Below are 57,671 nucleotides of genomic sequence, written 5' to 3' on the forward strand. Positions count from 1 at the left end.
CGTCCTTGGCTATCTCTACAATTTGAATTAATTGGATAGAAACCCTTACGTTTATAATGGATTTATAAAATGTATACTTTATATAGAAACTCTAGCTTAATTGCAACCAAAAATATTGATGCTAGTTTAGTTTCACGGATATATCTGGAAATAAGTTATTTTATCCGATATTTATGTTTTTTTCATAATTTAAGAAGACTCCCCTATCTTAAGAGGAAGTCTTCGGTCTAAATTGATTTTCTTTTTCGCATCCTATCTAATGGCTTTACTGAAATTCGTTTTTCATTTTCACCGAAATTATCTCTTAACCAAGAAACAGCCATTGTTCCATATCCTGTGTGGACTCCGGCAACAGGAACTAATGTCTCAATTGTTACTTTTAGTTGCTGATGAATTTTCTCTAATTCTTCTTTCCAATCTTGAGCCCGTTCTTTTACACCCGCATGCATCACACATATTTCTTTTAAATTATGATTTTTGATCGCCTCTGACATTGTTTGAAAAAGTCGTCGTTGAGCTCTTTTTTTCGTCCGAATTTTTTCATCCACAATTACTTTTCCGTTTTGAAAACGCAATACAAGATTTATATTTAGTAAACTAGCAAATACGGCTTGTGTCGTGCTTACCCTGCCACTTCGTTTTAATTGATTTAAACTTGCTGGGAGTAAATACATTTCGGTTTGCTCTGGATATTCTTGTAATCTCGTAATAATTTCTTCATACGTTCGCCCTTGTTTTTCAAGTTCAATCCCTTTTTTGATTATTTTACCTAAAGCATATGCTCCTATTTTCGAGTCAATCACTTCTACCGGAAAACCTGTTTGTATAGATGCATTTATTGAACTTTCATATGTTCCAGTTAGTGCACTTGATGCATGGATAGCTATCCCGTAATCATACTCCTCATTTAATCTCTCATATAGATCAAGGAACTCACCGTACGCAGGCTGACTCGTTGTTGCACCTTCCCCATGTTTTTTTAACAGTTCATAAAATTTATTTTCAGTAAATTCAATATCCTCTTTATATGAAACACCATTTACAATAACATTTAGTGGTAGTACAAATATATTATTACTCTTAATAAATTTTTCTGAAAGCCCACATGTACTATCAGTAATCCAGGCAAGTTTTTTCATCATTATCCCCTTAGTGGTTCACATTTGTTATTCTAATAATATATTTAATTATCAAAATAAGCAATTACTTATCGGTCTTTACTTAGTCAAGTGTCCAATACACTTGGCTTGTTAGGGATGAAGCGAGCCTCTCTATTCCTTCCACGGCGCATCCCTCCTACAGATGGATCTTTGAGAAATAGTATAAGAGCATCCATGGCACCCTCCATCGGACAAAGACTTTGTTCATAAACGGTGGAAGTTGACCGCAACAACCTCCACCGGACAAAGATTTGTTCAAAAGCGGTGAGATTTGTCCGAGACACCGTTTATTAAAAAAAGAAGCTGCCGGGAGTTTTCTCGACAGCCTATGCCCTCATGCTAGAAGTATTCTACTTTGTTCATTCATTTCCTTTTTCGCATCATATCATGTGGTTTAACAGGACACTCGACTTTCATTTTCACTGTCATCAGTGGATGGCGTGCACGCTCGATTTCTTCTCCCTTTTCATCCCACAATACATCAATCATTTGTGTATGATGACGAAAGCCAGGTCCATAAAACTCCACTTCATCTCCAATGCCAAAACTGTTTCGTTGTTCAATCGTAGCGATGCCTGATTTTTCATCATAATCCAACACTTGTCCGATAAATGTATAACCTGGAATTTTTCTTCTTTTCCCAAACAATTGTTGATCCTCTGTTGGTACTCCATAGTAAAAACCAGTAGCTAGTTCTCGCTGGGCTACTTTCCAAAGCTCATCTTCCCACTCTTGATTAAACGTATAGTTGTCCGGATCTTCGCAAAATGCATTTACCGCACGACTGTAGACATTCGAAACAGTTGACACATAATGGATTGACTTCATCCGTCCTTCAATTTTTAAACTGTCAACCCCATTTCGAACAAGGTCTGGAATATGGTGTATCATCGACATATCCACGGCACTCATGGAAAAGGCTTCTTCTGGGTCTCCGGCTAATAATGATTTTCGTTCTCCCACTTCTGGTATCTCGAACAATTCATATTTCCAACGACATGATTGTGAACATCCCCCGCGGTTTGCATCCCGTGCTGACATATGATTGGATAACGTGCAACGACCGGAATATGAAATACACATCGCACCGTGAATAAATGTTTCAATCTCAACATCCGTATTTTGCCGGATTTGCTTAATTTCTTCCATACTTACTTCACGAGCTAAAACGACTCTCTCTAATCCCTCAGAATGCCAAAAGTTCAACGTCTCATAATTCGTTGCCGAGGCCTGTGTTGATAAGTGAACCGGTAGTCCTGGAGCATCCATCATACAAATTTCCATTAGAGCCGGATCTGATACAATCACCGCATCAATTCCAATGTCTCGAATCTTACGAAAAAATTCACCCGCCCCTTCAGCATCTTCTTCATGTGTCACCATATTTGCTGCCACATAAACTTTTGCTTGATGCTTTTTGGCGAAATTCACTCCATCTGTCATTTCCTCATATGAGAAATTTCCTGCCCGGCTCCGTAGCCCGTACGCATTCCCGCCAATGTAAACAGCATCAGCTCCGTAATGAATTGCTGTTTTAAGTTTCTCTAACGTCCCAGCTGGAGCTAGAACTTCTGGTTTTTTTAGTTTTATTTTTGTTGTCATGACTTCTCTCTCCTACTGCACTTCACTTGGATGTTTCAAGAAAAACCCTTCATTTAAAGTTCGTTTTTGTGGATGTAATTTGCATACTTTTTTATTGAAATCCTCTGCAAATTGTTCTGACCAATTCCTTGAATTAATTATGTTTTTTGCTTCGACAAATAGTTTAACGATCTCAACGAAATCTTTCCCTCGCGTATAAATTCCGTCTAACTTCCAGCTCGTAAGTTCTGCTTCTGCTAAATCGTTCAGGTATAATCCAAGATTAATATCATCAGTTGCAAAAATATGCGTACCTTGTGCATCTTCATAAACAGAATAATGTGTGCCTAGTTTTTTTGATTCTGCTAGAAAAAGTCCTCTCTCTCTAGACACCGATTCCGCTTGATTTGTAAAATTAAAATAATTTTCTGCTAGAGGACGTTTTGAATGATGGATACAAGTCGCACCATAAACGAGTACCTCAATTGGAATCTTCACTTGTTCACGCATTTGTTTTAATTCGATAAATGTAAGTTCTCTTGAAAGTACTGCACCAACTGCTCCACGCTTAGCCCAAAAATTCACTTGCCTCGCACTTGTTACGATTGTCTGAGCATCATAAATAAATGGAAGATCAAGTTCTTCCTTTTTTAGCAAGTGGATGACACCCGGATCCCCTACAGTGATCTTATCAACTTTAAATTCATGCAGCTTTTTCAAATAAGGTATAATTATTTCAATATGTTCATTATGCATTAGCGCATTTACCGCAACACAAACCTTTTTTCCATCCTTATGGGCGATTTCTGCTATTTCCTTCAACTCTTTCAGTGAAAAAGATGTAGGCAAACGCAGACCAAATGCTTCATTTCCGACATACAGCGTGTCAACTCCAACATCAAGCAAATCTTTTGCCTGTTCAACTGATTCTGCAGTTGCTTTGATTTCTATCATCTTATTCCATCTCCTTCTATTTTAGCGTATCATAGAAATTAAATTTACAACTTCCAAATTTTTGACAAAATAGCGAGTTTTTAACCTCGCTCTCCTTGCTTAAATTTCTATCTGTACAATGATAGGAAATAGAAGATGTATTTGGAAAAGAGATAAGGATCGAGCTAGTTATTCGAAAGGCAAAACTTAAAAATAAAGAGAAAGTAGTAGATATCAGAATTACAGATGGAAAATTTCCACAAATTGCTCCAACTATTAATGAGGAAGGAAACGATTTTAAATGATGATTCTCTTATCATAGGAATATCGTGACCAATTCCATCTTCCCACAAGAAGAACGGTCACGATTAAACTCTAATCGTGACCGCTTTTAATCTACAATTGGAAAAATAGACATGATTTACTCTTAATTGTGACTGATTATGCTATTATCTGACGAAAACAGGCATGTTTAACTCTAATCGTGACCGTATTCGCTTCCCCGGACGCCTTAGGTGAACAATTAATAAAAATTTTTCCATGATTAAGGATCGTTAACCCTGTGACAGTGATTTCCCGTTTAAGGATAGCGAAGTTGTCTAGAAATATTTAAAATTACCAACTCCTAAACGGCAGCGCTCCCGGATCATTATTGACCACAATCTGATATATCGGTACAGCATAAGCGATGACGGAAAGAGCAATTGATACTCCGATCCAGACCGACCATCTTTCGAGGATTGGTGGTGGATCTTCTGCTTTTTCACGAATTACTCCAATTGGATATTCGATCGTTTTTTCTGACTTTGGAGCAAAAAACAACAGTTTAATCCAAATGTAAAGCAATAACACGATTGCAATAAACAGAATCACTCCACCTACTCCAATAACTTGCCCATATGACAGCCATGACAATGCAAGCTCATGATCTCCATATGTGGAATGGGCGGTTCTTCTTGGAGCACCTTTTAGTCCAGCAAAATGCATAATGATAGCCATTAATATCATTCCAATGCTCCAAAGGATAGTTTGAATAATCGCTAATCGATTCAACTGCTTGGTAAAAACACGTTTTGTTAACACCGGAATAAGCCAGTATGAGACAGCGAAAAATGTCAATATGACTGCAGATCCAACTGTTATATGGAAGTGACCTGTAATAAACCACGTATTATGCACCATCTGGTTTAATTGGTAACTTGAATTAATAATACCACCTGCACCACCTGGTATAAAAAAGATCATTCCTACAAATGCAGTTATAAAACGAGCATCTTTCCAAGGAAGTTTTGTTAACCAGCCAAATAAACCTTTTCCTCCTCGTGATCTGCCTGCGAGTTCAAATGTAGCAATGATAGAAAAAGCTGTAATTAAGGATGGTACAACAACCATCATCGTTAAAACAACTTGGAGGAATTTCCAAAATGATTCTACTCCCGGTTCTGTTAACTGATGATGCAAGCCAACTGGAACAGAAAATAAGATCAACAATATAAAAGTAAGCCGTGGCAGTGAATTACTGAAAATTTTCCCACCAACAATTTGCGGGATATTTACATACCAATAAATATATGCTGGTAAAAGCCAGAAGTAGACTAGTGCATGACCAAAATACCAAAATAAAGTCCTCGTTAATGTAACATCCACTCGTGGTACCCAGCCAAACGCCCAAGGTATAATTAAAAATACAACAGAAACAGCTACAGCAAGACTTGCATGAATCCACAAAATTAATGTAGCAACCGTCATATATGCAAATAGTGGTGAAGGCTGTCCTTTATTATTTTTCCTCCAACGTATGTAAGCTATAAACATACCTGCTGATGAGATCCAACTTCCCACTATTAACATAGCCAGTCCAACATAAAACCATGGAGATGCTTGCATTGGTGTATAAAATGTATAAAGCACTGTACCTTCATTCGCTAATATAAGAATCGTCGCAATAATCGTTCCAATTGCCATTAAATAAAAACCGATCCATCCTAAGGTTCTAACACTAGGAGTAAGCCTTCCATCTAGGGTTCGTGTAATCCCAGAAAAAAGATACCCCATGATAAAAAATGTAGTAAAAACAAGGACAAGTAGAACCCCATGTGCGGTTAACAATTGATAGTAAGTCAACCAATTGGGGAGGGTAATCCAACCGCTTCGCTGCATTATTTGTAATAATCCAGCAAGACCCCCAAGAAAAATTGCAATGATCCCAAACCAAATATAAGCCATCATCATATTGGCATCTTTTTTCTCAAAGTCAAAGTCAGTCAATACATTGCCATGTTCATCTTTTTCTACTGCTATATCACTCATAGTTGATACTCCTCTCTAAACATCTTCCACAACAATTTTTCCATACATCACTTCATGACCTATTCCACAATATTCATGACATAAAAATAAATACTCCCCAGGTTCATGAAAGGTTTGTGAATATTCCGCGACATGTCCTGGAACAAGCATCAAATTTGTTGGAGTTCCAGGTATATGGAAACCGTGAACAACGTCTTTTGTTGTAACCTCAAAATGAACTGTCGATCCGACTGGTACAGTAATTGTATTTGGATCATAACCAAACACAAAAGAAAGAATCGTAGCTTTATATTCATTTGGACCAATTTGTTCAAGACCAGGATTATCAAACGGCGCTTGTGCCTCGACTTTGTCTGGCTCAATCGTCGTCTGCATCCCATCAGGTGGATTCAATCCCATCCCAACCGCCATCACACCTGTAATTATTAAAAATAAAACGAGCGATCCAGAACCAATCGCTAGCCATATTTTCTCAAGTTTAGGCATATTAAATATAACTCCTTCATTAAAATGTTGTAATATAGTAATAAAAAATTCCAAACCATGACAACATGATAAAAACCCCGATAAAAATAACAGTAACAAACGTACCTTTTAATCTCTCGTCGTATTGTTCTGCAGATGATTTTTCATCAGTTTGTTTACCCAATTTATCTCCCTCTCTCATACGTAAATACTATTGGTAGTATGTGTAAAAAACTTCCTAATATTCACATTTTATTAAAAAACGTCCTTCATAAATCGATTTAACTTACTCGCGCCTACACTCCACTGAATAACTTCGCAATAAAAAAACGACCCTTTAGGATCGCTTCATGAACATCTCATATTTTTACTCGCTTTAGCCGCAATGAATTTAGCACTACCGAGATAGAGCTAAACGCCATTGCAGCTCCTGCCAGCCAAGGAACTAAAATACCAAACATTGCAAATGGAATCATCGTTACATTATATAAAAAAGCCCATACAAAATTTTGTTTTATGTTGATCATCGTTTTTTTACTTATCTGAATCGCATCAACTAATCGATGCAAATCTCCCTGTATAATCGTTACATCACCTGATTCAATTGCAACATCTGAACCTGTCCCTAAAGCAACACCGACATGACTTACTGCAAGTGCTGGCGCATCATTTATCCCATCACCAACCATGACAACATGATGACCGTTTTCCTTTAACTTCTCGACAATTTTCGCTTTATCATTCGGCGTACATCCTGTATATACTTTTTTAATTCCTACTTTTCGAGCAACTGCTAACCCTGCTCTTTTATGATCACCCGTTAACAAAATAATCGGATATCCCAGCTGTTTTAACCGTTTCACCGCTTGAATTGAACTTGACTTTATTTCGTCAAATACACCGATCATCCCAGCGAAACTCCCATCCACATACACTACCATTACTGTTTTTCCAGCATTTTTCAGTAACTCCTCCTGTTTCAAAGCTCTTTTAGGCAGAGAAAAACCATTCTGTTCAAAGTAAGCAGAGCTTGCAATGACTACCTCGTGCCCATGAACAACTGCTTTTATTCCATATCCCGGTATATTTTTGACGTGCTCGGCCTCTTGAAAAATATCCACGTGCGAGCTTGCCTTATTAACAATTGCTCTTGCTACTGGATGATCTAACGTATGTTCTACCGCTCCAATATATTGCATAAATTTCCTTGATTCCATTTTTTCAATAAATATATCTGTAACTTGTGGAACACCCTTTGTAATCGTACCCGTCTTATCAAGAACGATATAATCATTTTTTCCAAGCAATTCTAGAAATCTACCTTCCTTAAATAAAATTCCATATTGTGCTGCCCGTCCACTACCAACCATGATTGAAGTCGGTGTCGCCAAACCTAAAGCACATGGGCATGCGATAATGAGTACCGCAATAACTTTTCCTAAAGCACCATTAAAATGCCCTGGCTGGAATATAAAATACCAAGCAACAAAAGTAACTGCGGCGATCATAATAACGATCGGGACAAATACTTCCGTAATTTTATCTGCAATATGTTGAATCGGGGCTTTTGAATTTTGCGCTTCTTCTACGATGGAAATAATAGTTGATAAAACTGTTTCTGACTCTTTTTTCGTTACCTTTACTTTCAAAAGTCCATTTTGATTAATCGTCCCTGCATAAACTGCTGCACCAGTATTTTTTTCAATCGGAATACTCTCCCCTGTTAGCAATGATTCATCAATCATGGAATGCCCTTCCGTGACTTGTCCATCAATTGGAACTTTTTCTCCCGGTTTAATAATCACCATATCATCTGGAACAAGCTCCTTAATATTGACTAGTTTCTCTTTACCTTCTATATATAAATTTGCCTGTTTCGTTTGCACTTCGTATAATTTTTTTAGTGCTTCTGCAGTTCTGACTTTGGTTTTTGCTTCCAAGAACCTTCCTAACAAAATAAATGTAATAATAAAAGCACTTGTTTCATAAAACAACATTGCTGATTCCGTTGCATATAAGAAGTTAGGGGTAGTAAATGTCACATAATGACTATAAAAAAATGCAGCACTTGTACTTAACACAACAAGAACATCCATATTTGTACTGCCATTTTTAATTGCTTTCCATGCCCGGTCATAAAATTGATATCCAATTATAAATTGAATAGGAATAGTAATGGTAAATTGAAAAAAAGGGTTTGTCAGGATAGGAGGAATATACATAAACTTTGTCCACTTAAAATGTGCGAGCATTGCCCAAGCTAAAGGAAAAGTTAACATAGCTGAAAAGATAAAATTCCATTTTAATTTTTTTATTTCTTGATTTTTATCACCTTCAATACGTGCTGATTTCCTTGCTTCAAATCCTAAATTATTAATTTTAGAGATTATGTCACGTAAGCTTGTCTTATTTTTATCAAAAGTAATGCTCCCTGTCTCTGTTGCGAGATTTACCGTTATTTCCTCTACTCCCTCTATTCTAGAAACTACCTTCTCAATTCTTGCCACACAAGCTGCACAATACATCCCCTTTACTTCAAGTTTTGTTTTTTCTATGTTCATTTCGCTCACCACTTTTTACGTATTAGTAAATTCTATTACGAGTAAGATAGCGTTAGAACAATAGTGGTCACTAAAGGAAACATCTAAACGAAAAATTTTTATAACAAATTTTATCCATATAGATCTAAATAGAATATAATAAAGATAGTGCATTATTGAAAGGAAGCCTGAGCACATGAGGATTGAGGTAGAACTTGAAGAATTAAAAAGCATGGAGAAATATAGTCCCGAAAAGCTTTTAGAAATATTAGCAGAGAATCAACAAAAAATTGAACAAAATCAATACTATGATGAACAGCAAGATAATGTCCGGAAAGAATATTATTATCATGAAATTTCCAAAAATAAATCAGTCGGTGTAACATTATTTCACGCGTACCATCAACTCGTTACAGAAACACATCTACATAAATATCCTTATTCGATTAGCAAAAATCAATATTTATACACTTGGGTTGATCTCCAGTCTAATGGTCAACTTAAAACTATTTATTCTGGTAAAGAAAGAACACCCGAGCGATTAATCAAGGAAGACTTTGCAACGATCGACCGTCGTTTTAAGAGATATCTAGAACTAGTTGAAATGCATGATATTATGAAGGATAGATTACTAGAACATCTTCGCCAAATTTCTAGACAACATAAATTCAATACAGAACATGTTGTCCCTCAGTCTTGGTTTCGAGCTAAAGAACCGATGAAAGGTGATTTGCATCATCTTTTCGTTTGTGAGCCAAGGTGTAATAGTCTCAGATCCAATTATCCATATTATGAACATCGGGATGAGGACCCATCAAATTTCTGCGGTTTTTATCAATTGAACCGATTTGAACCAATGTACGGAAAAGGAGTTGTTGCTAGAGCAACCCTTTATTTCTTATTACGTTATCCAACAAAAATAACGAGGAGATTCAAAAAAACGATTGATCTTCCATTACTTTTACGTTGGCATGAACAATATAACGTGACGACATATGAAAAGCATCGAAATATGGCAATCTTTGAAATTCAAGGGAATCGGAATCCATTTATTGATTTTCCTGAATTGGTAACGAAAATTTCTTTTCCTCGGAATTAGTTCCTGTTTCGAACGATATTACGAAAAGAGCCAAATCCATACTTTGTGATAAGGCTCTTTTTTCATTACTTCCCTACTTTGAACCTTTTTCCTCTAGCTTACAAATTACTATCAAATTTACTATCATGCAATCCTATCATAAAAACACTGGCAAGCATTTGATCATATTGATGATCGATCTCATGCAACTCTTCTATTACTTTTGTAGAAAAATGTTCTCTGCCTTTACTTGCATAATGGCTAAACTCATTCATATTTAATTGGGAAAGATAAACGAAACTTTGTTTTGTTTTTAAAATTTAAAATTCATTCTTCCATTTTGCTTTTCAGTAACAAGATAAAACTATCTTCTCAAATGAAAAAAATTGTTCAATGCATTACCTTCATGGAGTCTCTATTTTCAAACGTATCATTGTTCTTTTTGTCCAACTCAAATATTTTAATTGTCTGTTTTGCAATCGTGCCATTTCGCCTTAAATATAGTAAGTAATAAACAACCTCTAACATAATTTTAGGATCAATTATAAGAATATGATGTGCTCTCTTGGATTATACCGGTAAATTTCTATTCTACTCTTACAATACGCTTACGTTATACTAACTGCTGTAGTTCGAGGACGAGTAGACGTATACCACTGATAAAACAAAATAATGATAATAATAAGATCTATTGCATCTCCTCCATAGTACATGAGCATTCCACCTATCTTTGCTTGTAAAGGATCTACTCCGTTTGGTGGGGTTGCATAAATATACTTTGAAAGAATTCCATGTCCTGCTAAAGCAATAACAAAAACAATCGTGCGATTTAAAAAACTAACTTGATGAGGCACTGGATCAATATAAATTAAAGAAATTGTAAATAGATACCCTACAAAAAACACATGCAAATGAATGAGTACATGGATAATTGTACTATGTAACATCATTTCATATATAGGACTCGTGTACAGAATCCATAATCCCCCAATATTTATTATCGTAGCAACAAGAGGATTCGTATAAAAACGAAGAATCCGACTTCTTAACACACGCGTAACTCTACGTGCGGCTTGTACTGGAAGGATGCGTAGTAATAATGTCATTGGTGCAGCGACTGCTAAAAAAATAGGTCCTAACATGCCAAGCAGTAAGTGTCCGGCCATATGCCAAATGAAATTTTCGTGAGACGCTTGAGCAATCGGACCAATTACCGAAATTGCAATACAAATAACACCTAATATCCAGCAAACTACTCGATATAGTGGCCATTTTCTATATGTTTGATTTGATCTTTTAACTGCATAACCATACCCAATTATTAAACTTATAAATATACAAAGCAAAAATTCTTCCAAAATCCATCCACCTATGTAGCTACTCATGAGTTTTCTCCCTTGTTTGATAAAGCAGTACGACTCCAATCAAAATAATCACAATAGCAACGGCAATCCAAATAAAATCATATGGCAAAACATTCACATCATATCGGATTTGATGTATTCGCATAATCTTATGTTGTATCGTTCCGTCGTATAACTGGAAAGCACCTGCACCAAGGAACACGCCACCCCACCATCTTTTAATACGTAAGGCGTTGCGTCTTCTCAAATCGGCAAACAAAAACAACCCACCAATTGTAGCAAACCAGCTGAATGCATGAAAAAGCCCATCTGAAATTAAACCAATATCAGTTGTAGACTTATCATAAAAATGATGCCAGCGAAGCAATTGATGGAAAACGGATTCATCAATAAAAGCAATCAATCCAACTCCGAATAAGAAACCGGAGCCCAAGTTTCGTGATGCGTAGGTTACACGATTTTCAGCTTCTTTTGCTCTTTCCATTTTAATTCTCTCCTTTAATGCCTTAGACTACAATTATGATTTACAAATAGTAAAAAACATATACTTTCATCTGAAACACTAAAAAACGCCTCAAGAATTTTCTTGAATGCGTTTTTCATTTTTACGGAGATAATAAACTTGGAATTCCAGTTGATAATGGTAGGAAATAAATAACAATTAATAATGCGATAAGCATCGACACTAAAATTGGCACCACCGCCCTCACAATCGTTTCAAATGAAACTTTTCCGACGGTTGAGGCTACAAATAAGTTAACTCCGAGTGGTGGAGTAACAAATCCAATTGCTAAGTTCATTACAAGAATAACTCCAAAATGAATCGGATCAATTCCGATGTTGGTAACAACCGGAAGTAAAATCGGCGTTAAAAGGCTTATCTCTGCTCTGATGATAATAAGTGGTTCATTTGGCATTAGGTAGTCTCCCAAAAAAGAAACCTTGAAAGGCATTTAGTCAATCAAGGTTTTTAAATATAATACTTAAGCCACTTATCATCATTTCATTTTTTTTGATGCATTATTTAGAAATGTATTTAACTTATCACTTATATTTAAATTAACATTTTCTAAACTATTTTTTTCGACATCTAATCTTTTAAAGTTCATTATAAAATTTTCGAAAGAGTCAGATACTAAATATATATTTTCTCCATCCATTTCGTGAAACCAAAAATAAATTTTATTTTGCTTGTCATCTTTTGTTCCAATGCAAACTAAATCTCCTCCTGGTAAATCTGCAATAGGAATTAAATCATCTGGTAATAAATCTTTATAAAAGTTTATCTTGTCCTCAATATTATTTTCATCATTATATAATCCATAAATTGAATCTATTTCAAATTGTACTTGCTTAATATTGTTTGATAAGTCTTTTGAAGGAATAAAGCAATAATCTTCTCTGATATAATCATTACCATAATGTTGCAGATAAAAGGAATAATCTCGAGGTAACTTTATCTCATATTTTATTTCTAGATTATTTATATGGTCTTCATCCCAACTTTTAATAATTTCTTTCACATCAAAATCAATTATTGTTTCTAACTTCTTTTTAAATTGTTCCATTTTTTAATACCCTCTCGTAAATCTGATGCTGAACCAATATGCAGAATATTTCCATGCAAATCAGTTGGTATTAATTCTATTACTGTGCTTGACTTATGGTGTGGTGTAACACCCGCTTGTTTTAATAATTTCTTTGCAGCATTTTTTGATGGCAAATTATATTGTTGCTGTATTTGTTCGTACACTAATGAAAAGTCATTTGGTTTACCTGTTAATTTTCCTTTCTCAAATACTATATCACCCTCTGACCAAGGTGAAAAGTTAGGTCTTCCATTAATAAATTCTACACCTTCACCATTCAGGTTTATCAGAATACCATTTTCCATTACCAGGTTCCCCTTCCCATTTACCATTTGTTCTTGGTAATCTTGTTGTGGAATTATCTATACCCTTACCATCGACCTTAAAGTTCATATTCGTGAAACCTTTTGTCAGTTGTTCTTGAATATAATTTGGATTTTACGCGTTATAAGACTTTGGGTCATAGGCGCCTGCGAATGCTAATTCGTTTTTAGGAGTGCTGGAAAATATATTTGCTCCGGTAACAGGGCTGCTATTCTTTATACTGTTCAGCCGTGAACTGTTTTTGGAGGTTCGAATTGCTGTGCCTGTGCCTTTTCCAGGGCCGATAAATTCAACTGCGAGCGTTCCGAATACATATGTAAACCATCGTGCCTTACTCTCGTTGTCGCCTTTGACGACATTTTTAATATATGAATCTGTTAAAGCTTTGCTGATATATAAAGATGTATCTACTGGACGAAATCGTACATTTCCTGCAAAAAGAAGCAGGTGATAAAGAACATCTAACGGATTATTGTGAAGTTCATAGATCCCTTCCCCTAAATCCTTCACAACATCGTAAATACCAAGCCCAATTCCTTTATACGTATTTGTTCAACATAACTTAACCTCACTCAAAATAAACCTTGAATGGCTGATAGCCGATCAAGGTATAAGTTTAGGATAACGTTTTTATCTCTGACAATCCCTTTTCCAAACACGTTGTCCGTCAGTTAAAAAAATTGCACAAGGAGGATCATCATAAAGTGAAACTTCAATTAATGAACCTTTTTCTTGTGTTAACCAATTATATAAACTACCTTTATTATTGCTAGGATGAGATAAAATTTTATTTACCTTGAATACGGCTGCATCATATTCTGTATAATTCATATCATCCTCTTCTAATCCATTGTCTGTTTCGAAAACTGTATCTAGTTCACCAATAATCCTCAATCCATTTTCCCATACTAGTATCATGTCACTATCTTTATAATTTATTAATGTTCCCATTAAAGAATCATACCCCATATGCATCCTCATTTCTTTTGTTTTTATGGTCTTGATGGCACTATATGAGCACCGTCTTTTCCATAATGTATCAATCCTTTAGTAGTCTCAAGGTATTCACCGGTATCGCGATCATAGTATTTCCCAATTGGTTGACCAAAGTCTACTCTTTCTTTATTACCGTTTGGTAGTAATTGACCTTTTCCTGCAAACTTATCTAGCAATTCTTGTGCTGTTTTATTATCGCCATAAAAAATACTCTTGTTTTTTCCGTTTGCTTATTCTTGTTTGTAGTTTGGAGTATTAGGAATATGTTTCTCTTGAGCACCTGGCTTTACTTTAACTGGGAATCCATGTATTTCTCGGTATGGCCCTTTAGGTACTGAATTCTTTCCATAATTAGGTGCACCATAAACTATACCCTTACCATCCACTTTAACTTCGAACATTGTTATCCTCATGTGTAAATTTTCATTGAATAGTAATAAGTGTTGACGCTTTATTTAAATATCGCTACAACCAATCTCGTATGTCCACTTACCATCATGAGTATTTGATTTAAATTTGAGAATTTTTTACCCGTAAATCCTTTTTACATTACTAAAAACCTTGAAAGGCATAAAGCCAATCAAGGTTCAGATATTTAATTCTGTTTTGACTACATTTAATTCTCGCTTATTAATTTATGAGAATTAAATAATTTACCTCCTTATCCATTTTCTTCAAAGATTACCCCTTTAGAAAGAATCCATCCATTCAATCCGTATGAAGCATATATTTTATAGTAATGATAACTATTTTCCTTGATATAATTAATCAAATCCTCTACATATTCATAATCCATGGGCCAAAGATAATCCTTTTCCTTATCTAACAATTCTTTGTTTTCTAAAGCAAACGAATCGACATCTCCTTCAACTATATCAAAAAGTATGCTGCCAGATAGCTGGTTTTCAAAATGAAAAGCAAAAAAATCTTTAAATAAAATTTTCACTTGTTTTTCTTGTTCGTTTTCCACTTTCATGTCAATTTTTGAATACTCAAAATCTATTTGATAATTTAAAATTTTACAATCATGAATTTTACTCATAAGTAATCCCCCTTATTCTGATTTTTGTCTAGGAGGTTTTTTAGACCAATCCCATTTGTGTCTATGAGGAAATGTATGGGTTCCATCATCAGAATGATTGAAATCTATATCTTCCTTTGCTCTTCCATTTTCATCGTAATATCTTCTTTGTTTAACAGTTCCATCATGATTTAACAGATCAGCTGAAGAATTAGGTTCTCCTTTTACAGACAAGTTAGTCTTATTCTTCACTTCAATATGCTTTGGCATTTTTTGACCGTGTTTTACAATTTCACTAAGTTCATCCGTACCCTTACCATCCACTTTAAAGTTCATATTCATGGAATCTTTGGTCAGTTGTTCTTTAATATAATTCAGATTATACACATTATAGGCACTGTGTCATAGACCCCTGCGAATGCTAAATCGTTTTTGGGATAATAGAAAATGTTTGATTGACCAGTGTTATTTACGTCTTTTGATTTAATATTACTTATTTTGGATCCTGTTCGCGAAATCCGTAATCCAGCAAGAACACCTTTTGTGCCTAATACAGTTTCTGCCACTGTTCCAACGGCATATGTGGTCCATCAGGCACGGCTTTCATTGTCTCCATTAATAACATCCCGTTCAAATGAACTTATGATAGCTTCTATCATGTATTTTCCAGTTTCAACAGGATGTAAAATCATATAACCGAGTTCATTTACCACACTTTCGGGATCGGTTATTAATTGGTAAGTACCTTGAGTTATAGCGAATGCACTAGTTGCTCTTATGCAGGATAATAAAGTTTTACGCTTTCTTATCCGCTAAAAATCCAAACTCACTCTTGACAAATTTGCTCATTTTTCATTATTTCCTTATAAACATTTTTCTCTAGCCTGCAAGTTACCACTAAACCAATTTTATGCAATCCTATCATAAAAAAACCTGCTAGCATTTGATCATATTTAGTATTAAAAGGAGCTGGTAAAACTTGAATCGTACGATCAGCGGGAAGACATAAATGAGCAGCAACCTCACCTAGAAACGGGTTGTTCATGCTACCAAATAGTGCACTGATTATAAATACCATACATGCCGGCATAATGTACACACTACTTTGCCAAAGATATTTTTTTCGCTTTTCTGTTAAAAATCGGTCTCTAGGATTTGGTGATGCAATTGGCCAAACCATTCGAAATGATAGTAAAAATAATAAGATTACATACGTTTTCTGCAATATTGGATAATCAGTAAGAATGGATAAAATATTCGGTAAATGATATAGCAGGAAGAGTATTGCAAAGGAAATAAGGGCTATTTTCGGTTCTATAATCGCAGGCATTTTCCATTTAAGGTAAAATGCTTCCATTTTTTTGTAAAGTCTTTCTGGAATTCCGAGTAGGATAAGTGGTGGGATAATAAAGAAGAGAAAACTCATTTGAATCATATGAAAACTAAAGGATAAATAACTAAATGCAAGCAATGGACTGCCGATCATTACATAAAGTAACCAAATACCAACTAAAAATAAAATCGGTTGTAAAGGTTTTATAGATGGTGGCGGATTATGTTTGACATAAAGTATATAACTACATGTAATCATCATAGTAAAGACAAGGTGAGGAATATCCCATATTAACTGTTCAGCTAAAAGCGCAGTAATCATGCACCTCATTCCTCCGATAAATTTTGACGTTCACTTATTATGATATGAGGCAATTACTCAGTTTATGAAAATAAAGCCAGATTAAGATGTTCAAGTAATGTGTAATTGACATATTAAAGAAATCCCTCTAGAGTTGAAGTGATCGATAAACCTATCTGAATATGTTAAACGTTTGAAGAAATGATTTAGCTGAAAGAATTAATGACTCTTTTCAAATGCAATATTGAATTATAGGAGGAATTTATGAAAAAGTTAAAAATCGCACTCATACCTGGTGATGGAATAGGACCTGAAGTCGTTGCAGAAGGGGTAAAAGTTTTAAAGGCAGTTGAAGAACTCGATCATAATCTGTCTTTTTCATTTGATGAGTTTCCATGGGGATGTGAGTATTATCTTGAGCATGGGAAAATGATGGATGAGGATGGCATTGACAGATTAAAAAAATTCGATGCAATTTATCTTGGGGCAGTTGGCTATCCTGGTGTACCAGATCATATATCCTTATGGGATCTTTTACTAAGAATCCGAAAAGAGTTTGATCTTTATGTCAATATCCGACCAATCACTTTATTGAATGAAAACCTTACTCCTCTCAAAGGTAAAACAAAAGAAGACATTGATTTCTTAGTTATAAGAGAGAATAGTGAAGGTGAATATGCCGGGGCTGGCGATTGGTTATTTAAAGGAAAACCGGAAGAGGTTGTTCTTCAAACAGGAGTTTTCTCTCGTAAAGGAACAGAACGAATTATCCGATTTGCATATGAAGAAGCACAGAAGCAAAAGAAATCACTTACAAGTATTAGTAAAGGAAATGCTTTAAATTATTCGATGGTCTTCTGGGATGAAGTTTTTGAAGAAGTCGGGAAAGAGTATCCTGATGTAGAAACTTACTCCTATCTCGTTGATGCAGCTAGTTTATATTTTGTTTCTAATCCAGAACGATTTGAAATCGTCGTAACTTCAAATTTGTTTGGAGATATTTTAACAGACATAGGTGCAGCTATTACAGGTGGAATGGGACTAGCAACCGGGGCAAATGTCAATCCTGAAAGAAAGTATCCATCTATGTTCGAGCCAGTTCATGGATCAGCACCAGATATTTCAGGGAAAGGAATCGCGAACCCTTTAGCGGCTCTTTGGTCTGTTAGCCAAATGATGGATTACTTTCAAGAAGAAAATTGGGGAATAATTATCCTCGATACGATTAAAGATATATTAAATGAAACAGAAAACCTAACCCCAGATTTGGGCGGAAAAGCATCAACCTCCGAGGTTGGAGATCGTTTTGTTGAGTTGCTAAAAAGGAATGCACAAAATAGCTAGATAACAGGTTGGCTAACGTCCAACCTGTTGTTATTATTAAACTTGAAGAACTACAAGTTTTAGATTTTCCGTAACTGAGGAAAAAGGAGGTTTTGTCCACCCAATTCGTGACTTAACTACGAAGTTCACAATGTATCCATACAGTCTACAAAATAAAACAACCACGGAGATTACAATTTGTCCGTGCAATTCACGATAACCACGAGGCAGCTCCTTATCCGTGTAGTAACTCCTCTTCATCCGGCTCCCACAAATATGTATCCAAGTTCACTTTTCCCAGATTACTAAAGTGAACTCCTTCCATTTCAAGTAACTCCTTCTGCTCACTGCCTTTTAAAGATATTTCACCTTTAGAATTAATTACCCTATGCCAAGGGAGTTTATATTTCTGACTCATGGAATGAAGAATCCAGGAGACTTGTCGTGCTGCACGTGGCTTCCCGGCAACTTTTGCAATTTGCCCATATGTCATCACACGACCATCTGGAATAGCTTTAATAATTGTAATTACATACTCAGTGAAATCTTTCACGTCACTCCTCCAAAAATTATATTGCTAACTTCTCTTTCACTTCTTTAATTTGCAAAAAATGTGGCAAACGTTTCACTCGGCTTTACATTGCTAGGTGCTTCAACTTTAATATCACGGTTTACCGCCAAATGAATCGGTCTTTCTTTTACTACTCCTTTATCTAATTCTTCCTGAACGGATTTTATTACTTCCAATTCGAATACATATAAATGCTCTAAAACTTGCCTGATAGACCACTCATCACCGGATGGGTTTCTATTAATCTCTTCATCTGATAACCCTGTTACTTCATTTAATAGTTCCTCTCTTGCCTCTTCATTAATTTTCACCCAATCACTCCCCGTTAAAAAAGTAAATATTTCATTAGTGCAATGAAACCAATTAAAAATAAAAACATTCCCATTCCCTGAAATGTAAAACCTGTTACAGCATTTTTTTCGGGTACCCATGAATCTAGGAACTCTTTGTCCCTATCTCTTTCCTTTTTCAATGGAGCCACCCCCTACGTTAAAAGCTTATAATTATTCTATCAATTTATTCAGAATTTTTAAATGTTATTTTTTAAAAAAATCCACTTCTTTGAACTTGCCTTCAATTTATGGCTATAATTGTATTAGTCTATAAAATTTACGTTTGGAGGATTTGGAGTGAAAACGATCCTTTCCTTTTTAAAACCTTATAAACTTCCAATCATCATTGCATACAGTTTGACATTCATTGAGCTTATAGCCGATCTCCTCTTTCCTATCTTTTTAGGTATCATGATTAATGAAGGAGTTTTAAAAAACAATCTAGAAAATTTGATCATGTGGGGCAGCATGATGCTCGGCATTACAATTTTTACTTTTGCCTGTGGAATCATTAATTCCTATTTTTCATCCCATGTCAGTATCTCATTTGCTTACGACATCCGTGAAAAGCTTTTCGCTAAAATTCAAGACTTTACATTTGAAAAATTAAACCTATACCCGACATCGACACTTGTCACCCGATTTACAAACGATGTACGGCAAATCCAAAATACAATTTTTATGGCACTGCGCATTATGGTAAGAGCCCCGTTACTCGTTATCGGTAGTGTTATTATGGCTTTAATTGTAAACGTTAAAATTTCACTTATCTTTTTAATTATCGTGCCACTGCTGATTGCTTTTCTATATTGGGTGCTTATTAAAGGGAGTAATATGTTTAATAAGGTTCAGGAAAGCGTTGATTATGTAAACCGTGTCATTCAAGAAAACATCGCCGGCATGAGAATTATTAAAGCATTTTTCCGTCGTGATTTTGAAAATGTACGTTTCAAAGAATCAAACGAACAATTAGCAAAAGAAACTAAAAACACCTTTCGTTTTGTTGAGGCATCCATGCCAATTTTATTATTTGTAATGAATATTAGTTTAATTTTTATTCTTTGGTTTGGGAATAAGCAAACAATTGCTGGAACAACGAATGTAGGAGACGTTGTCGCGATCGTCAACTATGCGCTCCGTACAGTAATGGCTATTTCCATGTTTACATTTATTGCACTCGCTTTTTCAAGAGCAAAAGCTTCCGCTGAACGTTTGGAAAAGATTTTAACGGAAGAAACTACAGCGAATACATCAAATCATAATAATCAAAAAGTAATACAAGGAAAAATACAATTTCAAGAAGTCTCCTTTAATTATCCGACCGAAAGTGTTTCTGTTTTAGAAAATATCTCTTTTTCCCTACGACCTGGTGAGCGTCTGGCTGTCATCGGTGCAACTGGTTCAGGGAAAACAACATTGTTTCAATTAATTCCAAAGCTTTACGAAGCGCAAAAGGGGACAATTTTTATCGACGACTACCCACTTTCTGCTTATCATGTAGATGAACTTAGAAAAAGTATTGGATATGTCTCGCAAATCCCACTCCTATTTACAGGAACCATTGCAGACAATATTAAATTTGGTAAAGAAAATGCCTCGCAAGAAGAAGTGATTAAAGCGGCAAAAGATGCACAAATTCATGAAACGATTGAGAACTTCCCTAAAAAATATGCAACGATTGTCGGGCAGCGTGGAGTCAATTTATCTGGTGGACAAAAGCAACGAATTTCAATTGCACGAGCACTGATCCGTAAACCAAAAATTTTAATGCTCGATGACAGTACGAGTGCTCTCGATTCAACGACAGAAGCTTATTTACTAGAATCTCTTCGTAAATATGATTGTTCGATACTTATGATTACACAAAAGATATCTACAGCCAAAAAAGCAGATCGAATTTTACTAATGGATGAAGGTAAAATTTTGGCAATCGGAACTCACAATGAACTGCTTAATATATCTGATTTGTACCAAAAAATTGTGGATTCACAATTTGAAAAGGAGTTTCCATATGTCCAGTAATCAATTAAAACAACCATTCCAATATAAAAAAATTCCGCTTGATTTTAAAAGATCACAAAAAGAAAAGCGGGCTAAAAACACAGCTGGTACCATTAGGCGGTTAAGCACCTATTTAGCAACTGAGAAATGGAAGTTGTTACTCGTTATCCTAATGGTAATCGTTAGTTCTTCCCTCGGGCTGTTAGGACCATATCTTGTCGGAATGGCGATTGATGATTTTATTGTAGCAAAACAAGCAGCTGGTCTTGGACTCTTAATTATCTGGCTTGTTATCATTTATGCACTACACTCTTTATCTATTTTCCTACAAAATTTTTGGATGATTGGCATTGCCCAAAATACAGTTTATACTTTACGAAAGCAGTTATTTGAACAATTTCACCAACTTCCTATTGCCTTTTTTGATAAAAGACAGCAAGGTGAATTAATGAGTCGTGTCACAAACGATATTGATAATATTAATAACACGTTAAACCAGTCTGTCATTCAAATTTTTGCAAGTATTATCACATTAATTGGAACTATCAGTGTCATGCTTTGGTTAAGCCCGCTTCTTACCTTAATTACGATAACAATTATCCCATTGTTATTTTTAGCAATGCGCTGGATTACGAAACGGACGGGCCCCTTATATAAAATACAGCAAAATGATCTCGGGGAATTAAATGGATATGTAGAAGAAATTGTATCAGGTCAACATATCGTAAAAACTTTTTCACAGGAAGAAAGAGTCATTCGTGAATTTGAAAAACGAAACAGGCAGCTGAAACTCTCGGGTTTCTGGGCGCAAACGATTGCCGGGTATATTCCGAAAGTAATGAACTCACTTAATTTCTTAAGTTTTGCTCTCATTGCTTTTTTCGGAGGGATACTAGCTATTAAAGGGTATATTACGGTTGGCGTTATTGTCATTTTCACCGAATATGCCAGACAATTTACAAGACCATTAAATGAGTTGTCAAACCAATTTAATATTTTACTTTCTGCCGTTGCCGGTGCGGAGCGGGTCTTTTCCGTATTAGATGAAAAGCGTGAAGAAAGTGATGAAGAAAACGCTAGTAAATTAGACCAAGTAAAAGGTTATTTTCAGTTTAAAGATGTTTCTTTTTCCTACGAAGACACCCCGGTGTTAAAAAATATTCAATTAGAAGTTCAACCTGGTGATACAGTAGCATTTGTTGGTCATACAGGGGCTGGAAAAACGACGCTCATCAATCTGATTTCACGTTTTTATAATTATGAGGAAGGAAAAATTTTGCTAGATAATCAAGAACTGAGGAATATCAAACGATCAAGTCTCCGATCCCATATGGCATTTGTGTTGCAAGATACGTTTTTATTTTCTACAACTGTACGGGAAAACATTCGTTACGGAAAACTCGATGCTACGGATGAAGATGTTGAACTTGCCGCAAAACGAGCCAATGCCCATCATTTTATTGAAAGACTACCTAATGGATATGATACGAGATTAGATCAAGAAGGCGGCAGTCTCAGCCAAGGCGAAAAACAACTGCTTGCCATTGCAAGAGCAATGATTAGAGAACCGTCCATATTGATTTTAGATGAAGCAACGAGTAATATTGACACAATTACAGAATTAAAAATTCAAGAAGGATTAAAAAGATTGATGAAAAATCGTACCAGTTTTATCATTGCCCATAGACTTAACACGATTCAGCAAGCAGACCGAATCGTACTGTTAGAAAATGGACGCATCATTGAAATAGGAAATCATGAAAAACTGATGAATTTACGTGGCAACTATTATAGATTATATAGTGACATAAATAATAAAGAGGTGTAAAGGATGGCTAGAAAGGGAAATATGTATGATAAAACGATCCATAGTGAATTTTTAAAAGAAGAGATGGTAATTAAAATCTACGAACCTGCAGAGACAGACCCACTTCACGAAAATTATGTATGTATTATGCAAGATGGAGACGATTATTTTCAATTAGGTAGAGTTGCTACAGTTAGTGATCAATTACATGATACAGACGATATCGTCAACACTACCTTTGTCGGCATTCATTATATCGATCGTTTGGATCGTTTGAAAAAATATCATCCAGATGGGGAACAATTTGAAGCATATATACGTTTTTTAATAAAAGAGGTAATCCCGCTTCTAGATGACGTTTTACCGCTTAATCCACTTGGCACTGTCCGAACATTGATAGGTGATTCACTTGCTGGCACGATCGCACTTTTGACTGCACTCCGTCATCCAAATATGTTTAAAAAGGTAATTATTCAGTCACCGCTAGTAGATGAAGCCGTACTTAAAGCTACAGAGCAATGTGAAGAGATTCGTGGTATAGAAGTTTACCATTCCATCGGGTTAAAGGAAACTGCTGTTGCAACAACGATAGATGATAAATTTGACTTTTTAAAACCAAATAAACAATTATCGAACATCTTAACAGAAAAACTGACAACATATCATTATCAGGAAATTGAAGAAGGGAACCATACATGGAAGTTTTGGCAGAAGGAATTACCAAATGTCCTTAAACTAATGCTTACTTAACAAATTTTAGGATAAATTACCCTTTTTCAAAGGTCTTTTCTTTGTTATACTGGTAGTTAAACTTATAATTAGAAAAGAATAAATGTTCTTTACATCGAAATAATGTAAGTAGATATACCTTTTTATCCGGAAATAAATTTTAATCATGGAGGTTTTATCATGAAATATGGAATAGTAATTTTTCCTTCTAAGGAAATTCAGGATGAAGCGAATGCATTCAGAAAGCGATATGATCCAAAATATACAAATATTCCACCTCACATCACTTTAAAACCTACTTTTGAAATGGACATTCCTAAACGAGATGAAATCGTTCGTGAACTTAAAAAAATCGCAAACGAAACGGAGCCGTTTAAAATTAATGTTACAAAAGTAAAATCATTTGCTCCAGTAACCTATACTATTTACTTTAAAGTCGAACCAACTCCTGAATTAAACGCTTTATATGATAAAATGCACACAGGAAAATTCCCAACAACTAAAGATCAGCACCCTTTTGTTCCACATATAACAATCGCTCAAGACCTAGTTGAAGACGAGTATTCCGATATTTATGCTAGTTTGCAAATGAAAGAAATTGAGTATGAAGATACAATAGACAGGTTTCAGCTCTGCTATCAAATTGAAAATGGATTTTGGACGGTGTATGACACATTTGTATTCGGACAGGAGTAATAAGGCTATGGAAATTAAAGTAGTAACAACAGACCCAGAACAAAAAGAAGCTTATCGTATAAGAAAAATAGTATTTGTAGATGAACAAAACGTTCCAATGGATTTAGAAATTGATGAACATGAAGAAGCGTCCATACATTTTATCGCTTATGCTTATAATGGAAAAGACATTGTCGGTGCCAGCCGGTTACGTTTTGTTGGTGAATACGGTAAATTAGAACGTATTTGTGTTTTAAAATCTTATCGTGGAAAATCTTACGGAAAAAAACTGATTGACAAAATGGAAGAAGAAATTGTCAATAAAGGGTATAAAAAAGCAAAACTACACGCACAAACCCATGCAAAAGAATTTTATGAGCGATTGGGTTATGAAGTTATCTCAGATGAGTTTATGGATGCAGGTATTCCTCATGTTGCTATGACAAAAGAGTTGACAAAGTAGTAATTCATCAAAATGAATTTACTACTTTTTTATTTTCACGTATATTTTTTATCTTACACGCCAATCTAACCATATGACTTTCATTAAAGGAAGGAATGGTTGGCAGATGAACAATATGTTACCAATGCTATACGAGTCAGTATTTGGTATTATAGCATTATTTATTCTAACAAAGGTCCTTGGTAAAACACAAATTTCCCAGCTTACTCCTTTCGATTTTATTGCAGCAGTCGTTATAGGGGAGCTTGTTGGTAACGCATTATTCGATAAAAAGGCTGGCATTATAGACATTGGATATGTCATATTAATTTGGGGAGTTCTTTTGTTTATTATTGAAAAGGTTGCACAGAAATTTAAAGGATCTCGCTTTATATTGGAGGGAAAACCTTCACTAGTAATTCATAAAGGTGAGCTAATATATGAAGAGTTGAGAAAAAATAAAATCGATATCAACGAACTACAACAATTACTGCGAATGAAAGATGTTTTTGCAGTGCAGGAGGTAGAGTATGCAGTTTTAGAAACGAACGGAGAATTATCCGTTCTAAAAAAAACTGAATATCAAACTCCTACGAAAAAAGATTTGAATGTCGCACCAACAGAACCACAAATCGCAATGACAGTTATAACAGATGGTGAAATGATTAAAGACAATTTGGCTGAAGCAAATATTACTGAAGATTGGTTGCTAGATGAATTAAAGCGGCAAAATTTTGATAGTATTAAAGATGTATTCTATGCAGAATATTTAAAAAACAAAAAATTATTTGTGCTTCCATATACAAAAATTAAAAAGAAACATTTAGAAAATAAAACAAGCTGAAAAAGGTGATCATGCGTTACCTTATACAGCGCTAGACGCTTTTTAGGGCACGTGAGATTGCCTTGCGTTACCTTAATCGAGATTGAGATGACTTTTCGGAAACGTACTATTTTCTTCTTTAGGTTTCTCCTTCGTAAGTTACTTCCTGTTTATATTTTTTATTGATCATTTTTCTTTTCCTTGCCAATGCTGCCTTTTCTCCTAAACTAATATATAATAATTCTCTTTCTTTTTCTTTCAATATATCATCAAATGTCTTTTCATCATCATATTCACAATTCATTTTATAAATAGTTACTCTATGAGGTGCATCAATATAATAAGGACTTCTATTTTCCTTGATTATACGAAGCTGATAATCGTTATACAAATAAATCTGTAATTGGTAAGATGTATCCCATTTTTATCCCCTCCTACCTATTCTATACCTTTTTTCTCACTTTCTTATGCCTGTTTCTTAAAAATTATTTTTTTGTTTTAGATCGGGCTTTTACCTTGTTAAAATAAAGAATGCTTGATAAATGCCTACACACCCCATCTATTTACACATATTCTATTAATGACTTTAATAAGTCAGTATGTATATAGAAAGGAGACATTTTCATGGGTTGTGGAGAAGACCATAAAACGGGAAGTTGTGTATGTGATGTCCTAAGGGATATTGCACGCGCTCAAAGAGATATTACTGAATTTGAGTGTGACACGAGTTGTGAAAAGTCAATTAGTGATTTATTAGGTGAAACAGAAGTTCGCAACGGCTTGGACACTGTTCCTGTGTTGTTATATTGTAAAGATGGATGTAAACCATTTAAAGGATTTGGGGCTCATCCAAGAAATATCGGAAAAATCAAGTCTAGTTTCTTCTTCAGAGTAAAGAGTGTTACTAAAGATTGCTGTGCAGTACTTGAATTATTAAGAGATCCAAACGACTCAGATCCAAACCCACACAATCCTGTTGAACAACACACCAAACATTTAAGAACGACTGGAATTTGCATTACTGTAGACGTAAAGTGCTTCTGTCACGTTACTTGCTTGCCAGCAATTTCAGCATTTTAATGGAAAGAAAAAAGACACCATCGAGCCAAAAGTTCGATGGTGTCTTTTTAAAATCCGATTAAATGAATATCTTTTATGACACTCTTGTTGATTTCCGTCATACCACGACCAATAACACGCAATGTTACTGAATCCCCTGCATCACCAATCATAACTCCTCGATATTCTTTTTCTTCCGTAATCACTTCACATCGAATTCGTGGTACTTCACTCGGCAGATTAACTAAATAATCAATTTTCCCATCAATATTTAGCCCTTTAAAAGAACTGTCATTACTGTATTCCTTTGTATTTTCTTCCGTTAGTTGTTCTTCCTTTTCTTTAGTTTGAACAGAAAGATTCCGACCAAAATAGCTTTCTTGCATATAGGCTTTAGGCTTTTGAAAATTTGGCTGGTCAATATACATTAATGGTTCAATGAAACGTTCACCTTTCATGAACACCGTGCCCCTTTCAAGTTCAGTCTCTAACCCATTATATGAGCCTATTTATTGAAATGTGATAAATACATTTTTATTTAGAAAATTGACTTATAGAGGATGTTCAAAACTCCTATGTCTTTACAGACACCGTAATGTATGGAAATGGGGGCATGCGGTTTAATTTTGAGCTACTTTGTTAATCATGATAATACAAAGACTGTGATCATACAGGTTTTTAAAGATCACCTCTATGGAGAAGTACGGTTACATACAACCTTTCACATTTTAGGAGGATGCATGACGAGCACCTGAGTGGAAACAGGTATGATATGTTAACTTTACTTACGATAGACACAAGTATTTTTCTAGGATGGAAAGAAGTCCTAACAAATACGAAAGGGACAGTAAAAAAACATTTGTTTTAATAAAATTAATTCCCCCAAAAAGTAAAATTACGTTTTTAGGAGGGGTGCTTTTTTGCGCCAAAATTAGAGCAGATGTTCATTTTCGTATAAAAGTCCGGTTAAAATAACAAGTCGCATTTCTTCGTTGGCTTGTTTTTCGCTACTCACGTATTTAACTGCATACGTTCCGTTGCCGGGAGCTATGCTGTCTTGAACTGCTCGGTTCTTTTCATCCTCCTTTTTGAGTACAAACTTATAGCCAAACCTTTATTGCGGAGAGTATGAGTTACACTAACGAGTGATTGACGTGCTAGTACTGGCACCTGAGACAAAGCTTTGCGGTGGGGCGAACGATAATTGCAAAAGCTCTTTCGATAGGACGAGTAAGCGCAGTCACAATTCCAGGACGTTGCGTTCTTAGCCAGTAAGTGAGTCAAGAGTGTTTATATTTTTTTAACTCAAAAAAAGAACTAGAGTTTATAACCCTAGTCCTTTTTTTACAATTATTCCATTACTTTTCTTTTTCTAAGAACCATTAATGAAGCACCTGCAATCAATGTAAGAGCTCCGATTAAAAGAATTGTGTACATGGTTGTCGCTGTGTTCGGTAATGATAAGCCAGTTCCGTCTTGTTTGTCCGTTGTCTTACCTGCGCCATCACCATTTGAACTGTCATCGCCATCTTCTACCGTAACTTTCACACCGCCAGAGCCGTTATCGTTATTGTTATTGTTTCCACCTGTTCCCGGATCTGTAGTATCATCTTCCTCTCCTGGAGTCTTAGGTGTTTTAGGATCTTTTGGATCTTTTGGATCTTTTGGATCTTGATCTGGATCTGGATCTGGATCTGGATCTGGATTTGGATTTGGATCTGGATTTGGATCTGGATTTGGATCTTTAGGTAAACCGATATCTGCATATTTTCCAACTTCAAATGGTACGTTTATTGTTTCAACGATTTCCTCTCCATCGCGATATAGAGTTACTTTTACTTCCATTGCTTTTAGTTGTTCAATCGATTTACTCGTTTCTCCAACAGCTGTAAAGTAACCTTGGTAACCTGAAGCTCCATTTAAGTCACCAAACGTTAATGTCGCAACGTTACCTTTCCAGTCTACTTCTACACGGCTACCACCGTTATAATCAGGTTTTAAAATTTTAATGCCATTTGGAACAATAAATTCCATTTTAACTTGTTCAACGTCAGCAACATCAAGATTTTTCACTTCATAATTAAAGTTAAAGCCCATTTGGTTCCCTGTAATTCCTGGGTAATCAGGAATTATTTGCGCATTTGCGTCAAAGTGCCATGCAATGTCCATGTCTGAAAAGTCGACTTTAATATGACCATCAAATTGACCAACTTCATTATAGCCTGCATCTAGAATTTTGAAGACAGAAATTGTTTCTGATGTAACAATCGCATCTGAAACACCAACTACTGGGATGCGGTACGTTAACTCGCCTTCTTTTCCTTGCTCTAAATTAGGAAGTTTTAAAGCAACTGATCTCGCACCATCACCCGTATTCAAAATTTCTACATTAGCTGGCATATTTTCATCATTTACAACTTCCACATCTTCAGGTAATTCGAAAGCAACGTAAAGATCGTTTACACTATCATTTGTTTGGTTTTCTGCTTGTACTTTCACATCAAGGAAATGATATTTTTTACCCTCATCATACGTTGTGCTTCCTGTGATAGAACCATGTAAATCAATTTTCGGATTTTCTTCCATTACTGAAAAATCAATTTCTCTTTGACCTCTTAGTTGGCCAATTTCTTCATAATTACCTGCATTAACATCAACATTCAATAAATACATATTTAGATGCGGATCATTGTCGTTCTCTACACCAGTTAAGGCAATCTGCTTATCTACATGTTCTGAACCAGATGATTTTACATCTGGAACCTTAACAGCTAGACCAGTTTTTCCAGCAATACCGATTCGGACAACACCGCTAGGAAGTTCTTCTGCTACATCAACCCCGTTTGGTAAAGTAAATGCTACCCACTTATTCTTAATTTCTTGAGTTGTATGGAAATTCGTGATTCCAGCTCGTAAATCAAGTACATAATGTCCTTTATTGAAATCGTAGGAAATATCACCACTTGCTGTACCGAATACGTCAGTTAAGTTTAAATCTTCTTCTTCTTCTTCTTCGTCCTCGGTAGCTTCTTCAGCTTCTTCTTCGTCTTCCTCTTCGTCTACTGCTTCTTCTTTTTCATTTTCTGCTGGATCCTTTTCTTCACTCGGATCTGCTTTTGCTTTCTTGCCATCCTCTGCAGGCTCGTCTGCATTAGGGGTATTTAAATCCGACTCTGCAGCATCGGATTCATCTGTTTCATTTGCATCTGCTTCTTCGCCCTCTTTTGTTTCAGAGGAAGCTTCTTCGTCCTCTTCTGTTTTAGAGGAAGCTTCTTCGTCATTCGCTTGCTCTTTTGTTTCATTCACTTGGTCTTCGGCAGCATCCGTATTATCCGCTTCTTGTGCATTTGCAGTTAGTGGTGCTACTGGAGAAAAAGTCAACATTAAAATGAGCATGAATGTCGAAAATTTCTTAAACATGTAATCCCTCCAATATTTTTATTTTTGAGCTAGCACACTTTGGTCATCAACTATGACTTGCTCGCACCCATTTAAATAGGATTACTTTATTCTGCTAACTCTTTGTCTTCAACCATGTGTAAGTTTAAACAATTTAATAAATTGCCACAAGAGATAATTTTCTCATGTTTTTCTACTTAGTTATATACCATTTACTTCCATTTATAGTTCTTTTGACTTAATTTTTATACGATCAATTTCAATAATAATGCTTACATATTTTACTTGAAAATCAAAAACATCATACAATAGTTTTGTTTTTGCGATAATATTCAAACAAATTAATCTAGCTATGTAAATTCTCACTACTTATCAGCAGTTTAAAAAATGAGAAAAAGTAATCATTTCTGTATAAACGATTGAACAAACATAGAAAGGATTTGAGGATAAATACATAGGGATAAAATAACGTTTTCGTCATTTTCAAAAAATAAATCTAATCTTTTACGTAAATTATTATGATTTCATACAATATTTGACAATAAAAAATCCTCATCATTGATTAATATTCGACCAATAATGAGGATTTAATGACAATTTTTAAAGCAACAATCCCATAAATGCGGTTGCCATTCCAAAATAAATTAATATAGATGTTAAGTCATTCAATGTTGTAATAAACGGTCCAGATGCAACAGCGGGATCAATATTTATTTTTTGCATGATTAACGGAATGATAGCACCGGAAAGAGTCGCCACAGTTAATGTCACTAAAATAGCAATCCCAACTAAAACACCTAAGAAAATGTTCCCTTTCCAAAAATAAATTAAAAAGGTAACAAGAATCCCACAAGATCCACCTACAAAAAGGCCTGTTGCAATTTCTTTCATAATCATTTTGATTTTTTTCTCTGAGCCGTAATCACCAACTGCAATACCACGAACGGCGACAGCGAGCGATTGTGTACCTGCGTTTCCTGCCATTCCTGCAATTAACGGTATAAAAATTGCAACGATTGGAACTTGTTCTAATGTTTCTTCAAAGCCATTTATCAAACTCGCAGTAATCATGCCCAAAAATAATAAAATGATTAACCATGGTAACCTTTTTTTCGCTGCTTGAATTGGGTTTGAATCTCGATCCTTTGTCCCTGTTCCTGATAATGCGGCAAATTTGGAATAGTCATCAGTTGCTTCCTCATCCATAACGTCTAAAATATCATCTACCGTAATGATCCCAAGTAAATGATTTTGAAAATCAACAACTGGAAGTGCTAAAAAATCATAATCCCGCATCATTTGAGCAACTTCTTCCTGATCACGACCAACCGAGACAGAAACAACATTTTCAGACATTAAATCTTCAACAATTTCGTCATCATTTGCAATAATTAAGTCACGTAACGATAATACACCAACTAAACGTTTCTGCTCATCTAATACATACGTATAATAAATGGTTTCCGCATCTGGAGCTTTTTCTTTCATTTCCTGTAATGTTTCCTTTGCTGTTTGCGATTTTAAGATAGACACAAACTCTGTTGTCATTATACTACCGGCAGTCTTTTCTTCATAATGGAGAAGTGCCTTAATTTCTTCGGCTGACGACCTATCCATTATCGTTAAGAAACTTGCTACTTCATCTTTTGTAAGCTCCTTTAAAATATCAACCGCATCGTCAACAGCCATTTCAGCAAATACCATTGTGGCAAATCGAGGATCCATTTCTGTTATAAATTTTTCTGCTTCATCTAAATCAATGTACTCCATAATATCTGACATTTCTAACGGAGATAAATACGTATAAATTCTCACACGATCCTCATATCCTTGCTCTCTGAAAAACATAGCTTGGTCATACGGATGAATTTCAAGAAACTTTTCTCTAAACTTTTCTGTATCTTCTTCCATTAATAAATCTTTCAATTCATCTGCTAATAATTCTACTTCCTGTACATTTTCAACCATCATTTTCACCCACTTTTTATTTTTAATTAAAGTGTTAGGTGGCTTGGCACTAACTTTATAATGTAGAGGTAGTATTTTACCCTAAAAAGTAAAAAAGACACCTCTACGAAGAAGGTGTCATCATAAATAACCTATGATTAAAAGCCTCCATCGTGGAGTTTTAGCACTATATGGCCTGGATGTTCATCCCACTGCGTTAAAAACTACCTTAAGTCGATAGTTTCTGTTGACCCATTGGAGTCTCTCGACATTTCTGGGTAGCAGCTTACTTCCATATAGGAGCCTCACCTAACGAGGAAAAACATATTGAAATTCTATTCTTTATCATAACAAATCTGAATAAAATGTCAAATATTTTACTTGCCTAATATGATGTTCTGTATATCAGCTGAAAGTTTTGATACAGTTTTGAATTTTTTCTTTTGCCAAAAAATGTAAAATGTTATTTCTTCACAATTTGATACTTCCAGGACTAAAGTCGTGAGCCTTAAACCTTATGATTTAATGGATGGGATTCTAGTAGTTCTTGTTGTTTTTTTCGAAATAAAATATTCTTTATGTACAATAACTTTATCGTATGCCCCATCACACCTAAGATATAAACTGCAACATCATTTCGTTACGGGTAGATAGTTGAACGTTTACTTTGTTGGCGAATACTAGCCGATATAGGGAATAGAGAAATTTCTAAGGAGTCTTTTTTCATAATGCAGAGCGGCTGCCGATGGACACGGAGTCGTTATTCATAATTCGGAGTAGCTGCCAATCAAGTGTTTCCGTAGCGATAAAACATTCACTATTCGAAGTCACTGCGCAGTATTCATCAAATATGACAGTGAAAAGTCTTAGAATTTAGTTGTATACAAATTTTTCAGCAAACTGTTATTCGAAATTAACTAAGGAAGTGGATCTCCATACTCCTTACTATTACCAAAGTTTATTTATTACTTCTAGTTACCGCAATTAACCAACTTTAGATAATTGGGCAAAAATATGTCCAATAGAAGAACCCAAAGCGATAAGTCTCCTAGATATTACTTCACTCAGAAATTTTTTTAAAAAAGTGGTAACTGCTTACGGTGAAGTGTAAATTGGGGCAAAAAACTATAAGGAAGCTACTAACCCTTAGTACAAAAAGTTTACAAATTCTGTCGACTTACTACCAATTTAAGCCGACAGTTTCTGCTAACCCTTGGAGTCTCTTGACATTTCTCAGTGGCCAGCTTACTTCTATATAGGAGCTCTAACCCTATCGAGGCGAAATCTATTTACAGTCCATCCTTTTTCATTACATACATGAATTACTCACCTGGAATGATGATTTGCATATCTGCTGGTAAGTTTGAAACGATTTGAATCTTTTCTTTTGATAAAGGATGAATAAATGTTATTTCTGCGCAATGCAATGCTTGTCTATTTATTTTTTCTGTTTTTCCACCATATAAATCATCGCCAACAAGAGGATGACTTAAGTAGGAAAAATGTATGCGAATTTGATGAGTCCGACCAGTTTCCAGATCAATCTTTACTTCTGAATAAGCACCCGTTTGCTGGATAACTTCAAAATGTGTAACCGCCCTTTTTCCATCATCTCGCACCATTCGTTCAATGATTGAATCTGGATTTCTACCAATTGGTGCATCGATAGTACCTTTCTTTTTATCAAGAGATCCGTGAATAATTGCCCGATACATACGTTTAATTTTATTTTCACGTTGTAAGTCAGAAAGTAATGAATGACTGTATTGATGTTTCGCAACCAACACTAAACCTGACGTATCTTTATCTAGCCGAGTTACGATATGAATTGTATAAGGAATGTTTTTTTCTTTATAATAATAGGCTATTCCATTAGCAAGTGTTCCTGTCGGATGAAGTTTTGAAGGAATAGTCGGTATACCAGCTTCCTTATTAATAACTAGCAAATCTTCGTCTTCATATACAATTTCCAGACCCATTTTCTCAGGGAAGACTGAACTTTTTTCTTCAGGTGGAAATACTATTTTGAGAACATCATCTGTTTTAAGTACATAACGTACGGTTTGTTTATCCCCATTAATTAATAATTTCCCACCGATTTTCAATCTTTTTAAAAGTCGATTTGAAACGTTTAATTCATTTAATACATATTCGCGTAAAAGAATTCCTTCATACTTTTCCGTGATTTTCCGTTTCAAAACAAACCGATCATTATTCATCTCGTTTAACTTCGGTAACAAAGGAATCACGCACCCGATTCCAAAATGGGAAAGGTCTGTACCTAACAAATCGAACTCGTTCTTTTGCTACGCGGCATTGAATAGATTTCACATTTGTAAAAGATCTTGTAATATGATCAAAAGCAATAATAAAACTATCCTTCCTCAACGGTCGCAGTAAACATGTATGATGCTTCGGTAAAATTAATGGAGAGCCGATTGTACGAAATACTCGGTTATTAATCGATGCAATTTCCGTAATTTGTATCGATTCCAGCGAAGGATGAATGATTCCTCCACCAAGCGCCTTATTATAGGCTGTACTACCAGATGGTGTTGAAATACATAATCCATCTCCACGAAACGTTTCAAAATGTTCTCCACGAATTTGAACATCAAACACGACTGAACCTTCTACAGTCTTAATTGTCGTTTCATTTAATGCTAATGAACGTAATGATTTTTTCTCGTCATTACTAAAACGGATGATGACCTCTAGGAGTGGATATTCAACTACATGAAAAGGTGTTTTTGCAATTTCGATAACTAGTTTCTCAATTTCATCCGATGTCCAATCCGTATAAAAACCTAAATGTCCAGTATGTACGCCGAGAAATGCTGTTGTATCTAATTTATCCACATAACGTCTGAAAGCTTCTAAAAATGTCCCATCTCCTCCAACTGAAATAACTAATTCTGGAGTTTCTGTATCATATAATAAATCAAAATCAATTAAATATTGTTTCATTTTTGCTTTTATTTTATCGGAACGCTCGTCCCCTCTTGACACAATTGCAAATTTCATCTGAAGTTACCCCCTATATGTTTAACATTACAAGATACGAATCAAAAATTGCCTATACTTCTATTTTATCATATAACGTGCGGGCAACATATCAACACACATGAGAGAACCTTTGCATCTTCTTGAAAATTCCGAGATAATAAATATAAATTATCGAAAACAATACACATTTACTTGGAGGAATTATGGCTCAAGAAATTGAAATAGAATATAAAGTGTTACTTACGAAAAAAGAATATGAAAACATTGCTTCATCTCTTCCTTTTCCCACAAACTCTGTCAACCAAGTCAATTATTATTTTGAAACAAAACAATTCGATTTTAAAAAGCAACATAGTGCGCTGAGAATTCGTGAAAAAAACAATAAATACACGCTTACTCTAAAACAGCCACATGTTGAAGGAATATTAGAAACTCATGATAACATAACGGAAGAAGAATATAAAAATTGGTTGAAAGGAAATCCAACTCCAACTGTTCATGTAGGGAAACAGTTAGAGTATATGGGGATTCCAATAAAGGAAATAAAATATTTTGGCTCTTTATCAACGGAGCGGAAATCGTATAAAGCAGAAGATATTTTATATGTGTTGGATAAAAGCACTTACAACGGAAAAATTGATTATGAATTAGAAATAGAAGCCCCGTCACAAGAAAAAGGACGTGAAGTATTTAATCAATTAATACAAAACTACCGAATTACACGAAAAGAACCGATTACAAAAATTGAACGCTTTTTCTACAGTTTATAAGTATACACCATGCAAAACTTTTGCCTTTCTAGTAACTGATTGTTACAATATGTAAAAAAGTGGGACAGTATAAACCTACCATGAACAACTATGAGGAGTCTTAACATGTCAAAACCAGGAACGATTTATGAAGCTATTGGTGGACAGGAAGCAGTCGATAAAATAATCGATTCATTATATAAACATATAGGAGCTCATGAAAAATTAATACCTATTTTTCCTGATGATTTACAAGAGTCAGCGCGAAAGCAGCGGCTTTTTTTAACACAATTTTTCGGAGGACCACGTCTTTATCTAGAAGAAAGAGGTCATCCGATGTTGAAACGGAGACATATGGAATTTGAAATAACGCCTGAAAGAAAAGATGCATGGTTAGAGTGTATGAATAAAGCACTACATGAAGCCAATATTAAAGAGCCTTATCTTTCGGCAATTTTTGAAAGACTTACAATGACAGCACAACATATGATTAACACTGAAGAATGAATTTCTCTTCCCAAATACAGAATGACAATTGAGACCACAAAACTATCTTAAACTATCAGATTATAACATACTTTATGGTGGTAAACGTATACATGGTAATATATAAGACTGTTGTATAATATATTATCTTAGAAAACTTGGCTTATCGCCAAGCCCCGGCGAAAGCCTTAGTTGCACTTATGCAGTAGGAAAGTTTTATACTTTCTTATCTGCCAATGAAAGAGGGATTCATATGGATGCGTTTGATGTTCAAAGCAATACTCCCCATCTAAGTACAAACTATCCGTTTATAAAATTTATAAATAAACCAGTAATGATTTATTATTTTATTGATCCAATTTGTAAAGAATGTTGGACCATTGAAAAATCTATTAAAAAATTGACGATGAAATATGGTGCATTTTTTAATGTTCGTCCAATCATCAGTCATTTATTTGGTTCACCAAATTCCCATTGCAAAAATCGCTTTCCAATGAATCAATGGGATAGTTATTATATTTCAATCGGCATAAAGGCTGCAGCTTTACAAGGGAATAAAGCTAGCCGAGACTTTTTACGAAATATTCAAGAGCTTATCTTTTTATACCAAACAAACGAATCTGTAGAAGTAGTTTTGTATAAAGCGGCATTCCAAGCAAATTTAGATATCAATGAATTTAAAAATGATCTTTTCTCCCCATCTGCACTGAAAGCTTATCAGGGAGATATGCGTCTAATTCAAGAAATGGAAGTTGAGCAGTTTCCTACTTTAGTTTTTTTTAGCCAACATATTGAAGATTACAGTATTAAAGTTTCTGGACTAGAACCCTATGAGACATATGCGTATTTATTGAAAAAGATGATACAATCAAATACAGATACGAAACAAAGAATACCACCACTTGAAATTTACCTTAAAAGTTACAAACGAGTTCAAGCGGAAGAAGTTGCTTTTATATTCGATGTACCAATTAAGGTTGCAGAAAAAAAGTTGAAGAAATTGCAGCTGGAACGAAAAGTAAAGAAAGTAGAAAGTAATGGAAAAACCTTTTGGGAGTATCAAGGAGAAAACTAAACATAAATGTCTACTTCATTTACTAAATTAATCCACTATATTAGCCGGGACCTCTTAGATTTTAAACACACCCTGTCATAAGAGAGTGGATTTTTTCCTTTTATAAAATTAGCTCGATTAATTGGAATAACTTTATTAATATTTCCCCTTAAAATGTCATACCATTTTATTGGGAGGGGATTCTAATGCGTCTTTTAGCTTTACTACCAGTTTTTTTCTTCCTATGCACACTTGTATTAATTGTCATGAATTTTTTTGCCCTTATGCGACTTATCTCATTTTTTATCACTTTGCCTCTTTTGTTTCTGTCTATATACTTAACTCTTTATACACTTACTTATCAAAAAGTGTACCGGGGAACAAAACAATCACGTAATTTTTAAGTCTAATAGTGAATTGCAAAAAGTGAATAAGAATTACTACCACTACAAAATCTGCAACATACTTCAAAATTTGTACAGGAAGCATCGTTGAAATTGAATTTTCTTCATATTCTTTCGATCGTTTTAGTGCATCTTTATATGAAAATCCACCAGTTTCGTATTTTTTCATTTTTTTCTCTTCCTGTTTTAATGCAGAAACTGTAACAATTGCCGTCACAATCACTAACATAAGACTAATTACTATTAATATAGTGTACATTATTCATCCCTCGTTTATTAGAATTTGTAGTCATTATACATTTTCTAGTACCGATTACCTGTGACTTAAAACACACTTTTTTACCAAATTTAGACTTGCAGCAGAATGGTAGGGACTATTCTTTCTAATTTTCTGCGATTATTGGACACTGGTGAAGCCCTTTCTACAAATAAAAAAGCGAACCGCAGAAAGTGCGATTCGCTTTGTGTTTACTTATTAACGAAAATCTCTCGTTTCTTCGATTATTCTACTTGCCACAACATAACCTAAAACAGATGCAAAAATGACTAATAACGTATTAAAAAAGCTTCTCATCGTTTGGAATTCCTCCTTCTCAATGTTTGTAATCTTTAAAACGGTCGAATTTTTCCTTTTTTAAGTAAGATTTTTGTTCCTCCAAGAAGGAATATAGAACGGTTATCTACTACTTTTTTCATCGCTGCAGCTGATTTCCCTTTCAATTGCGTTCCTGAAAATACATTTCCAATTCCATCTGTTACCCCAAGTGATGCTACTGTACCACGGTCATTGAATTCAAATTTTTGTAGCGGCTCACCGTATAATAATGCGCGAATATTATAAGCACACGTATCTGCGTGTTGCATTGCCGCTTGAGCTGTTGGTGGATATGGTTTATTTGTCTCCTCGTCCATTACCCAAGCACAGTCACCTAAAACAAAAATGTTTTCATGTCCCGGAGCACGTAAATCACCATCAACAGTAACTTTTCCACGAGTTAACTCAAAACCAGATTTATCTAAAACAGAGCTGCCCGTTACTCCACCAGTCCAAACAATTGTACCTGCCTTAATCTCTTCATTATCTTCACCAATAATAAAGCTATCTTCTGTACATTCATTTATTGTGGCACCAAGTCTAAATTCAACCCCACGGTCTTCGAGGGATTTCATTGCATAAGCGACTAGATCTTTATCAAACATCGGTAAAATTGAAGGCATTGCTTCTACGTTAATAATTCTCACTTTTCTACGGTCAATATCATATTTTTTACATAATTGCGGCACTTTCTCAGCTAGTTCACCAATAAATTCAATTCCTGTAAATCCGGCTCCACCAACTAGAATCGTTAAGGCAGAGTCATTTAAATCTTCATCAGCTCTATATTTTGCAAATTGCAATTCAATTTGTTCACGAATTAAACGGCTTGAATCAATATCTACGATTGCAAAAGCATTTTCTTCCATACCTTTGATACCAAAAGTATTTGATTCGAATCCGAGTGCAATAACTAAATAATCATATGTAATTTCACCGTTTTCTAAAATAACCCGCTGATCTTCTTTATCTACTTCTACAACAGCATCATAAATTAAGCGAACTCGATTTGGATTAATTACATCGCTAATCATGAAACGCGCTTGGTTTGGATTAATTGTCCCTGCAGCTACTTCATGAAGCCAAGTTGTCTCATAGTGGTAATTATGTTTATTAACTAGAACGATATCTGCCTCTTCAGGTGCTAACATTTTAGTTAGTTCTCTTGTTGTTTTTAGACCGGCATATCCAGCTCCAAGCACAACAATTTTAGGTTTGTTACTCATTAAAATCCACCTTCCCCAATATTGATTGTAGTTTATTGATCCCTGTTTCGTGGTAAAATCTCATTATAATTATTGTACATAACTGATTATTATTATACAAAACATAACAAGAAATTGTGCAACTTTTCACGTACTATATGAATAACCTAGATGTGCAGAAAAACAATTCATCGTAAGAGGATGTTCAATAAGACTAATATGTAAATAATATCAAAGAACGACTCAATTTGCTAATCATTTTTGCACTTCATTACTATTTATACTGGACGCACAGTAATTTCATTAATATTCACATAATCTGGTTGTGTAACAGCATAATAAACAGCATTTGCAATGTCTTCTGCTTCCAACATTTTTCTATCGACTGCCGTCCTTCTAGCCAAATCTGTATCAACCATTCCTGGTGAAATATTTGTCACTCTCACTCCAGTACGTGCAAGTTCTTTTTCAAGCCCCATAGAGATCGCACGAACTGCAAATTTTGTTGCACTATAAACAGTGCTTCTTTTCGTTACTTCAAGTCCTGATACAGAAGCGATATTAATAATATGCCCTGTTTTTCGTTCTAACATGGAGGGGATCACTGCGTTGACACCGTATAATACTCCTTTAATATTGACGTCAATCATTTGCTCCCAATTTTCCACCTGTCCATCTGTAACAAGCGCATTTAACATAAGCCCCGCATTATTTACGTAGATATCAATATCTCCAAAATGTTCTTCTACTTTTTTCACCATCGATTCCACTTCAATCCGGTGAGCAACATCAACAGGTACAGCAAGCGCCTTTCCACCTGTTCCTTCATTTATAGCTTCTGCTAATACAGTTAGTTTGTCCTCCCTACGTGCAACTAATGCCACATTTACACCTTCTGCTGCAAACTTTTTAGCAATAGCCTTTCCTATGCCGCTACTTGCCCCAGTAACAATAGCAGTTTTTGTCATGATATCATGCTCCTTTAATTAAAATTTATGGTTGATCTTTAGGTGTGTCTTCTATTTCCTCCGGTTGTTCTGGTTCTGTAGGTATCTCTGGTGCTGGTTCAGTTATTGGTTCTTCCGGCTTCGATTCCGGTTTCGGGTCTGGAGCAGGTTTTTTTTCAGATTTAGACTCCGTTTTTGTTTTAGTGTCATTATCTTTTTCTGGATTCTTATTTATCGAACCACTACTATTGTTACTTGTATTGTTATTTGTATTGTTATTTGTATTGTTGCTTGTTTCTGTTTCACTCGGTCTATTTGGGTTCCAAGTTGTATTCGTTTGAGTAGTTGTATTGTCTCCCGGGCTTTCAGTCGATTCTTGATGCGGTTCTATTACTTGTTCTTCCTCTTCTTCAACAACTTCCTCATCCAGTCCCTCTTCATCCAATTCGATAGTTTCTAATTCGTCTATAAATGCGTCTAAATCAGCTTCTTTTTTCTTTACAAAATGATGAGCTAAAAGCGTGGGATTCCCATGAAACTCCTTGGGTTTCTTTTCTTCTTTCTCATTTACTACTTTATTAGCTGTATTTGTAGCCCCCCATGTATTTTTTCCGATAAAGACAACCGAAACAAATAGTAAAAAAATTATAATATTAAAAACGGTCAATTTTTTATTTTTCACAGAAAGCCCCCTAACCGTATACAGTTTTACTTAATTACCATTGTATACGATAGGGGACAAGAGTTTCAAATAAGTTTTGTCGTTAATTCTTCAAATTGTGACTAGTCATTAAATAACGTTTGAATAAAATAGAGTAAAATACAAATAGCGGTTCCTATGGTATATCGGCGGATTCGGTACATTTATCGGCGAGTCCTAGTCTCCTGGTTTATCGGCATTTTCGGCAGATTTATCGGCGACTAATGCGGGTTCTTGTAAGGCAGGTTCCTTTTATTTTCCCCCCTTTCTTATTTCACCGTATGTAGCAAGGTTTTATGCTAATTAAACGTAAAAAAAGAATGTATTCATCGTAAAAATGATGAATACATTCTAATGGGTAATCATTCATTTGTGACAGATTTAAGGCACTTCTACAGTTTTATTACCAAATCCTTAGCAAAAAAGTATAAATATGTCACTTTTACAGGCTGATGTAAAATATCTTCTATAGACTTTTTATATAGGTTTACTTGAGTAGAATAACGTTCTTTCAGGGTTTCTACTACTTCTTCTGTTACCTCTCCGCTTATTGCATCTGTTTTATAATCCAAGATGATAATGCCATCATTTGTATGGACAATACAGTCAACTACTCCTTGAATCAACACTTTTTCATTTAAATTACCTTGCCAGTCACTATAAACCTCACTGGCGTCCAATGTATACGTAAATGGAACTTCCCGCTCTATCTTTTCACTTGTTATTATCAGTTGGGCAATATCATTTGCAAAAAAGTTTTTAATTGCCTCCACATCCATTGCCTCAGCTTCTTGTTCCGTTAATTTTTCTTCTTCAACTAATTGAATGATAAAATCTCTTATCTCACTTTGTGAAAATTGTTTTGTTAACGGTATATGTTGCATAACGGTATGCATAGCTGTTCCGATTTCAGCTGGTGTAAGCTCTTTCTCCTCTTGCATAAATAACGGCCTAGTTGTTAAAGGTTGTCTAAATGGTGTTAATAAACGTTTGTCACTGTAGTCATCTGTTACTTCTTGGCGTCTTTTTATTTCCGTTACACTTTGTTTCGCACGAGTTTCCGCTGCTTCTTGAAATGGATAATGAAAGGACAGTTTTTGATCGACTTCTCTTTGCAAATTTTCATTCGTATACGGAACCTTATTCCAATTAACAATCGTTGATTTTAACTCATCTTTTGTAATTTGTTCCTTTTCATTGATATGAAGTAACTCTTCTGCAGGTAAAACTTCAATATGCCATTTCGAAGGATGTTCACGAATATCAGTCGGAATATCGACGAACTGTTCCTCATCACGCAGGTGATTGGCATCTTCATGGCGAATAAGTGCAGGTCCGATTAGCTCTAAATACGTTTTTGCTTTTTTCCTTTGCTGATTTGGTAAAATCCAAGCTGGATGTTCGGTAATTTCCCGCCATTTCTCTTGCACCTTTTCAAACGAAGGAAGATTCCCAATCATAACGAGCTTTTCCTTAGCTCTTGTCATCGCTACATAAAGAACACGCATTTCCTCTGCTTGTGACTTACGTAAAAAGGCTTCTTTCAGTGATTGATAATAGAGTGTCGGATAAGTAATCCGTTTTACGGGATCAATGAACTTTGTTGCAAAGCCGCGATCTTTATCCAGAATATATTTTTTACGTATGTCTTGTTGGTTAAATTCTTTATTTATTTGTCCAATTATGACAACCGGAAATTCGAGCCCCTTACTTCCATGAATTGTCATCATTCTAACAACATCTTCTTGTTCACTTAATGCTCGTGCTTCACCTAAGTCCTTATCTTGTTCCTCCATTCGTTCAATAAGCCGTAAGAAGCGGAACAATCCTCGAAATGATGTCGATTCATAGCTTCGTGCTCGGTCATATAAAGCACGTAAATTAGCTTGTCTCTGCCTGCCCCCAGGAATACCACCAACAAAATCGTAATAGCCGGTTTCTCTATATATTTGCCAAATTAATTCTGAAAGATCTCCTTCTATAGCAATTTCTCTAAAGGCTTTTAATTGCTCTAAAAATTTCTGTACAATTTGACTTGCTTCTTGATTTCGTAATGCATAACTTCTTACTGCTTGATAAAAAGGTTCCCGTCGATTCATTAATCTTATTTGCGCTAACTGTTCTTCATTTAAACCAACAATTGGTGATCTAAGAACTGAAGCGAGCGGAATATCTTGAAACGGATTATCAATTACTTTTAACATATTAATCATTACTTGTATTTCAATCGCTTCAAAATAGCCTTTATCAAGCTCAGCGTAAACAGGAATTCCTTGTTTTTTAAACTCTTCTGTTATCGTCGGCGCTTCTTTCAGCGACCTAAGCAAAATGACAATATCTCGATATTGAAGATTGCGTTGTTTATTTGTTGCTTTATCAATTACTTGTACGGGGGCTTTTTCTTTTTTACCAATCCACTCTTTTATTTTTTCTGCATACAACCTTGCTTCTAGTTGAATCGCTTCTAATTCTTCAACAGTCTCCGATTCTTCATCTAAATTTCTAGTTTTTTCTGTGTCTCGGTTAATGATGATAAGTTCCGTTTCCGGATTTTTCAGTTCAAAGTCTTCATAAGAATAGTTTCCATAGATAAGCTCCGCACGTTCATCATAGTCAATTTCTCCGACTGTTTCATCAAGAATTTGTTTAAAAATATAGTTAGTAGCGTTTAACACTTCTTCTCTACTGCGGAAGTTTTTAGCCAAATCAATTCTTCTACCTGTTGATTCGTCTTTAGCAAACCGTTTATATTTATCCAAAAACAGTTGTGGCTCTGCATGACGAAAACGATAAATACTCTGCTTTACGTCCCCAACCATAAACATATTGCCATTTTCTCGATCGCTCACAACGGAGAGAATCGTTTCTTGAACATTATTAATATCTTGGTATTCGTCTACCAAAATTTCTTTAAACTGATTTTTATAGTAGTAGGCGATGTCAGAAGGGATAATATTGTCTTTAGTCGATGCTGGATCAATTAATATTTCGAGCGCAAAATGTTCCAAGTCACTAAAATCTAAAATAGCCCGCTCTCTTTTCACTTCAGAAAATCGTTTTTTAAATTCACTTACAAGTTCCGTTATTTTTTTAATTACTGGATATAAAATTCGCATATCTTCCATATGAGCAGCTAAACTTCGGGTGAAAAAATCTTTTTTCATCTTATCGAACGGCTTGCGGAATCGATCTCTTAACTGTTTTACTTTTTCCTTTTTCTCATCCGAACAATCAACACTTTTTCTAGATAAACTTTTAAAAGTAACAGAGTTAATATACTGTGCAAGCTCATCCCAACTTGTTAGCGACATGGCTTGATTAATTATCTGCATATCAGCTTCTAGTGCTTCAAGATAATGATACGGTCCATCACTTTCTCCAGCTACCGCCATTGCACGATCGATATCTTGTTTCCAAGCCAAAAACTGTTCCATCACTTCGTCTTTTAACATCGTAAGCCAAGGTAGATCTTCTTCTTTGCAATCGTTAGGCAAATTATACATTTCCGCCACTTCTTGTAGCCATTCTTCTGGCCAAGGATGCTGGTCGGCAAAATTATAATTTCGTAAAATAACTTCTTCTAGTTCAACATCACTTCGATCATTTGAGAACATATCGACTACTGTAAAAAAGACTTCCTGTTCTTCCCCTTCTTGACCATACGCATCTTCAAACATTTCCTCCATTACCTCTTGTTTGATTAGATCAAGTTCCATCGTATCTGCAATCCGAAATGCTGGATCAAGGTCCAATAAATACGCATACTGCCTCACAACTAATGTACAAAAGGAGTGCAATGTGGAAATCGAAGCTCTTTGCAATAGTGATAATTGCTTTTTCAAATGATAAGATGTCGGGTCTTTTGTTATTGCTTCTTCTAATGCTTTACCAATTCTACTCCGCATTTCTTCTGCTGCGGCATTTGTGAAAGTAGCTACTAATATTTCATCAATATTTAATGGATCATCTTGATTTGTAAGCTTTTTAATTATTCGTTCCACAAGTACCGCTGTTTTACCAGAGCCTGCTGCTGCTGCAACTAATATATCTGAACCGCTTCTATCAATTGCTTCTTGCTGTTCTTTCGTCCAAGCAACCAAAATTATATCCCTCCTTTTTCCATCGTTTTTTCTTCTAATCTCTTTAAAATATCCTCTTCTTTAAGTAACGGTAATTTCCTGAAACTATTCTCTTTTAATGTTGGATCAAATTGACAAACAGATTTAAAACTACAAAAGCGGCAGGCATTTCCTTCTTTATTTTCATATGGATTTAACTCAATTTTCCCTGATGTTATTTCGATCCCAGCTTGCCTAATAAGTTGATGAATATGATTTCTTAATAAGTCGAATGTTTCTTCATCAGCAACTTTGGAATGTTTACGAAAACTTCCATTTTTATTAATGCCAAACGGTGCGATATCGCTCCAACCTGACTCAAGCGAAGTATCCATCAGTTGAACAACATCTTTTTCTGATGAAATAAGTCCATCCATCTTATATTCTTTTAATATTTTCTTAGAAAGTGCGTGCTCATTGATATTTTCATTCTCATTAATCATTGGATTGTGCACATGGAAATATAAAATTCCAGCTGGAGAAGCTTTCATGCCAAGCCAAGCTTCAGACTGCGATAACACTACATCCAAGTATGTTAACATCTGAAGAGCCAGTCCATAATAAACATCTTCTAAACGTAAGCCTCTTGAACTCGATTTATAATCTATAATTCTTAAATATAGCTGATCATGTTGGAGCGACTGATCGACACGGTCAATTCGCCCTCTTAAAATAAGTTCATAACCATTTGGAAGGGAAATTGTCACTGGATCCAGTCCTGAATCAAATCCAAAATCAAGTTCAATTCCAACTGGCGAAAAACCGCTCACCCTTGCTTGTTCACTTAATATGAATGTTGCTTTTGCTATAACATCACGAAGTTTACGTTTAATATATTTATACCGATTGGTACTTGATAAAATATGGTGTTGAAGAGCCGGAGCCAAATGTGAGATCGATTTCTTCGCATATTGTTCAGAGTCTTCTTTTGTTAAGTCGGCAAAACTTCCCTTTTCCGTTTGCACCCATTCTGTAATAGATTTTAAAGCTTCGTGAAAAAGTTGACCAATGTCTGGTGCGTCTAACTTATATGTACGACGTTCTTCGAGATTCAAACTATACTGTAAAAAGTGACGATAGGAACATTGGTTTAACAACTCTAAACGTGAAACACTTGTCTTCACTTGTTTCGGATATAATTGCTTAACAGTATCAACAGATAAAGATACAGCTTTATTTTCATAGAATAAACTTTGCAGTACATGATACGTTGTACTATATTTTTCTTCTTTTTGTACATACCAGTCGAGTACATTCCACCAAATGTCCTCTACATGGTATCCTCTAATATAACGAGATAATTGTGCAGTTAGTGCCGCTCTTGTTTTTACAGGTGTTGTTATAAACCTTGCAGCGTCTTCTAACTCATCCGGGTCTGTTAATAAATTAGGTGTCTTTAATATTGGATAAAATTCCTGTAGGCGACCGATCATTGGAGATGGGGTTTTCATATTCCCTTCATTGTCACTTAACACATAACTTACCCATAAAAAATCTGTTGCCAATGTAAATGCTATATACATATAAAAGGAATCATCCAATAATACACGTCTAGAACTGGCTGCAAGTTCAACACCAAATTGTTGTAAAAACTCTCGCTCCTTTTCATTGATCATGCCCTCGACTGCAGGCTTCATTGGCCAAGTACCTTCATTTACGCCTAATAGAAAAGCACATTTCTTACTTGAAATCCGTGATTGATCAATTGTTCCAACAATGACTTGATCCATACTTGGTGGCACATGAGAAAACTGCAGTGCTTCAAGCCCTGCTTCAAATGTTTTACGGAACATTGAAAACGTTAATTCTTCTTCACCGATCATTTCAACCGCTTCATCAAGAAGCTGAATAAATGCATTCCATACTTGATCTTCTTCACGTGCGCTTTCAATTTCACCGATTGTATCAAAATAATTTCTTCGTTTTTCCAACTGTTTCGGGATATGTAAACGTTCCAGCAATAAATAAATGGCTTCACAACGCTCTTCTATCGTTATTTTCCCGCTTAACTCCTGATCAATTTGTTTCATTGCTTCTACTACTTGGTTTCTGTAGCGATTAATTTTCGTCTCTTCTTCTAATTCACGATCTGTTTGTGCTGCTTCAGAAAATCCTCGAAAACGTTTGTATATCCAGTTCCCCTCTTGTAGCCACTGTTTTTTTCCTCGGATTCCATACTCTAAACAATAGTTTTCCAATTCATCAATCGCATCGATAGTTAAAGGATAGGTTTTATCAGTTGCGGGTATGAGACCCGTTTTTAATAATCGGAAAACAGCATCATAACGCCAATTTGATTCAATGACATCAAATAAAGAACGAATAAATTCGATTAACGGATGGTTTAACATGACCCGTTTTTCATCAATAAAAACAGGTATATTATAATCTTTAAAGATTGTACGAATTAAATCATGATATGTTTCTGTTTCCCTCACAAAGATCACGATATCTTTATAACGATAGTTTTCGTTACGCACTAACCGTAAAATCTCTTGAATGACACCGTCCAATTCCGCCCTAGGATGCACCGCTTCATTTAGACTAATTGAGTTATTTGCTTTACCTGTATAGACAGGTGTTGGCCTGTCATCAAAGAACTTTTCTAGATGGAATAACTGAGAATTATCATCGAATCTCCCATACTCGGAGTTTAAGTGAATTGGCTCTTCGATAAAAATATCATGTTCATTTGCTATGTTACAGAGTCGATAATATGTTTCAGTTGTTTGATAAAAAAGGTCAAGTTCTGATAGTTCGTTCCCGAGATCTGTCGGATCCAAAGTTATGACAACATTCACCTGTTTACTCACCTTTAATAGTTCTGCAACAATCTCCAGTTCATTAGGTGTAAAACGATAAAAACCATCAATATATATATCAGCATTATGTAAAAATGAAGCTATACTAATTTTATTTGCTAACAGTTGTAATTGATCTTCTCCATCAATATATTTATCCTGCAGCAAAGCGGTTAACTCATGATAAATATAGTGTAAATCTGTCAACTTATTCGTTAAAGGAACATTTTGCCCAATATAATGTAATTGTTCTTGTAACATATCTGGTGTAATGCAATGTCTTTTAAATTCTGTAATAATACCTTCCAGCTCTTCGATAAACCCTTGCTTGTCCACAGCTTTTTGAAACATAGAAAAACGCTCCACTCGTTGATCAATGATTTTGCGTAACATCATTTGAATTCCTGTAGAGCTGATAAATTGTCTAGTACTTCCGCCCGTTTCCTGCAGAACTCGCCATGCCAATCTAGAAAAACTTACGACCTGAGCACGGATGCTTCCCTTTATGTCTTTCTCAAATAAAGCATATTCCTGCTGAAACGTCATTTGTTCCGGGACAATATAATATATTGGATCTCCGTTTGGATTGGAACGTAATTTTTCTTGAATTTCTTGAACAATGAATTCGGTTTTATCTGTATCTGCTCTTCCATATATAATTCGTAAACTCACTTTGCTCCCCCGCCTCCTTCGTAATTTTCAAGGCTCGTTTTTTTTCTTTTTAATAATTTTTTCTCCAAAAATTTACCAAAGATCCAAAATACTAAAATACAGACAGTAACAACGACCGTTTTAACCGGATTTTTAGCAAATTCCATAATGCTCGATCCAATATAGGCGATGGAGAAAATCATTACTGACTTCCCTAAAAGAACAGCCAAAACAAACTGTTGTTTGCTAACATTTGATAACCCAGCTACAATATTAATGACGGACGACGGTGAAAATGGAAAGCAGAGCAAAATAAACATTGGTCCAAAACCATGACGTTCAACCCATGAAGTAATATGTTGCACTTGTTTATTCCGTTTGATTTTCAGCAGTGTTTTTTTATTACCAAACTTACGAATGAGGAAGAATACTAAAATTGATCCCGCAGATGACCCAATCCAAGAATATAAAAATCCTTTTAAAAGACCATATGCTGCACTATTTGCCATGACAAAAACGAATAAAGGTAAAAACGGTAAAAAAGCTTCAATAAATGGAAGTAATATTCCCGGTATTGGTCCGAGCGCTTCATAGTTATCCAATAGTTCGATAACAGTATCAAACAATTCACTTGCTTCTTCTATTGCTTCTGCTGACATAATATCCACGTTTCATGTGCTCCTTGAGAATTCGGCATCTTGTTTATATAATCCCTAATTTTTCATTTTACAGATTTATATTATATTATAAACTAAAAACGTGAATACATAATGTATTTTTATTTGAACATTGATTTAACAGCTTATTCTTTATCCTTTTTTTTATTTTCAATCGCTGCTTTTAAGATTTTCATTCGTGTATCTAAAGAATAGCGAAATTGGGCAGTTCTTTGTAATTGATTCATCATCGAACCATAAGACACATTTATAATAATGCGTCTACCGTTTTTAAAGATAATTTCAGTTTTTGTTTTTCCGATTGATTGTATGTCTTTAACGTGTGAGTGGGCGATCCAAGAGCATTCTTCGTTGGAAGGGGAGGCTGTAGGAAAAAAATACATTCCACTTGAAGGGTCAATAGCGATAGGAGCTTTATGTGTAATTCTACTAATGTCTTTTGTACCTTCTAATCTTCCTTTTAAACTACTTCCAAAAAACTTACATGCTTCATCGATCATTTTTGTAGGGGTAGTATGTACAGTATATTCCTTTTTTTCTTCCAGTACTACGGTGTTTCTTGATCCTTTATCATCCTTCCCAGATAAAACTGCCATCGTTAATGGAGTTACCTCATATGAAATTGTAATCATTGTTTCGTCAAACATAATTTTTCATCCTTTCTTAATTTGAATGAAAAATTAGGGATTATGTATTAATTTAGCACAAAAACTCACAAAAGCAACCAAAAGACCTAATTATCTAAAAAAATTTAATTTTCAGAGGGGAATTTTGACTAAAATTATCATATAAAAAATCTGCATTTCTTGCTAAAAATTAGAAAGAAAGCAGACTCTTATAAATTTTTCCAACTAGTTTCTAATAAATAAGGTTAATAAATTCTTCCTTCGTTATTCTTCCTAAATAATGTGGGATGTCCACATCTTGTAACGCTTTTTCGACTGCAGCTCTTTCATGGCGGACTCCAACTAATATCTTCTCAATATCTTCCACTTCCCCAAGTCCAAAAAAGTCGCCGTAGATTTTGCAATTTTCAATGATCCCTTTTTTAACATCTAAACGAACATCTAATAAACCAGAGGGGAACTTATGGGATGCCTTTTTATTGTATGCTGGAGATTTTCCAAAATTCCATTCCCACTTTTGATATCTATTTCGCGAAATCTCATACACATTTTCCCAATCTTCATCTGTTAATTCATATTTAGGAACATCTGCTATATCAGTAACATTAAAAACCGAACGTAATATTAAATTTTTAAACTCTTCCATCGACATTTCTTCTTCTAAATATTCAGCAATATTTGCGACTCTACTACGAATTGATTTAATTCCTTTTGATTCAATTTTCTCTTTTTTTACATTCAATGCTGCTACAACATGCTCAATTTCAGAATCTAACATTAACGTTCCATGACTAAACATTCTGCCTTTCGTGGAGAATTGCGCATTTCCTGAAAATTTCCTGCCTTCAATTACTAAATCATTTCTACCTTCTAATTTAGCAGGTACTCCAATATCATTCAATGCTCTTATGACAGGTTCAGTAAATTTTGCGAAATTGTGGAAACTATTCCCATCGTCTTTTGTAATAAAGCTAAAGTTTAGATTTCCTTCATCGTGATAAACAGCTCCGCCACCAGATAAACGTCTCACTACTTTAATATTATTTTTTTCTACATATTCAGTGTTTATTTCTTCGATTGAATTTTGATTTTTACCAATAATAATCGATGGTTTATTTATATAAAATAATAAATAAGTATCTTCTTGACCGAAGTTTTTCAATACATACTCTTCAAGTGCCAAGTTAATATAAGGATCTGTAATTCCCTTATTATCAATAAATTTCATATTTACCAACCCCTTCAACATATAGTTTAAATGTTTTTTTCATTTTTGTAACATGGTATGCTTATTTCTTCTCCCAAACCATTCCTTCCTGTGCGAGACTGATCTTTCCTTGATAAATATCTGCTGCTTCCTTAATTAGATTTTTATGATCTCCAAAATGAGGTAAATGCGTTAAGATGACTTCTTCTACATGCGCATTTTTTGCAATGGTACCAACTTCTGTACTAGTCATATGGCCAGATGATGCTGCATCTTGGTCAGCATAAAAATTACATTCAGCTAAAAGCAAGTCCGCATTTTGGCAAAATTTAATCCATTCTTCCTGATAAGCTGAATCAGCTGTATAAACTATTGTACTAGCCCCATCCGTAATTCGCATTCCAAAACAAGGGACAGAATGCTTCGTTCTTAAAAATCGGATGAAGAATGGACCAATTTTTAAAACATTATTCGGATTGTAGGCAATAGCTTTTGTATAGTCATGATTTAAGCTGTTAAACTGTTTTTCATTTTCATCATGTCCGTATATAGGTATAACCTCTTTATTATCCGTACGATAAGACTGAACGAGAAGCGCATGTTGTAGTACACCTACATCAGCAATATGGTCTGCATGATAGTGTGATAATAGTACAGCGGTAATATCTGTTATACTTTTATATTTTTGAAATTTAGACAGTCCCCCACTTCCAACATCGATAACGAGCATAAAGTCATCTTTCTCGAGAACATACATGGAAGAAGCCTTGTCCACTGCAGGATAGCCACCCCAATAGCCTATAATAGTCAGTTTCACTTTCCACCCTCCAAATTAATAATGTTATAACACAGTTTATAAAAATATTAAAAAAAGTAAATTTTGTTGTAAAACAGTGTTGACAATTCACTTATTGTTATAGTACAATACATATAACAAATCGATAATTAAAGTATTTAGCAAAAGTCCTACAGAGGAGGAATTGATTTGGTTAATGTTATTGAATTTTTCAGAAATTTACCTAAGAAGAAATGCAAACACTGTGGTTATGAAATGGTTGAACAAGCTGACTGTTACAGCAATCTTTGTGATGATTGTAATCATCCAGCAAGATAACAATCAGAGTTCAATCCATTTTTAACAATATTTTATAGTCTATTCTATAATAAGACTTCCTTTCCGGATGAAGCAACTATTTTAATAGTTGCTTATTTTTTTTGGTATTAATTCAATGAGATTATTTGTTGAGTTTTAGAATCTACTGTTCGTGGGTACGCTCGAGAGCTTCATACCTTTCCGAAAAAAATCCCCTATACATACGAACGAGGGATTCGCCAGCGAACAGATCCAAAGGAATGTAGAAGTAAAAATGCTCGGGGGAATAGACACTGAACAGATTCTTTGGTGTTTTCAATAGCGAGACGAGCGAGGGAGGAGACACTGAACAGATTCTTTGGTGTTTTCTATAGCGAGACGAGCGAGGGAGGAGACACTGAACGGATTCTTTGGTTTTTCTATAGCAAGACGAGCGAGGGAGGAGACACTGAACGGATTCATTGGAATATTAAATAGCAAATGCGGGCGAGGAAATGAACCAACAAATCCAAACCATAGATTTCATATATAAATATTAGAAAACTTGGCATTCACCAAGCTTTTAATGGTGAGTGCCATAGTTGCACTTATGACGCAGAGGACGTGCTAGTACTGGCGCCCGCGACAAATCTTTACGGTGGGACGAACGAAAGTGCAGTCCCAGGACGTCGCGCTTTTAGCCAGTGAGCAGTAGGAAAGTTTTATACTTTCCGATCTGCTAACAGAAAGACTGCCACTTTGGACAGTCTTTCTGTTAGTGTTTCGATATAAATTGTAACAGTTGTGTTCCTGCTTTTTCTCCCTGTTCAATACAGTCCGGCACTCCTACTCCTTCAAATGAAGCACCAGCTAGGAATACGCCTGGAAGATTTGTGGCAGCGTAATCTCGAATTGCTTCTAATCTTTCTAAGTGACCTACTGTATATTGTGGCATCTTGTTTTTAAATCTGCTAATTACTTTAAAATTCGGGTCTCCTTTTATTTTCATTATTTTACGTAAATCTTTTAAAACGATATCGACAACTTCATCATCACTTAAAAAAGCAGCATCTGGATCATGAGGACCACCTACATAACTTCTAAGTAATACTTTCCCTTCAGGGGTTGTATGTGGCCATTTACGATGTGTCCATGTACAAGCTGTAATTCGAAAATCACTATTTCTTGATACAACAAAACCTGTACCATCGAGTTCTTTTCTAATTGCTTTCTGGTCATAAGCTAAAGCAACGTTTGCAACCGAAGTCGTTGGAATCTCCTCAACAGTTTTTAATGCTTCATGTTGGCTAAACATTTTTCGTAAAGTTGTATGAGGTGATGTTATAATCATTGCATCTGCTTTATAAACTGTACCATCGCTCAAGAGTACATGATAACCATTTTCCTTTTTCTCGACGTGATCAACGGCAGTATTTAACGAAATCACATCTTCTAATTGCTTTTCTAATTCTTCAACTAAAGATTCAAAGCCACTCTTTAAAGCATAAAAGATTCCTGGCTTCTTCTGTTTTGTTTTCGGGTGTTTTGGCATCGTTTTATTTAACCCTTTAATGAGACTACCATGTTTCTGTTCCAATTGGTAAAAGTTTGGAAAAGTGGCCATTAAACTCATTTCATCCACATCACCGGAGTATATACCGGATAACAATGGTTCGATTAAGTTTTCCACTAATTCATCTCCGAAACGGCGGCGAAAAAATAGACCTAACGATTGATCGTTGGCTACTTTTCCTTTTGGCTTGACAAAATCTAAACTCGCTCGTAATTTTCCTTTGATAGAAAAGAGTCCTGAAAATAAAAACGGTTGAACTTGTGTCGGGATTCCCATAAAAGAACCAGGAGGAATTTTATGTAGTTTTTTCCCAACTAAAATATGTGCTTGTCCCGTCGAATTTCGGACGAGCTGATCCGATAATCCTAGTTTCTCAACTAAGTCAACAGCAGATTTTTTACGTGATAAAAATGAATCTGGTCCCCGTTCAATTGTAAAACCATCACGATGTACTGTTTCTATTTTTCCGCCTACTCGGTCTTCTGCTTCCACTAACTTTATTTTATATGGTAGGTTTTTTGCCTTTATCTCTTCTTGGATATAAAAAGCGGAGGCTAAGCCTGTAATTCCGCCTCCGACTATTAAAATTTGTTTCATTTGGCATCACTCTTTTTCTTTGAAAATGTGATTTAATTTAATTGTTCCAAAACTACTTCTGCAAGTGTTTTGATAAATAACGGGTCTGTATTTGGCATTTCCGGTCTATAGTAATTTGCACCAACTTCATCACATACTACTTTACATTCATAGTCATTATCATAAAGAACTTCTAAATGATCAGAAACAAAACCTACTGGTGCATAAATAAATGCTTTATACCCTTTTTCGTTAAATAGATCTCGAGTTAAATCTTGTACATCTGGTCCGAGCCAAGGTTCAGGAGTATTTCCTTCACTTTGCCAACCAATTGCATAATTTGGCACACTTACCTTTTCAGCAATTAATTTTGCTGTTTTGGCGAGTTGTCCAGGGTAAGGATCTCCGCCTTCTAAAATTTTCTCAGGCAAGCTATGTGCTGAGATAATAAGTACCGAATTTTCTTGTTCTTCTTTTGGCATAGTCTCAAATGTTTTCTCAATTTCCCGAGTCCAGTATTGGATAAATCCAGGCTTGTCGTACCAATCAACAGCAGAATAAATTTCTAAACCATGTTTTTCGGCCTCTTCTTTCGCTCTGCCATTATATGATTTAACACTGAATGTAGAATAGTGTGGGGCTAGAACAATGGAAGCAATTTTCTTGTGTCCATCTTTGGCAATTTGCTCTACTGTATCTTCAATAAATGGTTCTATATGCTTCAATCCGATATACATGTCAAAATCATACTCGTCTTGCATGGAATTTAATGTTTCCTCAATTCCTTTCGCTTGGTCTTCGGTAATTTTTGCAAGTGGAGAAATACCACCAATTGCTTGGTAACGTTCAGTTAAGTCCTGTAACGCCTCTTCCGATGGTTTTCTTCCGTGTCTGATATGTGTGTAATATCTTTCAATATCTTCCTCTTTATAAGGAGTTCCATATGCCATAACTAGTAATGCCACTTTTTCTTTTCCCAAAATATTCACCTCTTATCAAAATTATCGCACAGAATATGTACGAACAAAATGCGCTAATTTTTTCAATGTTTCCTGGGTAATATCAGGTGTAACGCCATGTCCTAGGTTAAATACATGACGACCATCCTTCATACCTTCATCTAAAATTGCTTTCGTACGTGATTCAACTGTATCCCAATCAGCAAGTAAAATAGCTGGATCAAGATTTCCTTGCAATACTTTTGTTACACCAATTTGACGTGCTTCTAAAATTGACGTTCTCCAGTCTAATCCAATCACATCTACAGGGAGATCATTCCACTCCTTAAGTAAATGTTTTGCCCCGATACCAAAGAGAATTAACGGCACATTTTCTTTTTTAAGTTCTGTGAAGATATGATCCATCGTTGGCTTAATAAACGTGCGATAGTCATCTGCATGTAAAGCACCGACCCAGGAATCGAAAATTTGTACTGCCCGAACCCCTGCTTGAATTTGTGCACGTACATAAACGATGATCATTTCTGCTAACTTATTCATTAATGTAAACCAAATTTTCGGCTCACTATACATAAGTGCTTTTGTTTTTGCATAATTTTTTGATGGTCCACCTTCGATCATATAACTTGCCAGGGTAAAAGGTGCTCCACTAAATCCTATTAACGGTACAGTTAGTTGTTCTTCTGTTAATAATTTGATTGTTTCTAATACGTAATCAATATCTTGCTCTGGATTTAACTCACCTAGAGCTTCCACGTCCTCTATAGTTCTTATTGGGTTATCAATAACTGGCCCAATTCCAGATTTTATTTCAACATCGATTCCCATTGCAGGAAGTGGAGTCATAATATCTTTATATAAAATAGCGGCATCTATACCATATTGTTCAACTGGTAGTCTTGTCACATAAGCACAAAGCTCCGGTTGATGCGTAATTTCAAATAAGGAATATTTTTTCTTTATTTCCCGGTATTCTTTTTGAGATCTTCCAGCTTGACGCATAAACCATGCAGGTGTATGACTTGTGTTCTCACCATTATATGCGCGCAAAATTGTATCATTGAACTTCTCTGACATCTGTTATCATCCCTTTTCTTTTACCATCCAATGTACTAATAACAAACAGACTTCCCATTAACACTATAAATGTTTTCACTTAAACTGTATAGTGACAGGTTATGTTTGTCAAAAACTTGTCTAATATTCCGTGACAATTTCGACAAAAATGTTTGAGATGATAGTATTAAAATGTTAATTTCACCATATTAGATCGTTCACCTTCGACTTGTGCAACTGGATCATATGGCACAACATAGTAGGTATTCGTTCTAAATATAGAAAAGTCTTCAACAATAAATTCATTCCCGCCACTTACTTCACCAATTAATTCATCTCCGTCTTTCTTCTCTTCATAAATACGATAAACAATTCGCTCATCACCACTGTTTGTCCATTCCAATTTTCCTTTTAGTAATTTTAAGCCACCAAATATATAAGAGCTAGCCAAATCATTAATTTGCGGTAAATCGACCGGTTCTTCCAAAGCGACAACATTATCAGGTTTTGTAAATGTAGTAACAACTGATTGCCTTTGGGCAAATTCGGATAAGATTTTTTTCGTTAATTCAGTTGGATACGAACTGCCACCGGTCAAATAATGATTTTCATCCGTGTTATCGTACCCCATCCAAAGAGCTGTTACATATTCAGGTGTAAAACCTACAAACCAAGCGTCTTTTGATTCACCTTCTACCGTAGGGTGATCTGTTGTTCCTGTTTTTCCAGCTAACTCATACGGGTAGGAACCAGCTGTTCCTGTTCCACTTTCCACTACACCCATTAACATTTCAGTCATGTTCCATGCAACTTGCGATGAAAAAATCTCCGTTGTTTTTGGTTGTGCTGATGCGATTACTTCCCCTTTTTGGTTGTAAATTTCAGAAATTGTATGTGCCTCAATCATTTCTCCACTATGCACAAATGTACGATACCCTTGTACCATTTGAAGGGGAGTTAATCCTTCTGTTAACCCACCTAATGCTATACCAAGATCCTTATCCTCAATTTCCAAATTCATTTTCTTTAAATAAGACTTCGAGTAATCTATGCCGATCTCATTTAATAGCCATACAGAAGATGTGTTTTTTGAGTATTTCAGTGCGT

At 35.2% G+C, this 57,671-nt stretch carries 53 protein-coding genes, 1 pseudogene and 1 riboswitch (1 of these 55 running past the window's edge); of the genes and pseudogenes, 13 read left to right on the top strand and 41 right to left on the bottom strand.

Going from position 1 to position 57,671, the window contains the following annotated elements; translation table 11 throughout:
- Nucleotides 1-227: 227 nt before the first annotated feature.
- The 7 genes from SPD89_RS10855 to SPD89_RS10885 form a co-directional block, all read right to left on the bottom strand.
- Nucleotides 228-1,139, bottom strand: a complete 912-nt coding sequence (locus SPD89_RS10855; protein WP_336261973.1) for a DegV family protein — start codon at nt 1,137-1,139, stop codon at nt 228-230.
- A gap of 384 nt (nt 1,140-1,523) precedes the next feature.
- Complete coding sequence (locus SPD89_RS10860) at nt 1,524-2,762, bottom strand: peptidase U32 family protein (RefSeq protein WP_336261974.1); 1,239 nt, start codon at nt 2,760-2,762, stop codon at nt 1,524-1,526.
- 12 nt (nt 2,763-2,774) lie between these two features.
- Nucleotides 2,775-3,692 (bottom strand): peptidase U32 family protein, encoded by a 918-nt coding sequence (locus tag SPD89_RS10865; protein WP_336262035.1) that lies wholly within the window; start codon nt 3,690-3,692, stop codon nt 2,775-2,777.
- A gap of 597 nt (nt 3,693-4,289) precedes the next feature.
- Entirely contained in the window at nt 4,290-5,984 is a 1,695-nt protein-coding gene (locus SPD89_RS10870; RefSeq protein ID WP_336261975.1) for a b(o/a)3-type cytochrome-c oxidase subunit 1, read from the bottom strand.
- Nucleotides 5,985-5,999: 15 nt separating this feature from the next.
- On the bottom strand, nt 6,000-6,470 hold the full coding sequence (locus SPD89_RS10875) for a cytochrome c oxidase subunit II (protein WP_336261976.1): 471 nt from the start codon (nt 6,468-6,470) through the stop codon (nt 6,000-6,002).
- 19 nt (nt 6,471-6,489) lie between these two features.
- Complete coding sequence (locus tag SPD89_RS10880) at nt 6,490-6,633, bottom strand: cytochrome c oxidase subunit 2A (RefSeq protein WP_336261977.1); 144 nt, start codon at nt 6,631-6,633, stop codon at nt 6,490-6,492.
- 175 nt (nt 6,634-6,808) lie between these two features.
- Nucleotides 6,809-9,010, bottom strand: a complete 2,202-nt coding sequence (locus tag SPD89_RS10885) for a heavy metal translocating P-type ATPase (RefSeq protein WP_336261978.1) — start codon at nt 9,008-9,010, stop codon at nt 6,809-6,811.
- 175 nt (nt 9,011-9,185) lie between these two features.
- On the opposite strand from SPD89_RS10885, the gene SPD89_RS10890 reads away from it, so the two are divergent.
- Nucleotides 9,186-10,088 (top strand): endonuclease I family protein, encoded by a 903-nt coding sequence (locus SPD89_RS10890; RefSeq protein ID WP_336261979.1) that lies wholly within the window; start codon nt 9,186-9,188, stop codon nt 10,086-10,088.
- A 587-nt stretch (nt 10,089-10,675) separates the two neighbouring features.
- Here the strand turns inward: SPD89_RS10890 and SPD89_RS10895 are convergent.
- The 11 genes and pseudogenes from SPD89_RS10895 to SPD89_RS10945 form a co-directional block, all read right to left on the bottom strand.
- Nucleotides 10,676-11,452, bottom strand: a complete 777-nt coding sequence (locus SPD89_RS10895) for a cytochrome c oxidase assembly protein (RefSeq protein WP_336261980.1) — start codon at nt 11,450-11,452, stop codon at nt 10,676-10,678.
- Complete coding sequence (locus SPD89_RS10900; RefSeq protein ID WP_336261981.1) at nt 11,445-11,915, bottom strand: DUF2243 domain-containing protein; 471 nt, start codon at nt 11,913-11,915, stop codon at nt 11,445-11,447. The genes SPD89_RS10895 and SPD89_RS10900 overlap by 8 nt, the downstream gene beginning before the upstream one ends.
- 121 nt (nt 11,916-12,036) lie before the next feature.
- Nucleotides 12,037-12,348, bottom strand: a complete 312-nt coding sequence (locus tag SPD89_RS10905; RefSeq protein WP_336261982.1) for a TRAP transporter large permease subunit — start codon at nt 12,346-12,348, stop codon at nt 12,037-12,039.
- Between the two features lie 81 nt (nt 12,349-12,429).
- On the bottom strand, nt 12,430-12,999 hold the full coding sequence (locus tag SPD89_RS10910) for an SMI1/KNR4 family protein (RefSeq protein ID WP_336261983.1): 570 nt from the start codon (nt 12,997-12,999) through the stop codon (nt 12,430-12,432).
- The gene (locus SPD89_RS10915) at nt 12,975-13,325 is read right to left on the bottom strand and encodes a hypothetical protein (protein WP_336261984.1); all 351 of its coding nucleotides are present in this window, start codon (nt 13,323-13,325) and stop codon (nt 12,975-12,977) included. Before SPD89_RS10915 ends, SPD89_RS10910 begins: the two co-directional genes overlap by 25 nt.
- A gap of 133 nt (nt 13,326-13,458) precedes the next feature.
- A complete protein-coding gene (locus SPD89_RS10920) occupies nt 13,459-13,854 on the bottom strand; it encodes a hypothetical protein (protein ID WP_336261985.1) in 396 nt (131 codons plus the stop codon).
- Between the two features lie 120 nt (nt 13,855-13,974).
- Nucleotides 13,975-14,313: a hypothetical protein gene (locus SPD89_RS10925; protein WP_336261986.1), complete on the bottom strand. Its 339-nt coding sequence runs from the start codon at nt 14,311-14,313 to the stop codon at nt 13,975-13,977.
- 23 nt (nt 14,314-14,336) lie between these two features.
- A pseudogene (locus SPD89_RS10930) lies at nt 14,337-14,696 on the bottom strand (polymorphic toxin type 50 domain-containing protein); the annotation flags it as partial.
- Nucleotides 14,697-15,001: 305 nt separating this feature from the next.
- The gene (locus SPD89_RS10935; RefSeq protein WP_336261987.1) at nt 15,002-15,382 is read right to left on the bottom strand and encodes a hypothetical protein; all 381 of its coding nucleotides are present in this window, start codon (nt 15,380-15,382) and stop codon (nt 15,002-15,004) included.
- 12 nt (nt 15,383-15,394) lie between these two features.
- Nucleotides 15,395-15,697 carry a hypothetical protein gene (locus SPD89_RS10940; RefSeq protein ID WP_336261988.1) on the bottom strand — a complete coding sequence of 101 codons (303 nt, stop codon included), beginning with the start codon at nt 15,695-15,697 and terminating at the stop codon, nt 15,395-15,397.
- 490 nt (nt 15,698-16,187) lie between these two features.
- Nucleotides 16,188-17,015 (bottom strand): cytochrome c oxidase assembly protein, encoded by an 828-nt coding sequence (locus tag SPD89_RS10945; protein WP_336261989.1) that lies wholly within the window; start codon nt 17,013-17,015, stop codon nt 16,188-16,190.
- 243 nt (nt 17,016-17,258) lie between these two features.
- Here SPD89_RS10945 and SPD89_RS10950 point away from each other — a divergent pair, with 243 nt between their 5' ends.
- Nucleotides 17,259-18,338, top strand: a complete 1,080-nt coding sequence (locus SPD89_RS10950) for a tartrate dehydrogenase (protein WP_336261990.1) — start codon at nt 17,259-17,261, stop codon at nt 18,336-18,338.
- A 214-nt stretch (nt 18,339-18,552) separates the two neighbouring features.
- Here the strand turns inward: SPD89_RS10950 and SPD89_RS10955 are convergent, their stop codons facing one another.
- Genes SPD89_RS10955 through SPD89_RS10965 form a run of 3 tightly spaced genes read right to left on the bottom strand, consistent with a single transcriptional unit; the run spans nt 18,553 to nt 19,360 of the window.
- Complete coding sequence (locus SPD89_RS10955) at nt 18,553-18,870, bottom strand: MGMT family protein (protein ID WP_336261991.1); 318 nt, start codon at nt 18,868-18,870, stop codon at nt 18,553-18,555.
- Nucleotides 18,871-18,914: 44 nt separating this feature from the next.
- On the bottom strand, nt 18,915-19,199 hold the full coding sequence (locus SPD89_RS10960; RefSeq protein ID WP_336261992.1) for a DinB family protein: 285 nt from the start codon (nt 19,197-19,199) through the stop codon (nt 18,915-18,917).
- Nucleotides 19,200-19,213: 14 nt separating this feature from the next.
- Entirely contained in the window at nt 19,214-19,360 is a 147-nt protein-coding gene (locus tag SPD89_RS10965; RefSeq protein ID WP_336261993.1) for a hypothetical protein, read from the bottom strand.
- Nucleotides 19,361-19,517: 157 nt separating this feature from the next.
- On the opposite strand from SPD89_RS10965, the gene SPD89_RS10970 reads away from it, so the two are divergent.
- The 6 genes from SPD89_RS10970 to SPD89_RS10995 all read left to right on the top strand — a co-directional run bounded on the left by SPD89_RS10970 (nt 19,518) and on the right by SPD89_RS10995 (nt 25,718).
- Nucleotides 19,518-21,242, top strand: coding sequence for an ABC transporter ATP-binding protein (locus SPD89_RS10970; RefSeq protein ID WP_336261994.1), 1,725 nt, complete (start codon nt 19,518-19,520; stop codon nt 21,240-21,242).
- Nucleotides 21,232-23,049: an ABC transporter ATP-binding protein gene (locus SPD89_RS10975; protein ID WP_336261995.1), complete on the top strand. Its 1,818-nt coding sequence runs from the start codon at nt 21,232-21,234 to the stop codon at nt 23,047-23,049. Before SPD89_RS10970 ends, SPD89_RS10975 begins: the two co-directional genes overlap by 11 nt.
- Nucleotides 23,050-23,052: 3 nt before the next feature.
- Nucleotides 23,053-23,778 carry an alpha/beta hydrolase gene (locus SPD89_RS10980; RefSeq protein WP_336261996.1) on the top strand — a complete coding sequence of 242 codons (726 nt, stop codon included), beginning with the start codon at nt 23,053-23,055 and terminating at the stop codon, nt 23,776-23,778.
- A 159-nt stretch (nt 23,779-23,937) separates the two neighbouring features.
- Complete coding sequence (locus tag SPD89_RS10985; protein ID WP_336261997.1) at nt 23,938-24,453, top strand: 2'-5' RNA ligase family protein; 516 nt, start codon at nt 23,938-23,940, stop codon at nt 24,451-24,453.
- Nucleotides 24,454-24,460: 7 nt separating this feature from the next.
- Nucleotides 24,461-24,895, top strand: a complete 435-nt coding sequence (locus SPD89_RS10990; protein WP_336261998.1) for a GNAT family N-acetyltransferase — start codon at nt 24,461-24,463, stop codon at nt 24,893-24,895.
- A gap of 106 nt (nt 24,896-25,001) precedes the next feature.
- Nucleotides 25,002-25,718, top strand: coding sequence for a DUF421 domain-containing protein (locus tag SPD89_RS10995; protein ID WP_336261999.1), 717 nt, complete (start codon nt 25,002-25,004; stop codon nt 25,716-25,718).
- Nucleotides 25,719-25,836: 118 nt separating this feature from the next.
- Here the strand turns inward: SPD89_RS10995 and SPD89_RS11000 are convergent, their stop codons facing one another.
- Entirely contained in the window at nt 25,837-26,001 is a 165-nt protein-coding gene (locus tag SPD89_RS11000) for a hypothetical protein (RefSeq protein WP_336262000.1), read from the bottom strand.
- 320 nt (nt 26,002-26,321) lie between these two features.
- Between SPD89_RS11000 and SPD89_RS11005 the strand changes: the two genes are divergently transcribed.
- Nucleotides 26,322-26,777 (top strand): CotY/CotZ family spore coat protein, encoded by a 456-nt coding sequence (locus SPD89_RS11005; protein ID WP_336262001.1) that lies wholly within the window; start codon nt 26,322-26,324, stop codon nt 26,775-26,777.
- A gap of 47 nt (nt 26,778-26,824) precedes the next feature.
- On the opposite strand, the gene SPD89_RS11010 is transcribed toward SPD89_RS11005, so the two are convergent.
- The 5 genes from SPD89_RS11010 to SPD89_RS11030 all read right to left on the bottom strand — a co-directional run bounded on the left by SPD89_RS11010 (nt 26,825) and on the right by SPD89_RS11030 (nt 35,126).
- Nucleotides 26,825-27,214 (bottom strand): CotO family spore coat protein, encoded by a 390-nt coding sequence (locus SPD89_RS11010; RefSeq protein ID WP_336262002.1) that lies wholly within the window; start codon nt 27,212-27,214, stop codon nt 26,825-26,827.
- 892 nt (nt 27,215-28,106) lie between these two features.
- On the bottom strand, nt 28,107-30,176 hold the full coding sequence (locus SPD89_RS11015) for an LPXTG cell wall anchor domain-containing protein (RefSeq protein ID WP_336262003.1): 2,070 nt from the start codon (nt 30,174-30,176) through the stop codon (nt 28,107-28,109).
- A 579-nt stretch (nt 30,177-30,755) separates the two neighbouring features.
- Nucleotides 30,756-32,126 (bottom strand): magnesium transporter, encoded by a 1,371-nt coding sequence (gene mgtE, locus SPD89_RS11020; protein ID WP_336262004.1) that lies wholly within the window; start codon nt 32,124-32,126, stop codon nt 30,756-30,758.
- Between the two features lie 135 nt (nt 32,127-32,261).
- Nucleotides 32,262-32,426, bottom strand: a riboswitch (M-box (ykoK) riboswitch).
- A 998-nt stretch (nt 32,427-33,424) separates the two neighbouring features.
- Nucleotides 33,425-34,342, bottom strand: a complete 918-nt coding sequence (locus SPD89_RS11025) for an RluA family pseudouridine synthase (protein ID WP_336262005.1) — start codon at nt 34,340-34,342, stop codon at nt 33,425-33,427.
- Nucleotides 34,314-35,126, bottom strand: coding sequence for an NAD kinase (locus SPD89_RS11030; RefSeq protein WP_336262006.1), 813 nt, complete (start codon nt 35,124-35,126; stop codon nt 34,314-34,316). The genes SPD89_RS11025 and SPD89_RS11030 overlap by 29 nt, the downstream gene beginning before the upstream one ends.
- 185 nt (nt 35,127-35,311) lie before the next feature.
- Between SPD89_RS11030 and SPD89_RS11035 the strand changes: the two genes are divergently transcribed.
- The 3 genes from SPD89_RS11035 to SPD89_RS11045 all read left to right on the top strand — a co-directional run bounded on the left by SPD89_RS11035 (nt 35,312) and on the right by SPD89_RS11045 (nt 37,418).
- Nucleotides 35,312-35,878, top strand: a complete 567-nt coding sequence (locus SPD89_RS11035; protein ID WP_336262007.1) for a CYTH domain-containing protein — start codon at nt 35,312-35,314, stop codon at nt 35,876-35,878.
- 105 nt (nt 35,879-35,983) lie between these two features.
- Nucleotides 35,984-36,364: a globin domain-containing protein gene (locus SPD89_RS11040; RefSeq protein ID WP_336262008.1), complete on the top strand. Its 381-nt coding sequence runs from the start codon at nt 35,984-35,986 to the stop codon at nt 36,362-36,364.
- Between the two features lie 232 nt (nt 36,365-36,596).
- A complete protein-coding gene (locus SPD89_RS11045) occupies nt 36,597-37,418 on the top strand; it encodes a DsbA family protein (protein WP_336262009.1) in 822 nt (273 codons plus the stop codon).
- 333 nt (nt 37,419-37,751) lie between these two features.
- On the opposite strand, the gene SPD89_RS11050 is transcribed toward SPD89_RS11045, so the two are convergent.
- The 10 genes from SPD89_RS11050 to SPD89_RS11095 form a co-directional block, all read right to left on the bottom strand.
- On the bottom strand, nt 37,752-38,060 hold the full coding sequence (locus tag SPD89_RS11050) for a hypothetical protein (protein WP_336262010.1): 309 nt from the start codon (nt 38,058-38,060) through the stop codon (nt 37,752-37,754).
- A gap of 350 nt (nt 38,061-38,410) precedes the next feature.
- Complete coding sequence (locus SPD89_RS11055; protein ID WP_336262011.1) at nt 38,411-39,622, bottom strand: NAD(P)/FAD-dependent oxidoreductase; 1,212 nt, start codon at nt 39,620-39,622, stop codon at nt 38,411-38,413.
- 257 nt (nt 39,623-39,879) lie between these two features.
- Nucleotides 39,880-40,569, bottom strand: coding sequence for an SDR family oxidoreductase (locus SPD89_RS11060; RefSeq protein ID WP_336262012.1), 690 nt, complete (start codon nt 40,567-40,569; stop codon nt 39,880-39,882).
- Nucleotides 40,570-40,594: 25 nt separating this feature from the next.
- A complete protein-coding gene (locus tag SPD89_RS11065) occupies nt 40,595-41,230 on the bottom strand; it encodes a hypothetical protein (protein ID WP_336262013.1) in 636 nt (211 codons plus the stop codon).
- A 410-nt stretch (nt 41,231-41,640) separates the two neighbouring features.
- Nucleotides 41,641-45,348 carry a helicase-exonuclease AddAB subunit AddA gene (gene addA / locus SPD89_RS11070; RefSeq protein WP_336262014.1) on the bottom strand — a complete coding sequence of 1,236 codons (3,708 nt, stop codon included), beginning with the start codon at nt 45,346-45,348 and terminating at the stop codon, nt 41,641-41,643.
- A 2-nt stretch (nt 45,349-45,350) separates the two neighbouring features.
- The gene (gene addB / locus SPD89_RS11075) at nt 45,351-48,839 is read right to left on the bottom strand and encodes a helicase-exonuclease AddAB subunit AddB (RefSeq protein WP_336262015.1); all 3,489 of its coding nucleotides are present in this window, start codon (nt 48,837-48,839) and stop codon (nt 45,351-45,353) included.
- Nucleotides 48,836-49,477, bottom strand: a complete 642-nt coding sequence (locus SPD89_RS11080) for a TVP38/TMEM64 family protein (RefSeq protein WP_336262036.1) — start codon at nt 49,475-49,477, stop codon at nt 48,836-48,838. Before SPD89_RS11080 ends, addB begins: the two co-directional genes overlap by 4 nt.
- A 143-nt stretch (nt 49,478-49,620) precedes the next feature.
- Nucleotides 49,621-50,142, bottom strand: coding sequence for a competence protein ComK (locus tag SPD89_RS11085; protein WP_336262016.1), 522 nt, complete (start codon nt 50,140-50,142; stop codon nt 49,621-49,623).
- 211 nt (nt 50,143-50,353) lie between these two features.
- Nucleotides 50,354-51,349, bottom strand: coding sequence for a lipoate--protein ligase (locus SPD89_RS11090; RefSeq protein ID WP_336262017.1), 996 nt, complete (start codon nt 51,347-51,349; stop codon nt 50,354-50,356).
- Between the two features lie 61 nt (nt 51,350-51,410).
- A complete protein-coding gene (locus tag SPD89_RS11095; protein WP_336262018.1) occupies nt 51,411-52,145 on the bottom strand; it encodes an MBL fold metallo-hydrolase in 735 nt (244 codons plus the stop codon).
- Nucleotides 52,146-52,313: 168 nt separating this feature from the next.
- On the opposite strand from SPD89_RS11095, the gene yhfH reads away from it, so the two are divergent.
- Complete coding sequence (gene yhfH, locus SPD89_RS11100) at nt 52,314-52,442, top strand: protein YhfH (protein ID WP_336262019.1); 129 nt, start codon at nt 52,314-52,316, stop codon at nt 52,440-52,442.
- 733 nt (nt 52,443-53,175) lie between these two features.
- On the opposite strand, the gene hemY is transcribed toward yhfH, so the two are convergent.
- The 4 genes from hemY to SPD89_RS11120 form a co-directional block, all read right to left on the bottom strand.
- A complete protein-coding gene (gene hemY, locus SPD89_RS11105) occupies nt 53,176-54,570 on the bottom strand; it encodes a protoporphyrinogen oxidase (protein ID WP_336262020.1) in 1,395 nt (464 codons plus the stop codon).
- 32 nt (nt 54,571-54,602) lie between these two features.
- A complete protein-coding gene (gene hemH / locus SPD89_RS11110) occupies nt 54,603-55,529 on the bottom strand; it encodes a ferrochelatase (protein WP_336262021.1) in 927 nt (308 codons plus the stop codon).
- A gap of 21 nt (nt 55,530-55,550) precedes the next feature.
- Nucleotides 55,551-56,585, bottom strand: coding sequence for a uroporphyrinogen decarboxylase (gene hemE, locus SPD89_RS11115; protein ID WP_336262022.1), 1,035 nt, complete (start codon nt 56,583-56,585; stop codon nt 55,551-55,553).
- Between the two features lie 166 nt (nt 56,586-56,751).
- A protein-coding gene (locus SPD89_RS11120) for a transglycosylase domain-containing protein (RefSeq protein ID WP_336262023.1) crosses the window boundary here: on the bottom strand, nt 56,752-57,671 show its 3' portion. Its footprint extends 1,462 nt past the window's final position; only the last 920 of its 2,382 coding nucleotides appear in the window; its start codon lies beyond the right edge, outside the window; its stop codon occupies nt 56,752-56,754.

The sequence above is a fragment of the Pseudogracilibacillus sp. SO30301A genome (assembly GCF_037072025.1).
Lineage (GTDB): Bacteria > Bacillota > Bacilli > Bacillales > Amphibacillaceae > Pseudogracilibacillus.

Excerpts from the sequence above, each read along its gene's own strand:
- SPD89_RS10975 (WP_336261995.1), top strand. The coding sequence starts at position 21,232 with ATGTCCAGTAATCAATTAAAACAACCATTCCAATATAAAAAAATTCCG.
- SPD89_RS11055 (WP_336262011.1), bottom strand. The coding sequence starts at position 39,622 with ATGAGTAACAAACCTAAAATTGTTGTGCTTGGAGCTGGATATGCCGGT.
- SPD89_RS10925 (WP_336261986.1), bottom strand. The coding sequence starts at position 14,313 with ATGGGGTATGATTCTTTAATGGGAACATTAATAAATTATAAAGATAGT.
- SPD89_RS11080 (WP_336262036.1), bottom strand. The coding sequence starts at position 49,477 with ATGTCAGCAGAAGCAATAGAAGAAGCAAGTGAATTGTTTGATACTGTT.
- SPD89_RS10860 (WP_336261974.1), bottom strand. The coding sequence starts at position 2,762 with ATGACAACAAAAATAAAACTAAAAAAACCAGAAGTTCTAGCTCCAGCT.
- SPD89_RS10885 (WP_336261978.1), bottom strand. The coding sequence starts at position 9,010 with ATGAACATAGAAAAAACAAAACTTGAAGTAAAGGGGATGTATTGTGCA.
- SPD89_RS10910 (WP_336261983.1), bottom strand. The coding sequence starts at position 12,999 with ATGGAACAATTTAAAAAGAAGTTAGAAACAATAATTGATTTTGATGTG.
- SPD89_RS10915 (WP_336261984.1), bottom strand. The coding sequence starts at position 13,325 with ATGGAAAATGGTATTCTGATAAACCTGAATGGTGAAGGTGTAGAATTT.
- SPD89_RS10985 (WP_336261997.1), top strand. The coding sequence starts at position 23,938 with ATGAAATATGGAATAGTAATTTTTCCTTCTAAGGAAATTCAGGATGAA.
- SPD89_RS10890 (WP_336261979.1), top strand. The coding sequence starts at position 9,186 with ATGAGGATTGAGGTAGAACTTGAAGAATTAAAAAGCATGGAGAAATAT.
- SPD89_RS10855 (WP_336261973.1), bottom strand. The coding sequence starts at position 1,139 with ATGAAAAAACTTGCCTGGATTACTGATAGTACATGTGGGCTTTCAGAA.
- SPD89_RS10995 (WP_336261999.1), top strand. The coding sequence starts at position 25,002 with ATGAACAATATGTTACCAATGCTATACGAGTCAGTATTTGGTATTATA.
- mgtE (WP_336262004.1), bottom strand. The coding sequence starts at position 32,126 with ATGATGGTTGAAAATGTACAGGAAGTAGAATTATTAGCAGATGAATTG.
- SPD89_RS10875 (WP_336261976.1), bottom strand. The coding sequence starts at position 6,470 with ATGCCTAAACTTGAGAAAATATGGCTAGCGATTGGTTCTGGATCGCTC.
- SPD89_RS11000 (WP_336262000.1), bottom strand. The coding sequence starts at position 26,001 with ATGAATTGTGAATATGATGATGAAAAGACATTTGATGATATATTGAAA.
- SPD89_RS10895 (WP_336261980.1), bottom strand. The coding sequence starts at position 11,452 with ATGAGTAGCTACATAGGTGGATGGATTTTGGAAGAATTTTTGCTTTGT.
- SPD89_RS11050 (WP_336262010.1), bottom strand. The coding sequence starts at position 38,060 with ATGTACACTATATTAATAGTAATTAGTCTTATGTTAGTGATTGTGACG.
- SPD89_RS10950 (WP_336261990.1), top strand. The coding sequence starts at position 17,259 with ATGAAAAAGTTAAAAATCGCACTCATACCTGGTGATGGAATAGGACCT.
- hemE (WP_336262022.1), bottom strand. The coding sequence starts at position 56,585 with ATGTCAGAGAAGTTCAATGATACAATTTTGCGCGCATATAATGGTGAG.
- SPD89_RS11015 (WP_336262003.1), bottom strand. The coding sequence starts at position 30,176 with ATGTTTAAGAAATTTTCGACATTCATGCTCATTTTAATGTTGACTTTT.
- SPD89_RS10945 (WP_336261989.1), bottom strand. The coding sequence starts at position 17,015 with ATGATTACTGCGCTTTTAGCTGAACAGTTAATATGGGATATTCCTCAC.
- SPD89_RS10905 (WP_336261982.1), bottom strand. The coding sequence starts at position 12,348 with ATGCCAAATGAACCACTTATTATCATCAGAGCAGAGATAAGCCTTTTA.
- SPD89_RS10870 (WP_336261975.1), bottom strand. The coding sequence starts at position 5,984 with ATGAGTGATATAGCAGTAGAAAAAGATGAACATGGCAATGTATTGACT.
- SPD89_RS11030 (WP_336262006.1), bottom strand. The coding sequence starts at position 35,126 with ATGAAATTTGCAATTGTGTCAAGAGGGGACGAGCGTTCCGATAAAATA.
- SPD89_RS10980 (WP_336261996.1), top strand. The coding sequence starts at position 23,053 with ATGGCTAGAAAGGGAAATATGTATGATAAAACGATCCATAGTGAATTT.
- SPD89_RS10990 (WP_336261998.1), top strand. The coding sequence starts at position 24,461 with ATGGAAATTAAAGTAGTAACAACAGACCCAGAACAAAAAGAAGCTTAT.
- SPD89_RS10940 (WP_336261988.1), bottom strand. The coding sequence starts at position 15,697 with ATGAACTTTAAAGTGGATGGTAAGGGTACGGATGAACTTAGTGAAATT.
- SPD89_RS10900 (WP_336261981.1), bottom strand. The coding sequence starts at position 11,915 with ATGGAAAGAGCAAAAGAAGCTGAAAATCGTGTAACCTACGCATCACGA.
- SPD89_RS11085 (WP_336262016.1), bottom strand. The coding sequence starts at position 50,142 with ATGTTTGACGAAACAATGATTACAATTTCATATGAGGTAACTCCATTA.
- hemY (WP_336262020.1), bottom strand. The coding sequence starts at position 54,570 with ATGAAACAAATTTTAATAGTCGGAGGCGGAATTACAGGCTTAGCCTCC.
- SPD89_RS11035 (WP_336262007.1), top strand. The coding sequence starts at position 35,312 with ATGGCTCAAGAAATTGAAATAGAATATAAAGTGTTACTTACGAAAAAA.
- SPD89_RS11090 (WP_336262017.1), bottom strand. The coding sequence starts at position 51,349 with ATGAAATTTATTGATAATAAGGGAATTACAGATCCTTATATTAACTTG.
- SPD89_RS11010 (WP_336262002.1), bottom strand. The coding sequence starts at position 27,214 with ATGAAAGGTGAACGTTTCATTGAACCATTAATGTATATTGACCAGCCA.
- SPD89_RS11060 (WP_336262012.1), bottom strand. The coding sequence starts at position 40,569 with ATGACAAAAACTGCTATTGTTACTGGGGCAAGTAGCGGCATAGGAAAG.
- SPD89_RS10935 (WP_336261987.1), bottom strand. The coding sequence starts at position 15,382 with ATGAGTAAAATTCATGATTGTAAAATTTTAAATTATCAAATAGATTTT.
- SPD89_RS11040 (WP_336262008.1), top strand. The coding sequence starts at position 35,984 with ATGTCAAAACCAGGAACGATTTATGAAGCTATTGGTGGACAGGAAGCA.
- SPD89_RS11005 (WP_336262001.1), top strand. The coding sequence starts at position 26,322 with ATGGGTTGTGGAGAAGACCATAAAACGGGAAGTTGTGTATGTGATGTC.
- SPD89_RS11045 (WP_336262009.1), top strand. The coding sequence starts at position 36,597 with ATGGATGCGTTTGATGTTCAAAGCAATACTCCCCATCTAAGTACAAAC.